Source organism: Acinetobacter sp. ANC 3929 (assembly GCF_000369405.1).
In the GTDB taxonomy this organism is placed as follows: Bacteria; Pseudomonadota; Gammaproteobacteria; order Pseudomonadales; family Moraxellaceae; genus Acinetobacter.
This window is the reverse complement of sequence record NZ_KB850000.1, coordinates 230,686-288,356: the sequence shown is the minus strand read 5'-3', so window position 1 is coordinate 288,356 and position 57,671 is coordinate 230,686. Positions and strand designations below refer to the sequence as shown.

General features: G+C 40.0%; 54 protein-coding genes and 1 pseudogene (2 of these 55 only partly in view). 33 read left to right on the top strand and 22 right to left on the bottom strand.

Annotated elements, in window-relative coordinates; genetic code table 11:
* Positions 1–386, bottom strand: partial view of a posphoenolpyruvate synthetase regulatory kinase/phosphorylase PpsR gene (locus tag F909_RS07110; protein WP_005152027.1) — the beginning only. 451 nt of this gene lie to the left of the window's left edge; 386 of the gene's 837 nt are visible here — the first part of the coding sequence; it begins with the start codon at positions 384–386; its stop codon lies beyond the left edge, outside the window.
* A gap of 158 nt (positions 387–544) precedes the next feature.
* Here F909_RS07110 and ppsA point away from each other — a divergent pair, with 158 nt between their 5' ends.
* From ppsA to rplI, 10 genes are all read left to right on the top strand, one after another.
* Complete coding sequence (gene ppsA / locus F909_RS07115; RefSeq protein WP_005152026.1) at positions 545–2,923, top strand: phosphoenolpyruvate synthase; 2,379 nt, start codon at positions 545–547, stop codon at positions 2,921–2,923.
* 69 nt (positions 2,924–2,992) lie between these two features.
* Positions 2,993–3,763: an RDD family protein gene (locus tag F909_RS07120; protein WP_005152024.1), complete on the top strand. Its 771-nt coding sequence runs from the start codon at positions 2,993–2,995 to the stop codon at positions 3,761–3,763.
* Positions 3,764–4,062: 299 nt separating this feature from the next.
* Entirely contained in the window at positions 4,063–5,115 is a 1,053-nt protein-coding gene (cyoA, locus tag F909_RS07125; protein ID WP_005152023.1) for a ubiquinol oxidase subunit II, read from the top strand.
* A 3-nt stretch (positions 5,116–5,118) separates the two neighbouring features.
* Positions 5,119–7,110, top strand: coding sequence for a cytochrome o ubiquinol oxidase subunit I (gene cyoB / locus F909_RS07130; protein WP_004806017.1), 1,992 nt, complete (start codon positions 5,119–5,121; stop codon positions 7,108–7,110).
* Between the two features lie 4 nt (positions 7,111–7,114).
* The gene (cyoC, locus tag F909_RS07135; RefSeq protein WP_005152020.1) at positions 7,115–7,735 is read left to right on the top strand and encodes a cytochrome o ubiquinol oxidase subunit III; all 621 of its coding nucleotides are present in this window, start codon (positions 7,115–7,117) and stop codon (positions 7,733–7,735) included.
* Complete coding sequence (locus tag F909_RS07140) at positions 7,735–8,064, top strand: cytochrome o ubiquinol oxidase subunit IV (protein ID WP_004806013.1); 330 nt, start codon at positions 7,735–7,737, stop codon at positions 8,062–8,064. The genes cyoC and F909_RS07140 overlap by 1 nt, the downstream gene beginning before the upstream one ends.
* 10 nt (positions 8,065–8,074) lie before the next feature.
* A complete protein-coding gene (cyoE, locus tag F909_RS07145; protein ID WP_005152017.1) occupies positions 8,075–8,953 on the top strand; it encodes a heme o synthase in 879 nt (292 codons plus the stop codon).
* A gap of 706 nt (positions 8,954–9,659) precedes the next feature.
* Positions 9,660–10,043, top strand: a complete 384-nt coding sequence (gene rpsF / locus F909_RS07150; RefSeq protein WP_004806006.1) for a 30S ribosomal protein S6 — start codon at positions 9,660–9,662, stop codon at positions 10,041–10,043.
* Positions 10,044–10,054: 11 nt separating this feature from the next.
* Positions 10,055–10,282 carry a 30S ribosomal protein S18 gene (gene rpsR / locus F909_RS07155; RefSeq protein ID WP_000090661.1) on the top strand — a complete coding sequence of 76 codons (228 nt, stop codon included), beginning with the start codon at positions 10,055–10,057 and terminating at the stop codon, positions 10,280–10,282.
* Positions 10,283–10,294: 12 nt separating this feature from the next.
* On the top strand, positions 10,295–10,741 hold the full coding sequence (gene rplI, locus F909_RS07160; protein ID WP_005152015.1) for a 50S ribosomal protein L9: 447 nt from the start codon (positions 10,295–10,297) through the stop codon (positions 10,739–10,741).
* Between the two features lie 89 nt (positions 10,742–10,830).
* Here rplI and F909_RS07165 read toward each other — a convergent pair whose 3' ends face one another.
* Positions 10,831–11,385, bottom strand: a complete 555-nt coding sequence (locus F909_RS07165) for an NAD(P)H-dependent oxidoreductase (RefSeq protein ID WP_005152012.1) — start codon at positions 11,383–11,385, stop codon at positions 10,831–10,833.
* 124 nt (positions 11,386–11,509) lie between these two features.
* On the opposite strand from F909_RS07165, the pseudogene F909_RS0120310 reads away from it, so the two are divergent.
* From F909_RS0120310 to F909_RS07180, 4 genes and pseudogenes are all read left to right on the top strand, one after another.
* Positions 11,510–11,845 (top strand): annotated as a pseudogene (locus tag F909_RS0120310) (winged helix-turn-helix transcriptional regulator).
* Positions 11,846–11,965: 120 nt separating this feature from the next.
* Positions 11,966–13,411 carry a replicative DNA helicase gene (dnaB, locus tag F909_RS07170; RefSeq protein ID WP_005152008.1) on the top strand — a complete coding sequence of 482 codons (1,446 nt, stop codon included), beginning with the start codon at positions 11,966–11,968 and terminating at the stop codon, positions 13,409–13,411.
* Between the two features lie 57 nt (positions 13,412–13,468).
* The gene (gene alr, locus F909_RS07175; RefSeq protein WP_005152007.1) at positions 13,469–14,542 is read left to right on the top strand and encodes an alanine racemase; all 1,074 of its coding nucleotides are present in this window, start codon (positions 13,469–13,471) and stop codon (positions 14,540–14,542) included.
* A gap of 61 nt (positions 14,543–14,603) precedes the next feature.
* Complete coding sequence (locus F909_RS07180) at positions 14,604–15,074, top strand: DoxX family protein (RefSeq protein WP_005152005.1); 471 nt, start codon at positions 14,604–14,606, stop codon at positions 15,072–15,074.
* 53 nt (positions 15,075–15,127) lie between these two features.
* On the opposite strand, the gene F909_RS07185 is transcribed toward F909_RS07180, so the two are convergent.
* The 4 genes from F909_RS07185 to F909_RS07200 all read right to left on the bottom strand — a co-directional run bounded on the left by F909_RS07185 (position 15,128) and on the right by F909_RS07200 (position 18,883).
* A complete protein-coding gene (locus tag F909_RS07185) occupies positions 15,128–15,862 on the bottom strand; it encodes a proteasome-type protease (protein WP_005152003.1) in 735 nt (244 codons plus the stop codon).
* A 16-nt stretch (positions 15,863–15,878) separates the two neighbouring features.
* Entirely contained in the window at positions 15,879–16,658 is a 780-nt protein-coding gene (locus F909_RS07190; RefSeq protein WP_005152000.1) for a transglutaminase family protein, read from the bottom strand.
* The gene (locus F909_RS07195; RefSeq protein ID WP_005151997.1) at positions 16,655–17,257 is read right to left on the bottom strand and encodes an alpha-E domain-containing protein; all 603 of its coding nucleotides are present in this window, start codon (positions 17,255–17,257) and stop codon (positions 16,655–16,657) included. Before F909_RS07195 ends, F909_RS07190 begins: the two co-directional genes overlap by 4 nt.
* A gap of 75 nt (positions 17,258–17,332) precedes the next feature.
* Positions 17,333–18,883, bottom strand: a complete 1,551-nt coding sequence (locus F909_RS07200) for a circularly permuted type 2 ATP-grasp protein (protein WP_005151995.1) — start codon at positions 18,881–18,883, stop codon at positions 17,333–17,335.
* Positions 18,884–19,095: 212 nt separating this feature from the next.
* Here F909_RS07200 and F909_RS21420 point away from each other — a divergent pair, with 212 nt between their 5' ends.
* Positions 19,096–20,097, top strand: a complete 1,002-nt coding sequence (locus F909_RS21420) for a helix-turn-helix transcriptional regulator (RefSeq protein WP_081401917.1) — start codon at positions 19,096–19,098, stop codon at positions 20,095–20,097.
* 332 nt (positions 20,098–20,429) lie between these two features.
* Here F909_RS21420 and F909_RS07210 read toward each other — a convergent pair whose 3' ends face one another.
* The 6 genes from F909_RS07210 to F909_RS07235 form a co-directional block, all read right to left on the bottom strand.
* Positions 20,430–20,747 (bottom strand): putative quinol monooxygenase, encoded by a 318-nt coding sequence (locus tag F909_RS07210; protein WP_005151987.1) that lies wholly within the window; start codon positions 20,745–20,747, stop codon positions 20,430–20,432.
* A 79-nt stretch (positions 20,748–20,826) separates the two neighbouring features.
* Positions 20,827–22,146: an adenylosuccinate synthase gene (locus tag F909_RS07215; RefSeq protein ID WP_005151985.1), complete on the bottom strand. Its 1,320-nt coding sequence runs from the start codon at positions 22,144–22,146 to the stop codon at positions 20,827–20,829.
* 59 nt (positions 22,147–22,205) lie between these two features.
* On the bottom strand, positions 22,206–23,372 hold the full coding sequence (locus tag F909_RS07220) for an ATP phosphoribosyltransferase regulatory subunit (RefSeq protein WP_005151983.1): 1,167 nt from the start codon (positions 23,370–23,372) through the stop codon (positions 22,206–22,208).
* A gap of 169 nt (positions 23,373–23,541) precedes the next feature.
* Positions 23,542–24,348 (bottom strand): shikimate dehydrogenase family protein, encoded by an 807-nt coding sequence (locus tag F909_RS07225; RefSeq protein ID WP_005151981.1) that lies wholly within the window; start codon positions 24,346–24,348, stop codon positions 23,542–23,544.
* A 138-nt stretch (positions 24,349–24,486) separates the two neighbouring features.
* A complete protein-coding gene (locus F909_RS07230) occupies positions 24,487–24,801 on the bottom strand; it encodes a hypothetical protein (RefSeq protein WP_005151979.1) in 315 nt (104 codons plus the stop codon).
* 41 nt (positions 24,802–24,842) lie between these two features.
* Positions 24,843–25,868 carry a type I glyceraldehyde-3-phosphate dehydrogenase gene (locus tag F909_RS07235; protein WP_005151978.1) on the bottom strand — a complete coding sequence of 342 codons (1,026 nt, stop codon included), beginning with the start codon at positions 25,866–25,868 and terminating at the stop codon, positions 24,843–24,845.
* Positions 25,869–26,125: 257 nt separating this feature from the next.
* On the opposite strand from F909_RS07235, the gene alaS reads away from it, so the two are divergent.
* From alaS to csrA, 3 genes are all read left to right on the top strand, one after another.
* Positions 26,126–28,816, top strand: coding sequence for an alanine--tRNA ligase (gene alaS, locus F909_RS07240; RefSeq protein WP_171067318.1), 2,691 nt, complete (start codon positions 26,126–26,128; stop codon positions 28,814–28,816).
* Between the two features lie 66 nt (positions 28,817–28,882).
* Positions 28,883–30,163, top strand: coding sequence for an aspartate kinase (locus tag F909_RS07245; protein WP_005151971.1), 1,281 nt, complete (start codon positions 28,883–28,885; stop codon positions 30,161–30,163).
* Between the two features lie 238 nt (positions 30,164–30,401).
* Positions 30,402–30,665: a carbon storage regulator CsrA gene (gene csrA / locus F909_RS07250; RefSeq protein WP_005151969.1), complete on the top strand. Its 264-nt coding sequence runs from the start codon at positions 30,402–30,404 to the stop codon at positions 30,663–30,665.
* 56 nt (positions 30,666–30,721) lie between these two features.
* Here csrA and rnhB read toward each other — a convergent pair whose 3' ends face one another.
* Together rnhB and F909_RS07260 are read right to left on the bottom strand one after the other, a co-directional pair.
* The gene (gene rnhB, locus F909_RS07255) at positions 30,722–31,288 is read right to left on the bottom strand and encodes a ribonuclease HII (protein ID WP_005151966.1); all 567 of its coding nucleotides are present in this window, start codon (positions 31,286–31,288) and stop codon (positions 30,722–30,724) included.
* 38 nt (positions 31,289–31,326) lie between these two features.
* Positions 31,327–31,710 (bottom strand): hypothetical protein, encoded by a 384-nt coding sequence (locus tag F909_RS07260; RefSeq protein ID WP_005151963.1) that lies wholly within the window; start codon positions 31,708–31,710, stop codon positions 31,327–31,329.
* Positions 31,711–31,929: 219 nt separating this feature from the next.
* Between F909_RS07260 and F909_RS07265 the strand changes: the two genes are divergently transcribed.
* Positions 31,930–32,484: a cytochrome b gene (locus F909_RS07265; protein ID WP_005151961.1), complete on the top strand. Its 555-nt coding sequence runs from the start codon at positions 31,930–31,932 to the stop codon at positions 32,482–32,484.
* 44 nt (positions 32,485–32,528) lie between these two features.
* Here the strand turns inward: F909_RS07265 and F909_RS07270 are convergent, their stop codons facing one another.
* From F909_RS07270 to F909_RS07285, 4 genes are all read right to left on the bottom strand, one after another.
* Positions 32,529–33,527, bottom strand: coding sequence for an adenosine deaminase (locus F909_RS07270; protein ID WP_005151959.1), 999 nt, complete (start codon positions 33,525–33,527; stop codon positions 32,529–32,531).
* A 115-nt stretch (positions 33,528–33,642) separates the two neighbouring features.
* Positions 33,643–34,962, bottom strand: coding sequence for an NCS2 family permease (locus F909_RS07275; protein WP_004805960.1), 1,320 nt, complete (start codon positions 34,960–34,962; stop codon positions 33,643–33,645).
* Between the two features lie 326 nt (positions 34,963–35,288).
* Complete coding sequence (locus tag F909_RS07280; RefSeq protein ID WP_005151956.1) at positions 35,289–35,474, bottom strand: hypothetical protein; 186 nt, start codon at positions 35,472–35,474, stop codon at positions 35,289–35,291.
* A gap of 318 nt (positions 35,475–35,792) precedes the next feature.
* A complete protein-coding gene (locus F909_RS07285; protein ID WP_005151950.1) occupies positions 35,793–37,982 on the bottom strand; it encodes a TonB-dependent receptor in 2,190 nt (729 codons plus the stop codon).
* Between the two features lie 287 nt (positions 37,983–38,269).
* On the opposite strand from F909_RS07285, the gene F909_RS07290 reads away from it, so the two are divergent.
* The 4 genes from F909_RS07290 to F909_RS07305 all read left to right on the top strand — a co-directional run bounded on the left by F909_RS07290 (position 38,270) and on the right by F909_RS07305 (position 42,711).
* Complete coding sequence (locus F909_RS07290; protein ID WP_005151948.1) at positions 38,270–40,342, top strand: TonB-dependent receptor plug domain-containing protein; 2,073 nt, start codon at positions 38,270–38,272, stop codon at positions 40,340–40,342.
* A 170-nt stretch (positions 40,343–40,512) separates the two neighbouring features.
* Positions 40,513–40,770: a DUF6500 family protein gene (locus F909_RS07295; RefSeq protein ID WP_005151945.1), complete on the top strand. Its 258-nt coding sequence runs from the start codon at positions 40,513–40,515 to the stop codon at positions 40,768–40,770.
* An 80-nt stretch (positions 40,771–40,850) separates the two neighbouring features.
* Positions 40,851–41,072, top strand: coding sequence for a hypothetical protein (locus F909_RS07300; RefSeq protein WP_005151944.1), 222 nt, complete (start codon positions 40,851–40,853; stop codon positions 41,070–41,072).
* Positions 41,073–41,256: 184 nt separating this feature from the next.
* Positions 41,257–42,711, top strand: a complete 1,455-nt coding sequence (locus F909_RS07305) for a hypothetical protein (protein WP_005151942.1) — start codon at positions 41,257–41,259, stop codon at positions 42,709–42,711.
* Between the two features lie 62 nt (positions 42,712–42,773).
* Here the strand turns inward: F909_RS07305 and F909_RS07310 are convergent, their stop codons facing one another.
* Both F909_RS07310 and mnmG read right to left on the bottom strand, forming a co-directional pair.
* On the bottom strand, positions 42,774–43,106 hold the full coding sequence (locus tag F909_RS07310) for a DMT family transporter (protein ID WP_005151933.1): 333 nt from the start codon (positions 43,104–43,106) through the stop codon (positions 42,774–42,776).
* A 106-nt stretch (positions 43,107–43,212) separates the two neighbouring features.
* Positions 43,213–45,093: a tRNA uridine-5-carboxymethylaminomethyl(34) synthesis enzyme MnmG gene (gene mnmG / locus F909_RS07315; RefSeq protein WP_005151930.1), complete on the bottom strand. Its 1,881-nt coding sequence runs from the start codon at positions 45,091–45,093 to the stop codon at positions 43,213–43,215.
* A 251-nt stretch (positions 45,094–45,344) separates the two neighbouring features.
* Between mnmG and F909_RS07320 the strand changes: the two genes are divergently transcribed.
* From F909_RS07320 to F909_RS07360, 9 genes are all read left to right on the top strand, one after another.
* Positions 45,345–45,713 carry a hypothetical protein gene (locus F909_RS07320; protein WP_005151928.1) on the top strand — a complete coding sequence of 123 codons (369 nt, stop codon included), beginning with the start codon at positions 45,345–45,347 and terminating at the stop codon, positions 45,711–45,713.
* Positions 45,714–45,898: 185 nt separating this feature from the next.
* Positions 45,899–46,804, top strand: coding sequence for a 50S ribosomal protein L11 methyltransferase (gene prmA, locus F909_RS07325; protein ID WP_005151926.1), 906 nt, complete (start codon positions 45,899–45,901; stop codon positions 46,802–46,804).
* A 14-nt stretch (positions 46,805–46,818) separates the two neighbouring features.
* Positions 46,819–47,679 carry a DUF3426 domain-containing protein gene (locus tag F909_RS07330; RefSeq protein ID WP_005151924.1) on the top strand — a complete coding sequence of 287 codons (861 nt, stop codon included), beginning with the start codon at positions 46,819–46,821 and terminating at the stop codon, positions 47,677–47,679.
* Between the two features lie 375 nt (positions 47,680–48,054).
* A complete protein-coding gene (fis, locus tag F909_RS07335) occupies positions 48,055–48,324 on the top strand; it encodes a DNA-binding transcriptional regulator Fis (protein WP_001086304.1) in 270 nt (89 codons plus the stop codon).
* A gap of 82 nt (positions 48,325–48,406) precedes the next feature.
* Positions 48,407–49,981 carry a bifunctional phosphoribosylaminoimidazolecarboxamide formyltransferase/IMP cyclohydrolase gene (purH, locus tag F909_RS07340; protein WP_005151921.1) on the top strand — a complete coding sequence of 525 codons (1,575 nt, stop codon included), beginning with the start codon at positions 48,407–48,409 and terminating at the stop codon, positions 49,979–49,981.
* A 183-nt stretch (positions 49,982–50,164) separates the two neighbouring features.
* Positions 50,165–51,451, top strand: a complete 1,287-nt coding sequence (gene purD, locus F909_RS07345) for a phosphoribosylamine--glycine ligase (protein ID WP_005151917.1) — start codon at positions 50,165–50,167, stop codon at positions 51,449–51,451.
* 609 nt (positions 51,452–52,060) lie between these two features.
* Positions 52,061–52,936 carry a MetQ/NlpA family ABC transporter substrate-binding protein gene (locus F909_RS07350; RefSeq protein WP_005151915.1) on the top strand — a complete coding sequence of 292 codons (876 nt, stop codon included), beginning with the start codon at positions 52,061–52,063 and terminating at the stop codon, positions 52,934–52,936.
* A 71-nt stretch (positions 52,937–53,007) separates the two neighbouring features.
* Entirely contained in the window at positions 53,008–54,036 is a 1,029-nt protein-coding gene (locus tag F909_RS07355; RefSeq protein WP_005151899.1) for a methionine ABC transporter ATP-binding protein, read from the top strand.
* Positions 54,033–54,728 carry a methionine ABC transporter permease gene (locus F909_RS07360; RefSeq protein WP_004654491.1) on the top strand — a complete coding sequence of 232 codons (696 nt, stop codon included), beginning with the start codon at positions 54,033–54,035 and terminating at the stop codon, positions 54,726–54,728. The genes F909_RS07355 and F909_RS07360 overlap by 4 nt, the downstream gene beginning before the upstream one ends.
* A 53-nt stretch (positions 54,729–54,781) precedes the next feature.
* On the opposite strand, the gene F909_RS07365 is transcribed toward F909_RS07360, so the two are convergent.
* Both F909_RS07365 and F909_RS07370 read right to left on the bottom strand, forming a co-directional pair.
* Complete coding sequence (locus F909_RS07365) at positions 54,782–55,651, bottom strand: arginase family protein (RefSeq protein ID WP_005151896.1); 870 nt, start codon at positions 55,649–55,651, stop codon at positions 54,782–54,784.
* Positions 55,645–56,631, bottom strand: coding sequence for a hypothetical protein (locus tag F909_RS07370; RefSeq protein WP_005151895.1), 987 nt, complete (start codon positions 56,629–56,631; stop codon positions 55,645–55,647). The genes F909_RS07365 and F909_RS07370 overlap by 7 nt, the downstream gene beginning before the upstream one ends.
* 368 nt (positions 56,632–56,999) lie before the next feature.
* On the opposite strand from F909_RS07370, the gene gloB reads away from it, so the two are divergent.
* Positions 57,000–57,671: the 5' portion of a hydroxyacylglutathione hydrolase gene (gene gloB / locus F909_RS07375; protein WP_005151894.1), read on the top strand. The gene runs 60 nt beyond the window's last position; the window shows 672 of its 732 coding nt (coding positions 1–672); it begins with the start codon at positions 57,000–57,002; its stop codon lies beyond the right edge, outside the window.

Here is a 57,671-nt window from a genome sequence, read left to right as displayed (position 1 = left end):
GCTTTATAATATTCAGAATCAGTTACCGCATGGGTTTGCCCAACCAAGGTTGTCGGAGGAACCCCAATTTCTTGTTCTAGTTTGCTAATTAAGCCCTCAAAAACATCCAAATTTACGGCTTTAGCAGTATTGATAATTTCACGGACATGTGGATCAACCAAAGTATCAAAAACCAAGGGCAAAGACCCATCTCTACTCTGGCATGCATTGATCTCTACAGCCACGTTCATGGCCGCCTCTTCCGTCGTAATATAAGGCATGATATGGATATCAAAATCAACGTTCGGAAATTGCGCAAGTAGTGAATGTCCAAGGGTTTCTGCGGTGATTGCGGTCCCATCTGAAATAAAAAATACGCTCCGTTTAATTTGTTTACTTTCGGGCATCAAAATTCTCCTCAAACATTTGTCTTAGTGCTCTATAATCTTTATAGTAAACTCATCTCACATGACTGTCGCTTAGTAAAACACTAATTCTAAGCACTTTCGTATAATTTCATACCAATGATGGTCATTCATACTGCAAAAAAAGTGGAGTAAATACTTTGGAAGCGCGCGTAATCGGTCTGGAAAAATTAGGAAAACACGATGTCGAGCTCGTAGGTGGGAAAAACTCATCTCTGGGTGAAATGATCAGCCATTTATCCAATGCTGGTGTATCGGTACCTGGTGGCTTTGCAACTACTGCTGCTGCCTATCGTGAGTTCTTGGATCAAAGCGGCTTAAACGCTCGCATTCAGGCTGAACTTGTTCAGCTGAATGTAGAAGATGTAAATGCACTTGCTGAAACGGGTGCAAAAATCCGTAATTGGATTGTTGAAACTCCGCTGACTGCGACATTAGAACAAGAAATTCGCGAAGCTTTTGCTGCACTTTCAAACGGTAACCCAGATATCGCTGTTGCTGTACGCTCTTCTGCGACGGCTGAAGATTTACCAGATGCGTCTTTTGCAGGGCAACAAGAAACTTTTTTGAACATCCGTGGCATTGATAACGTTCTTATTGCGATCAAAGAAGTTTTTGCTTCACTTTATAATGACCGCGCAATTGCTTACCGTGTACACCAAGGTTTTGAACATAGTGTTGTTGCACTTTCTGCTGGCGTACAACGTATGGTTCGCTCTGAAACAGGTGCTGCGGGTGTCATGTTTACGCTTGATACAGAATCAGGTTTCCGTGATGTCGTCTTTATTACTGCATCTTACGGTTTAGGCGAAATGGTTGTTCAAGGTGCTGTAAACCCTGATGAATTCTACTTATCCAAACCGCTATTAAATGCTGGCAAACACTCGGTTTTACGTCGCAACCTCGGTTCTAAACACCAAAAAATGATTTATGGTGAAGAAGGTGCTGCGGGTAAATCAGTTGTTGTGGTTGATGTTGAAAAACCAGAACGTCAACAGTTTGCATTAAATGATCACGAATTACATGAATTGGCAAAACAAGCCTTAATCATCGAACAACACTATGGCTCACCGATGGACATCGAGTGGGCAAAAGATGGCGATGATGGTCAAATCTATATTGTTCAAGCACGTCCTGAAACTGTAAAAAGCCGTCAAAATGTCGGTACTATGGAACGTTACTTATTAAAACAACGTGGTACGGTCATCTGTGAAGGTCGTTCAATCGGTCAACGCATTGGTTCAGGTAAAGTGCGTGTTGTAACGTCTATTAAAGAAATGGATAAGGTTCAGGACGGTGACGTACTTGTATCTGACATGACTGACCCAGATTGGGAACCAGTGATGAAGCGCGCTGCTGCAATCGTTACTAACCGTGGTGGTCGTACATGTCACGCAGCAATTATTGCGCGTGAGTTAGGCGTACCTGCAATCGTCGGTTGTGGTAATGCCACAGAAGTACTGACCGACGGTCAAGAAGTGACTGTTTCATGTGCTGAAGGTGATACAGGCTTTATTTATGAAGGTGCATTGGACTTTGAAGTTCAACGTAACTCCATTCATTCAATGCCATCACTACCGTTCAAAATTATGATGAACGTCGGCAACCCTGACCGTGCATTTGATTTCGCTCAAATCCCGAATGAAGGTATTGGCCTTGCACGTCTTGAGTTCATCATTAACCGTATGATCGGTGTGCATCCAAAAGCTTTATTAAATATTGAAAGCTTACCGCGCGAAACACGTGCTGCAGTTATGGCACGCACTGCAGGCTACTCTTCTCCAATCGAGTTTTACGTGGAAAAGTTAGTTGAAGGTATTTCAACACTTGCTGCTGCATTTGCAGGAAAACCAGTGATCGTGCGTATGTCGGACTTTAAGTCAAATGAATATGCAAACTTAATTGGTGGTAAGTTATACGAGCCAGAAGAAGAAAACCCAATGCTGGGCTTCCGTGGTGCAAGTCGCTATGTATCTGACAACTTCCGTGACTGTTTTGAACTTGAATGCCGTGCTTTGAAAAAAGCGCGTGATGAAATGGGTTTAACCAATATCCAAATCATGATCCCATTCGTACGTACAGTTTCTGAAGCAAAACGTGTGATCGAACTCCTCGCTCAGAATGGCTTAAAACGTGGTGAGAATGGTCTTAAAGTGATCATGATGTGTGAACTTCCAACCAATGCATTATTGGCGGAACAGTTCCTTGAACACTTTGATGGTTTCTCTATCGGTTCAAATGACTTAACACAATTAACACTTGGCCTTGACCGCGACTCTGGTATCGTATCTCACTTATTTGACGAACGTGACCCAGCAGTTAAAGCACTTCTGTCTATGGCAATTCACGCTTGCCGTAAAGCAGGGAAATACGTTGGTATTTGTGGTCAAGGCCCTTCGGACCACCCTGACCTTGCTAAATGGCTCATGGAACAAGGTATTGAATCTGTGTCACTTAACCCTGACTCAGTACTTGATACGTGGTTCTTCCTTGCTGAAGAACAAATCAAGAAAGCCTAGTCTTTTTTTAGAAAAAGACCCTCTTTCGTAGGGTCTTTTTTCATCTTTCGTAATTGAGATTTTAAAATTATGCAAATTTACTTGGCTCGTAATAATCAACAAGCAGGACCTTATAGTTTAGAACAAGTGAACCAAATGCTTGCTAGTCAACAAGTTTTATTGACAGATTTGGCTTGGCATGAAGGCATGGCCGAATGGAAAACACTTGGCGAATTGACACAAGGTAAACTTGTCTACGAACCTGTAGGTTACTCTCCTTTTAGTTCTCAAATTAAAACTGAAACGAACGAACCCACTTACACAATCAAAGTTGAGAAAAAAGTATCGGACTTGGCTTCCATCCCTTCACGTTTTCTTGCAAAAGTGATTGATATATTTTTGTGGCTCCCTGCAACGTTTATACTCACAAGTTTTTTTACCGCTGAACAAGCACAAAAGTTCACGCAACTCAATGAACAACTTTTACAACTCATGGCAGATCGTTCATCAGACATCGCTTTGGCACAAAAAGTTCAGACAGAAATATTTGCGATTGTTCCATCCCAAGCTTGGATCGCAATGTGTGCGTACATTATTATCATGCTCATGATACAAGCTTTTTTAATTGGAAAATCAGGTCAAAGTATTGGTAAGAAATTAACCAAAATCAAAATTGTTGATGCTGAAACCTCTGCACCCGTCAGCACAATTCGTGGCTTTTGGTTAAGAAGTATTGTTTTTATTATTTTGAATCTAATCACTGTTCCATTGATTTCTGTTTTAGAATCTCTATTTGCTTTTGGAAAAAAGAGACAAACTTTGCACGATAAATTGGCAAAAACCAAGGTTATTAAGCAGTAATCACAAATCGATAAACAAAAGAGGATTTATTCCTCTTTTTTTATGTATTAATCTGATATCTATATAAAAAACACAGATGCAAATAACAATCCCTACAAAATAAATCGGGTTTTAAAACAAGTATTTCACACGACTTTATGAGTAGCTTAGTTTTTCAATATAAGGCATAATGCCCAACAACGTTGCGGTGTCGCGTGATTGCTAAGCATTTTTTAATCGATCCTTATCAATCACGCGACACTTTAATCGCTATCCCATAATTTTAATTAGGGAATGGGACTCTTCACCGAGGTTGTAAAATGAGACAAACGATTTTAGCTGTATTGTCTTTATCAACGATGGCTGCGCTCTTGACTGGGTGCGGCGGTGATATGGTACTTCTAAACAATAAAGGTCCAGTTGGTCAAGGTCAAAGTAACCTGATGATGACTGCGATCTATTTAATGCTATTGGTGGTGATTCCATCAATCATTATGGCATTATGGTTTGGTTGGAAATATCGCGCGTCGAATAAAGATGCAGACTATAAACCTACTTGGGCACACTCAACGACAATTGAGATCGTTGTATGGGGTGTACCTGTCATTATTATTGGTATTTTAGCTTGGTTAACTTGGTGGGGTTCCCACAAGTACGACCCTTACCGTCCGTTAGAATCAGATAAAGCACCATTGACTATTCAAGCTGTCGCTGAACAGTTCAAATGGATTTTTATCTATCCTGAGCAAAACATTGCAACGGTAAACGAAGTACGCTTCCCAGAACAAACACCAATAAGCTTTAAGATCACTTCTAACTTCACAATGAACTCATTCTTCATTCCACAGTTAGGCGGTCAGATCTACGCAATGGCTGGTATGCAAACTCACCTTCACCTATTAGCAGACGAACCGGGTGTCTTCCGTGGTTTCTCAGCAAACTATTCAGGTTACGGTTTCTCACAAATGCGCTTTAAAGCACATAGCGTGACTGAGCCAGAATTTGCACAATGGGTAGAAGCAGTGAAAGCTGGCAATGGTACAAGTATCAACCCTGAAGCAATTCAAAAAGGCACACTTGATCAAGCTGAGTTAGCAACACTTAAAGATGGCGATCGTTCTAAACACCAGATCGAGCATTTAGTGAATCGTGCTAAAGCTGCTGGTGATGAAGAAGCACTTGCTAAAGCTGAAGCGATGAAACCGTTCCCGACTAAGCCACACCCAGTGACTTATTACTCATCAGTTGAGCCAAAATTGTTTGAAACAATCATCAACCACTACATGAGTAACTATCACGGTGCTGACCATTCTGCTGGACATGCAACAGCAGAAACTCATGCTGCAGCAGAACATGCTGCTCAAGGGGAATAAGACATGGATATGATTTTTGGTAAATTAGGGTGGGATTCTATCCCAACTGAACCCCTTGTACTTGTCACCATGGTCTTTATGGCACTTGGTGCAATTGCTGTATTGGGCGGTATCACCTATTTCAAGAAATGGGGATATTTGTGGAATGAATGGTTTATCACTGTAGACCATAAAAAGATTGGTATCATGTATATCATCGTATCTGTTGTCATGCTGTTGCGTGGCTTCGCCGATGCGATCATGATGCGTCTACAACTGTTCCTCGCGAAAGGCGGCGGCGAAGGTTACTTACATCCTGACCACTACGACCAGATCTTCACCGCACACGGTGTAATCATGATCTTCTTCGTAGCAATGGGTCTCGTTGTTGGTATGATGAACATCTCTGTACCTTTACAGATTGGTGCTCGTGACGTTGCTTTCCCATTATTAAACTCTTTAAGCTTCTGGCTATTCGCTGGTGCTGCTGGTTTAATGATGCTTTCACTTGTATTAGGTGAATTTGCTGCGACTGGTTGGATGGCTTACCCTCCTCTATCTGGCATTCAATATTCTCCTGGTGTGGGTGTTGACTACTATATCTGGGCACTTCAGGTTTCTGGTCTGGGTACGCTTTTATCTGGTGTTAACTTCTTTGTTACCATCATCAAAATGCGTGCACCTGGCATGAAATTGATGGATATGCCTATTTTTACGTGGACTTCACTTTGTACGGCTGTATTAATCATTGCATCATTCCCTGTATTAACAGGTACGCTTGCAATGCTTACTTTAGACCGTTACTTCGGCTTCCATTTCTTCACAAATGAGCTTGGCGGTAGCCCAATGCTTTATGTGAACTTGATCTGGACATGGGGTCACCCTGAAGTATATATCTTAGTATTACCAGCATTTGGTTTATACTCAGAGATCGTTGCAACCTTCTCTCGTAAAGCGTTGTTCGGTTATAAGTCTATGGTGTATGCGACGATTGCGATTACTGTACTTGCGTTCGTTGTATGGCTTCACCACTTCTTCACCATGGGTGCTGGTGCGAACGTTAACGCGTTCTTCGGTATCATGACCATGGTTATTGCGATTCCTACAGGTGTGAAAATCTTCTCTTGGTTATTCACAATGTATAAAGGTCGCATCACCTATACTACTCCTATGTTATGGACGCTCGGCTTCCTTGTAACATTCGGTATCGGTGGTTTAACTGGTGTACTTATGGCTGTTCCACCTGCGGACTTCCTTGTACACAACTCATTATTCTTAATCGCTCACTTCCATAACGTAATTATCGGTGGTGTGGTGTTTGGTATGTTTGCCGGCATCATCTTCTACTGGCCAAAAATGTTTGGTTGGAAGCTTAATGAAGCATGGGGTAAAGCTGCGTTCTGGTTCTGGTTCATTGGTTTCTATTTTGCATTCATGCCACTTTATATCCTTGGTTTCATGGGTATGACTCGTCGTTTGAATACATATGACAACCCTGAGTGGGATCCATACTTAGCGATTGCATTGTTTGGTGCTGTTCTTATCGCGATCGGTATTGCATGTTTCCTAATGCAAATCATCGTTGGTTTCTTACAACGTAAGGACAACATGGACCACACAGGCGATCCATGGGATAGCCGTACCCTTGAATGGGCAACGTCATCTCCTGCTCCGTTCTATAACTTTGCGCATGAACCAGATGCTAGCGGTGTAGACCGTTTCTGGACTGACAAAGAAAATGGTGTAGCATACGCACGTAACACTAAATATGAAGACATCCACATGCCGACTGATCGTGCTGCTGGTTTTGTCATTGCAATGTTCATTACAATTCTTGGCTTTGCACTTATCTGGCATATTTGGTGGCTCGCTGTTGTTTCATTCGTTTCAGCTATTGTTAGCTTGATCGTAAGCTCATTCACTAAGAATGTTGATTACTACGTTCCTGCTGCTGAAGTTGAGCGTATTGAAAACGAACGCTATGCTTTACTTGAAAAACACTTGAAGAAGGACTAAGGAAATGGCTGAAGTACTTCATCACGACAACCACGGCCACGATGGTCATCATGAACATGATGATACTGACTTAACGGTCTTTGGTTTCTGGACATACTTGATGAGTGACTTGATTCTTTTCGGATCACTCTTCATTGCGTTCGCTGTATTAAGCAGTCATATCCCGCCAGGAACCCCAAGTGCATATGACCTGTTCCATGATTCATTGGGCTTCGTGTTAACTGAAACATTTGCCTTATTGATTTCATCGGTAACATTTGGTTTTGCTGTACTTGCATCTTATAAAAAGAATGTCAATCAAGTGATCACTTGGTTATTTATTACATTCCTTTTTGGTGCATCGTTCATTGGTATGGAAATCTATGAGTTCCATCACCTTGTACACGAAGGCCACGGTCCAACTCACAGTGCATTCTTATCGTCATTCTTTACTTTGGTTGGTACACACGGTATTCACGTAACTTCTGGTTTAGTGTGGATGCTGGTATTAATCTACCAAATCAAAAAGAATGGTTTGACCTTACCGAATACACGTCGTCTTGCTTGCTTAAGCTTGTTCTGGCACTTCCTTGACATCGTTTGGATCTGTGTATTCAGCGTCGTTTACTTACTGGGAGTTCTCTAATGAGTAGTCATGACCATAATGCTGCAGGTGCGTCACACGGTAACTTTAAACAATACACGATTGGATTTATTCTGTCTGTCATCCTCACCATCATCCCTTTCGGGATGGTGATGGCTGGTGGTTTTAGTCGTGGCATTTTAGTTACAGTAATTGCAATTACTGCTGTTGCTCAGGTACTTGTACAACTTGTGTATTTCTTACACATGAATACATCATCTGACCAACGTTGGAACCTTATTGCATTTATCTACACAATCTTATGTATCGCTGTACTGTTAGTCGGCTCTGTGTGGATTATGAATTACCTACACTACAACATGATGATCTAAACTGATCGTCATGTGGAAAAAGTACTTATTCCTGACTAAACCAGGAATTCTCTTCGGTAATTTTATTACCACCTTGGGCGGCTTCTTCTTAGCCGCCCAAGGCTCTATAGACTGCCTCTTATTATTACTTACTCTTCTCGGAACAACATTAGTGGTTGCTTCTGGTTGTGTAGTCAATAACGTCATTGATCAAGACATCGATCAAAAAATGCAACGCACCATGAACCGTGCACTTGTGACGAAAACCATCTCCCCGACTGTGGCTATGTGCTATGCGCTGGTTTTAGGAGTGATGGGCTTCAGCATTCTCTGGTTCTATGTCAATGCCTATGCATTTTTATTCGCTGTTATTGGTTTTGTGGTCTATGTCGGTTTTTATAGTTTGTGGAGCAAACGCACTACAATCCATCAAACCGTGATCGGTAGTATTTCTGGAGCGAGTCCACCTGTTATTGGTTATGTGGCTGTAAGTCATCAGTTCGATATGGCGGCGCTATTGATCTTTGTTGCATATGCTTTATGGCAAATGCCTCACTCATGGGCGATCGCAATTTATCGTTTTGACGACTATAAAAATGCAGGCGTTCCTATTTTACCTGTAGCCCGTTCAATCTTTAGAACAAAAATCGAATCACTGATTTATGTGGTTTTATTTACTCTAGCGATGAATGCTTTATACGTATATGGATACACCAATATCATTTTCTTGGTCATCTGTAATATACTTTGCATTTACTGGTTCTACATTGCTATTTTAGGATTCAAGGCCGAAGATGATCAGCTTTGGGCCAAACGCTTTTTCCTTTTCTCAGTAATTCTGATTACTGTCATCAGTTTAAGCTTTAGCTTCACCTTTAAAAGCCCTGCACCATTCTTCCCTATTTTTTAAAAAGATAGAGAATGCTCTATCTTTTTAAACTCTCCCAATTTTTATCATTTCGTGCAATAAAAACATTCAGTTCTTTATTGCCTAAATGACACATCATCATCCATCTATTTTAAAACCAAGATAAATTTGAGATACATTTTTTCTTAACCCAGAAATACACAATCTAGCTCAAACCTTCTAAATATTTAATTCATCTTGTTCGTATATTTCTGATCTAACTTTTGCCACAAAGACACTGGGTAGAGGTAAAATTCTAATGTATCCCAGGCTTCACAAAAACTGATTTCATAATTAGGCTGTAAAATTTGATTGAGTACCGTCAAGGTTGTATCTCGACCAGCTCCCTTACCCTGATAAGGAATAATCAATGTTTTATCCTAGTCATGAATGGTCATCGTAAAGCTTTGCAGATTCTCTGCACGTAAAAGATCTGTTCGTAATATATTTTCACAATACGCAATCATTGCCTCCTCTCTATTCGGCTACAAAAATTGACTCAATCAAGGCGACTGTCTTTATCAATTGTGGCTAAATTTCTATTGCCTATTTTTATTTAAAAATATATCGCAAAGACTACGTCAGATTTGCTTTCTAGCCTCAATTTGCATATAATCGGCGCTTCGCAATTTGCGACATAACTTTTTAGTTATGACTCCTTGCTTCTAATTTTTTAATTAGGGGCTGCTTAAACCGTAAGGAGCTGACAATGCGTCACTACGAAATCGTACTATTGGTACATCCAGACCAAAGCGATCAAGTTGTAGGTATGGTTGAACGCTATATCTCTCAGATCAAAGAAGCTGAAGGTCAAATTCACCGTTTAGAAGATTGGGGCCGCCGCCAATTGGCTTACCCGATTAACAAAATTCACAAAGCACACTACATTCTTATGAATGTGGAATGTGGTCAAACGACTCTTGATGAGTTAGAAGAATTGTTCCGTTATAACGATGCAATTATTCGTAACATCATTATCCGTCGTGAAAACGCAATTACTGAAGAATCTTTGCTTGCTAAAAGTGCTGAAGAAAAACGTGCGCGTAAAGCTCAACGTGAAGAAGCACAACAAGCAGTTCCAGAAGCTGAATAAGGAGAACCTCAATGGCACGTTTTTACCGTCGTCGCAAGTTCTGCCGCTTTACAGCTGAGAATGTTGCGTACATCGACTACAAAGATATCGACACTTTAAAACAGTACATTACTGAAAACGGCAAGATTGTTCCTAGCCGTATTACAGGTACTAAAGCTCGTTATCAACGTCAATTAGCGTTAGCTATTAAACAAGCTCGCTATTTGTCTTTGATTCCGTACACTGACAACCATAAGTAAGTGAGGTGAGCTGTGGACGTTATCTTATTACAACGCATTAAGAATCTTGGTAAATTAGGCGATAAAGTATCAGTTAAAGCTGGTTATGGTCGTAACTTTTTGATTCCTCAAGGTAAAGCAGTAGCTGCAACTGAAGCTAACACTTCAGCTTTTGAAGCTCGTCGTGCTGAACTTGAGAAACAAGAAGCTGACATCTTAGCTGCTGCAACTGCACGTGCTGAACAATTGAACGAAGTTAACATCGTAATCACTGCGAAAGCTGGTGACGAAGGTAAACTTTTCGGTTCAATCGGTACTCGTGACATCGCTGACGCTTTAACTCATGCTGGTCTTACTGTAGACCGCGCAGAAGTTCGTTTACCAAACGGTGCGCTTCGTCACACTGGTGAATTCAACATCGCAATTCAATTGCATCATGATGTTGTTGCTGAAGTTCTCGTTACTATCGTATCTGAGTAATTTCTGCAAAGAAAAAGAGCATGTTTTACATGCTCTTTTTTTATGTCTGATTATCCTGTTTTAACAATATATCTCGTATAAAAACATCTTTAATGCATTGCTGATAAATATTTCACATAGTCCTCTGCACTTTGCTCAACATCATTGATTGTTGGTAAAACCTCGCCCTCCTCTGGCTGAGTTTCCATTCCATAAAAAGCATAAACAGGCTGATAATCAGCTTTGACATAACGTGCAGTCAATGCAAAAGGAGCACACAAAGTTTCTAAACTCATTTGATGTCTGCCATCCACTGAATAATCATGTGCTTTACTCCCAGTCGATACTGCAAGTGCTATTTTCTTATTTTTTAATTGATTTCCTGCTGAACCATAAGCCCAACCATAAGTCAGCACCTCATCTAACCATTGTTTCAATAATGGTGGGCAGTTAAACCAATACATTGGGAACTGAAACACTAAATTCTGATGTGCTTCAACCAAAGCTTGTTCTTTTAACACATCAATCTGACCATTTGGATAACTTGGGTAAAGCTCATGTACAGTGAACTGCTCTGGATATTGATATAATTTTTCAATCCAACATTTATTTATAATTGAATTATTGATGTCAGGATGGGCAACAATCACAAGTGTTTTTTTCATTTCAACGGACTCCATTAATCGTTCAGTTATAGTGATGAGTCGATTATAAAAGTATGCTTTCAAGAATATAAGTATGGTCATTATGGTTATATACTAGACTAAAAGTTAGTGTTAGAAGAATGCTATGGAAATTTGTGCGCCGCCCCATATTGACTTAGAACAAACAGATTTTGGATATACAATTTCCTTAATCAATGGCAAGTATAAAATGATTATCATGTATTGGCTTTATCAACATAAACCCATCATGCGATTCAATGAATTAAAACGCTCAATCGGCAACATTTCATTCAAAACCTTAAGTTTAACCTTGAAAGAAATGGAAAAAGACCAACTGATTATCCGTAAGGAATAACCACAAATTCCACCCAAAGTTGAATACAGTTTATCTGAACGAGGACTTTCATTAATTCCACTGCTAGACATGATGTGCCAATGGGGCGCATCCAATCGGCTCTAGTATCCAAACCACACTTTTTCACCACTTACACAATTTTCACTGAATTAAATTGTCCCGATGGCCTCCATTTGGATTAAGATAGTCACTCGGTTTTGTTTCATCTTTTTATTAGGTCTTGTTATGTCACAGGCGAATGCCAATTTTACAAAAAATTCTCCCAACACAGAGAGTAAAGTGAGTGACTCAGGTCAACTAAAAGAATTCCGCACCCCCCCTCATAATCTTGCCATTGAGCAAGCCGTTTTGGCCGCTTTAATGACAGTTGCTGAATCATTTGAGCAGGTCAGTGACTTACTTAAAGAAAATGATTTTTATGCGACTCGTCACAAATATATTTATCGTGCCATCGAAAAACTGGCACAAGAAAACTCACCTTACGATGCTGTTTTGGTCAACGACTGGTTACTCAAACAGAACCTACTAGATGCAATTGGTGGTGAAGAATACTTGATGCAATTGATGGCTGATTCGCCTTCAAGCTTCTATAATCTTGAAACTTATGCCAATAAAATCAAAGAGTTTTCAACACTGCGTACCATGATCAAAGTGAGCAGTGATATTTTACAAAATGCTTATGACACTAAAGGTCGCCCAGTCAGTGAAATTTTAGACTTGGCTGAAACCCAAATTTTTTCGCTCGCAGAACAGCACAATAACAATAAAAAAGATTCAGGCCCTAAATCAATCAGCTCTGTCACCGCAGATGTTATTACCAAGCTAGATGAACTGTCTAAATTAGACGGCAACATTACGGGTTTAACCACAGGCTTCTTAGAGCTTGATAATAAAACATCAGGGATGCAGGCTGGAGATTTGATTATTGTTGCAGCACGTCCATCAATGGGTAAAACCACATTTGCCATGAACTTGGTTGAAAGTGTACTGCAATACAACCGCCTACCTGCTCTCGTATTCTCAATGGAGATGCCAGCAGACTCAATTGCAATGCGTTTGATCTCAGCCATGGGTAAGGTCCATCAAGGGCATCTACGTTCAGGTAATCTCGATGCAGACGAATGGACCAAAGTCACAGGGACCATTCTCCAGCTACAAGAAATGCATCTCTATATCGATGATTCATCTGCCCTGCCACCAACTGAACTTCGTGCACGTGCACGTCGTGTGGCCAAAATGCATGATGGGAAAATCGGCTGTATCATGGTCGACTACTTGCAGCTCATGAAAGTACCGGGCATGGGTGATAACCGTGTCGGAGAGATCTCGGAAATTTCCCGAAGCTTAAAAGCTTTGGCCAAAGAAATGCAGTGTCCTGTCATTGCACTCTCTCAGCTTAACCGTAGTTTGGAGAACCGACCAAACAAACGTCCTGTTATGTCAGACTTACGTGAATCGGGTGCGATCGAGCAGGATGCCGACTTGATCATGTTCATTTACCGTGATGAAGTCTATAACAAAGAATCCAAAGAAGCAGGGACTGCTGAAATCATTATCGGTAAGCAACGTAACGGCCCAATTGGTAGCGTACGTCTCGCATTTGAAGGTCAATATACGCGTTTTAGTAATCTCTCACCTGAGTTCTATGCTCAATATGAAGATGACGAATAACGTTCAAACTATTTCTATTTTATATACAATCCAAGTCGACCCAAAGGAGAACTCAGGGTGCGCCAAGCAACAGTTTATATTAACAGTGAAGCACTGCAATATAATTTAAACCGTGTTAAACAACTTGCTCCTCATTCAAAAATCGTCAGTATGGTCAAAGCCAATGCTTATGGACATGGAGTCAAGAACTGTTTAGCCGCCTTAGAGGCCACGGATGCTTTTGGTGTCGCCTGTTTAGAAGAAGCTTTGGAAATCAGGCGACTTGGATATACTCAGCCGATTACTTTGATTGAAGGTGTGTTTGCTGATGACGAAATGCAACATGTCATCGAACAGAAGCTTGAATGCATCGTGCATCATAACCAACAAGTAAAATGGTTGATTCAACATAAAACTGCTTATAACGCATTAGGTCTAAAAGTTTGGGTAAAACTGAATAGCGGCATGAATCGTCTGGGTTTTAAAGTCGATGAAATCATTGACGTAATTCAACGCTTAAAAGCGGAAGGTTTCACTTGTGTACTTACTATGCATTTTGCCAATGCTGACGTTGAACACCCTTTAAATGCGCAGCAAAAACAACAATTTCTACAGGTAAAACAAACCTGTGAACCGATCTTGGTGTCTTGTTGTAATTCAGCCGCAATTTATAAATACCCTGAACTGCATTTTGATTTTGTTCGCCCAGGTATCATGCTTTACGGCGCATCTCCATTTGCTGATAAGAATGTACATGAACTCGATCTAAAGCCAGTCATGACCTTCAGTGCCGAAATTATTGCCCTCAATCAAATCCAGCAAGGTGAATTTGTCGGTTATGGTTCGACCTACTCAGCGTCATGTACGTCACAGATTGCGATTGTTTCGATTGGCTATGGTGATGGTTATCCACGCGCGTATGTGAAGCCAAATTTTGTTGCCATCGATCAGCAACTTGTTCCAGTCGTTGGCCGTGTCAGCATGGACATGATTGCAATTGATATCAGCAATGTTAAAGCAGAGATTGGCACAAAAGTTGAGCTTTGGGGCCAATCTCGCTTAGTCGATGATGTTGCTGCGGCGAATGGAACCATTGGCTATGAATTGCTTTGCCGCCTTACACAACGACCTGTGCGACAACTGGGTAACTAAACCATACTTGATCAACTTTTGGGTTTTATCTCTAATAAAGTTTTAACCATTTACACCCAACATGTTAAAACTGATTTACGATAATCCACTGTATAAAATGCCGATCCAGCAATTCGTGCTCTTTTTGATCCGAATTTCGATCGGCATTTTTTTCTTTACTACAGGCTTCAACAAACTTTTCGTCGAAAAAAATAAACTGATTATGCTGGAAACGATCATCGATGCAGGCATTCCATTTCCAGCAATCATGAGTACTTTTGTTTCAGCGACTGAAATGCTTGCAGGTTTATTTCTGATTTTGGGATTATTTACTCAGATCAGTAGTATTTTCTTGTTTATGATTTGCCTGACAGCACTATACACGGTTGGGATTCATACGATTCCAAGTGGCTTAGATCCGATAAGCTGGCTCAGTTGGTTCTTCTATGTACATGATCTATTGTATATGTTCATTCTGGCGATACTGATTACTTCTCGGCCAAGCATACTGTCGCTAGATCGTATTCTAAGCAAAAATATAACAACATCTTAGGAAGATTCTCCCTCAAAAGGATCTATACATGCTTTTGAGGGAATTTGTGGACGTTATAAACCATAGTCCGCTGTTGGCTTGGGTAACTCTTGTAAACCACGGCGCAAGGTGTCAGACCATTGTCGACTAATCTGAGTAAAATAAGGATCATCCTCACCAATCCGCTTACCTTCTGGAATTTTAAAACTATCTTTATGATAAACAAGTGCATCTAAAGGCAAACCCACTGAAACATTCGAGCGCAAAGTCGAATCAAAAGAAATGAGTGAACAGCGCAGTGCATCATCCAAAGGCATATCGTAGTGTAAGGCACGATCTAAAATAGGTTTGCCATACTTGCTTTCACCAATTTGGAAATACGGCGTATCAGTCGTTGCACAAATAAAGTTCCCTTGTGGATATACATTATAAAGCTGCATCTCCTCACCTTGAATTTGCCCACCCACCAGGATGCTGCATGAATAATTCATCTGCTCTTGGGTGTCACTGGTAATATCCTCTAGCACTTTGCGCAAGGTCTTACCCACCAATTCAGCCACTTCAAACATGGTATTGGCACTGTATAAGTTTGGCTCTTGGTGCAGAGCCAAAGCATTCTGCAAATGTCCAATCACGGCTTGAGTCGTCGCCAAATTACCTGCTGTTTGCAAAGCAATAAAACGTTCACCTTCTACACCAAAGGTATGCAACTTACGAAATACAGAAATATGATCGACCCCTGCATTGGTTCGGGTATCACTAATCAATACCAAACCTTGCTCTAATCGTAATGCGCAACAATAGGTCATCTTTCTCTCTTTACATTCAACACGCCAAAACCTGCACCACAGACATCATACTCTCCACCCCACCTTGCTCACGAATACCTCGCACAGGTGCCACATCTAAATAATCACGTCCAACTGCAACGTATATATGGTTTTGGGGTGTAAATATCTGGTTACTTACATCGAAACAATACCACTCATTATCCACAAAAACCTCTGCCCATGCATGACTGGCGAGGTGTGGCTGATTTTCATCGTAGATATAGCCCGAAACGTAACGTGCTGGTAATTGTAACGCACGACACATGGCAATTAATATATGTGCATGGTCTTGGCATACCCCCTGACCTGCATAGAATGCATCAATAGCGGAGGTCGTAACCGAGGTGCTTTCAGGTTGATAGGGAACTTGTTGTAAGATTCTTTCTGATAAAACAATTAAATGGTGGCGGTCTTTTACAGTAACAATCGAATGCGCAAAATCCGTCATGGTCAGGTCACAGCAGGTCATTGCCGTACGCTGTAAAAACAGTAATGTTGAAACATCTGTTTCAAAATAACCCAGCTCAGTCGCATGCAAATCCACCACACCCTGTGCCATGATCGTCAAATAACGATAGTCATGGCGTTGTGTAGCGGTAATCCATAGGTTATTAAACGCATCACGTTGACATGAATACTGCCCTGGAACACTGATATGCCAATTTTCAACACTCTGATGCCTTGAACTTTGTGGCATCATTTTGATGGATTGGACACTGTTTCGCGCAATCTCAGTATATTGATAATGCGTTTGGTGATTCACCATAAGTTTCATGAGGATGCCTCAAATTGATTTTCCAATTTATAGGTAAATGCATAAAACTGATTTAAATATGGCTGTTCTTTTAATGTCTCCCAACACGGTTGTAAGTCTTGCCATCCCAAATGATATAAACGCTCAATAGTGGGATCAATCGCCTCAAAAACAGCATGTGTATTGTGTTGAAATCTGAAATAAGTATCAATTTTCTCAATACACTGCCCAATATGAAAAAATAGAAAAATATCTTCTTGCTCAGCTTTCAGAATGTCACAACAGCTTTGCACCACTTCATAGATTGCCAATCCATCTGCTGCCACATTTTTGATCAGATAATTCAGTTCTGCATAGCCCTGTGCAGTCAATAGTCCTCGTAGTTCCTGAATATTGTCCCGAGCAATCTCAAGCTGACTCAATAAAGAATAAGGCTGCTGACGATCTAACATAAATTGATTCAAGTTTTCCGCATCATCAATATGCAAACAAAGAGCCTGTGCAAATTCTGATGCCTGTTGATCCTCAACAAAAGGTAACTGTCCTGCCACATGGCCAATACGGAATAAATAACGTCCTAACCAATAAATATGTTGAGCACTTGAACTCAGTAAAAGCATAAATCTCCTCCCTTTTTCTTAATATTCAGTCTCACAGCCCTCGTTGTTATCATCATTCGGGCTGTGGCATATGGCTTAGGAACGTAATGTTTCAACCACCCATGTATCTTTAATTCCTCCCCCCTGAGAAGAGTTCACCACCAGAGAACCTGCCTGCATGGCAACACGAGTTAAACCACCCGGCACAATTTCAGTACGATAAGGTGAACTGAGTACAAAAGGTCGTAAATCAATATGTCGCTCAGCAACCCCTTCCGCAGTCATGGTTGGAGCAACAGAAAGTGCCAACGTCGGTTGCGCAATATATAAATGTGGCGTCTCTACCAGCTTTTGTCTAAAACAATCGATCTGTTGTTGATCAGCTTGCGGACCAATCAACATGCCATAGCCACCTGAGCCTTGTGCTTCTTTGACGACTAATTTTTCTAAGTTACTAAGTACATAATCCAGTTGCTCCGTCTCTCGACATTGATAGGTTGGCACATTGTTCAAAATAGGTGCTTCGCCTAAATAAAACTGAATCATCTGATCAACATAGGGATAGATTGATTTGTCATCTGCTACACCAGTGCCAGGTGCATTGGCAATCACAACATTATGCTGTAGATAAGCAGACATGAGCCCAGCAACACCCAAAGTACTATCAGGTCTAAAACTAAGTGGATCCAAGAATTCATCATCCACACGACGATAAATCACATCGACTTGCTGACGACCACGGATAGTTTTAACAAAGACCTTATCATCCTCTACAAACAGGTCTCGACTGGTCACCAGCGGTACATCCATTTCACGTGCTAGAAATGAATGTTCATAATAGGCACTGTTAAAACGCCCAGGCGTAAGCACCACAATCAATGGCTGATCCACATAAGCATTTTCTTCGAGAATGGCTCTTAGCAGACTTGGATATTGCTCAATCCCTTGTAAATTATTGCTACTACACAGATCTGGCATCAATTTCTGACTGATTTTACGACTTTCAAGCATATAAGACACACCTGAGGGTGTACGTAAATTATCTTCCAGTACAAAGAAATCTCCTTGACCATCGCGAATAATGTCAATGCCACTAATTTGTGAATAGATTTTCCCTTTAAGCTGATGTTTCAACATATGTGGCTGAAATGCTTCATGGGCAATCACTTGCTCAGCAGGAATTAAGCCTTCTTTTAAAATATGCTGCCCATGATAAATATCATCTAAAAATAAGTTCAGCGCTTTGACACGTTGAGCACAACCTGTTGCGATCTTTTCCCATTGTTTCTTTTCAATCACTCGTGGAATAAGATCGTAAGGAATGGTTCGCTCCGCACCCTCTTGATCACCGTAAACATTAAAAGTAATCCCTTGATAAAGAAAATGCTGTTTCGCTTGTGCTTCCAGTGTTTTTAAATCATCGAGACTACGAATACTCAACCATTGTTCAATTTTTTTCGAAGCTTCACCGTTGAAACTTTTGTCATCCAGCATTTCATTGAAAAATTGAGATTTAAGCTGTTCAAATAAATTTGTCGTCACTTCAAGCTGTGGAATAAATGTAGACGTATAAACGGAGACCGCTGCATTTTGTTCTGGCGCATAATAATCTGTGCTGACATGTAGGTTGTGTTCTTGTTCTGACATAGAAACCTCGTCTCATCATTTATTTATATCTAAAGAAAGCAATTTCAATGCCACTTATACAAAATGATCAATTTTCAACCAGACTTAGAATATTTAAGCAAAATGAGGGGCATTTCAGTCGTAAATACGTAATCTGGATAGGATGGACTTGATAATTAAGTATAGTTTTTTTATTGTGTCTGCTTTAGACCATTGAATTATGTATTTTGCTTATGTCATCCATACAAGAAAAAGAAACATCCAATAGCCTTTATCGCCAATGGCAAATTTTGTCCCGCCTTTCGACTGGGAAATGGATGGGTACTCGCGAATTGCAAGAAATATTAGAACGCGAAGGCATCGATATCAGTCTGCGGACCATCCAGCGCGATTTAAACCAGATTGCTCAACGCTTCCCAATTGAAAGCAATAAAACTGTACCACAAGGCTGGCGTTGGCGTTCAGACGCACCGATTCAAAGCTTGCCCCACATGACCAGCTCGCAAGCGGTTACTTTTATGATGGTTGAAGAGCATTTACGTCACTTACTTCCACCCAGCTTATTAGAAGAAATGACCCCTTGGTTTGATCTTGCCAAGCGTAGCCTATCGACACAGAACAATGTTCGACAATGGATTAACCGTGTTCGTATTGTGCCTGCGACGCAACCATTAATTCCGCCAGTCGTCGACAAACATGCGCAACAAGCGATTTACGAAGGTTTATTACAAGACAAACAGATCGAGTGTATTTATCGTGCCCGCACTCATCAAGGCGAAGATAAAACCTATATCCTGAATCCATTGGCTTTGGTTCAAAAAGGTGCAGTGATTTATTTAATCTGTACCCGAAATGATAAAACTGAAGTACAAACCTTTGCTTTGCACCGATTTAAAGCAGCAACCGTATTGGATAGTCGCGCTTTACATCCTGTGAACTTTGAAATTGATAATTATATTGAATCAGGGGCTCTTGGTTTCCGTGTTGACTATGACAAACCAACTGAACAAATTCATTTAAAACTCACCATGACTGAAAATACAGCAAAAAGCTTCTACGAGAGCCAATTGAGTAAGGATCAAATCATCCAACATGTGGAAGAAAATATTGTCGAAGTCTCTGCAACAGTCCCATTTACCTCACAACTGGTGTGGTGGCTCAGAAGCTTTGGTAAAAAAATGCTGAATATTGAACCTGCTGCTGTTTATAATGCAGTGAAAGAGATTGAAGAGTAATCCCAATAAAAAAGAGAACCTTTCGGTTCTCTTCAATTTTTTATAAATTTTATTATCAAACACTCAGTATTATTATTCTTTAAATGTTCAAACCAACCTCTCTCCCCGCCTTGATCAAAATTGGTTTGTACCTTTTTAAGCGCCTTGATTGAACTTAACATCGGCACGCCAATTCATAGCCATTGTAGCGGATTCTCTTTTTCGTCATCATTATCACCCTCTTTGTTTGAACGTAAGGCTAATATAACGAGGATTTTTTAGACTGTGAAATAACAAAGATTGGAATCAAAAGCTGTTTTTTTGCTATTACTGTTTGGTGATCGTAAATTAAATTATTTATCTTCTTTATTTGGCCATAATGTCTCGAAACCATGCAAATGGGTAAAACGCCCAGCCTGTGTTTGATACTGATCAATTTGAGACACTAAACGCTGAAAATGCTCAGACTGGACATGTCGCTCTAATGCTGAACGATCAACCCACTCTTCAATAAAAACAAAATGTCCTTTTTGTTTATGATCATGATAAAGATCATAGGCCACACATCCTGCTTCGGTCCGAGTTTTTTCAATAAGCTCTTGATAAAGCGGTAAAACGCTATCAATACAGTCTGGCTGGATAAAGTCTTCAGCAATCAATTTTAAAGTCATTTGTCATCTCTTTTTATAAATAACTGCCATAAAAAAAGCTCCCAAATCAAATTTGAGAGCTTTTTGTCACCGATTCAGCTTATGCTGAAAATGGATGACGCAATACAATAGTTTCTGCACGGTCAGGACCTGTTGAAACGATATCAATTGGGCAACCAATTAAAGTTTCAATACGACGTACATACGCCAATGCATTTGCAGGAAGTTGATCAATTTGAGTCAAACCGACAGTAGACTCACTCCAACCAGGCATCGTTTCATAAATTGGTTTCAAGCTTTCGAATGAAATCGCATCAGAAGAACCAGCACAGCCTGAGTCTACATCTTCATAACCCACACAGATTTTAACTTCTTCTAAACCATCTAATACGTCAAGCTTAGTTAAGCAAATACCAGATAATGAGTTCACGTCAACCGAACGACGTAAAATCTCAGCATCGAACCAACCACAACGACGTTGACGGCCAGTAGATGCACCGAACTCATGGCCTACTGTACCTAAATGACGACCAATTGCATCACCTGTATCTGTTGCTGCATCATAATGCAACTCAGTTGGGAATGGCCCTGCACCTACACGCGTTGTATAGGCTTTGGTAATACCCAACACATAGTCCAAATGAAGTGGACCCATACCAGAACCAGAGCTTACGCCACCAGCAGTGGTATTTGAGCTCGTTACGAATGGATAAGTACCATGATCGATGTCAAGCAATGAACCTTGCGCACCTTCGAACATGATTGCCTTACCTTCTTTGCGGTAATTGTGTAACACAGTCGTTACATCAATCACTAATGGAGCAAGAACTTCGCGCCATGCATCACAAAGTGCAAGTACGTCTTCAAACTTAACTTCTTCAACGCCATAGAATTGAGTAAGTTGGAAGTTATGAAGCTCAAGCATTTCCTGAAGTTTTTCTTCAAGTAAAGCACCGCCACGAATCAAATCTGCTACGCGTACAGCACGACGTGCAACTTTGTCTTCGTAAGCTGGTCCAATACCGCGACCAGTTGTACCAATTTTCGCGTTACCACGCTTTTTCTCACGTGCTTGGTCAAGCGCGATGTGGTTTGGCAAAATAAGTGGACAGTTTGGAGAAATACGTAAACGCTCTTTAACAGGTACGCCTTCTTGTTCCAAAATCGCCATTTCTTTAATCAAGGCTTCAGGAGAAAGAACAACACCATTGCCGATTAAGCACAATACGTTTTCACGTAAAATACCTGATGGAATGAGGTGTAATACAGTCTTCTTACCACCTACCACAAGCGTATGACCTGCGTTGTGTCCGCCTTGGTAGCGAACTACCGCAGCTGCTTGATCTGTGAGCAGGTCGACGATTTTACCTTTTCCTTCGTCACCCCATTGGGTACCAAGTACCACAACATTTTTGCCCATAATAGCCTCATTACATCATGCTGTTAAAATTGGAAACCAAGTCTTAAATTACTTGGCAATTAAATTTTTTCAATCACCCACTGCCCGTTTTGAGACACCAACTGATGGGTCGCATAAGGCACTGAGCTTAAATCATCATTACCCAACAACTGCACCACACGTGAGCCTTTGCCACGCACCTCTGCAATTGCATTTAATAAATCTTGATCATTGCCTTTCGGTGCAACCACAGTTTCAATTTCTACAAACTGTGTCGCGCCTAAAGCATATAAGTCGCAACTAAATCCAGTTGCTGGACGCGCACGTCCAAAATGCTCACCAATACCATCATAACGACCACCTTGAGCCAGTGGTGCCGCACGATTCGGTGCGTAAATGGCATACATCAAACCTGTGTGATAGTGATAGCTGCGTAATTCAACCACATCTATCCCAATATTCAGATTCGACCAACGGGATTGGATTTGTGCTAATGTAGATTTCAAAGCATCTAATGCGTTTTTGAAATCTGCATCATTTAGAATATCTTGGCTTAAATGCGTTTCTAATGCATTCAAGTCACTTGCATAGCGACCTAAAGCATAAAAATCCGCACCCATCGCTAAATCTTGAGTGAATTCTTCTAACTCAGGGAAAGCTTTACGCTGATATAAATCAGAAAGTTCACTTTCAGTATTTTTATTTAAGCCCGCGCGTTTAACCAGACTACGGAATAAACCAACATGACCTAAATCTAAATGCGCACCCTCTAAAGTATGGGTATGCTCAATTAACGCCAACATGACGTTGATCATTTCAACATCTGCTTCGATGCTATCATGACCATACAACTCCGCACCTAACTGTAAAGGCGCACGAGTTGCATTGAAATTCTGTGGTTTGGTATGCAAGACTGAACCTGCATAGCAATAACGTGCCACACCTTCAATTGGTCTAACATGAGCATCTATACGCGCAACTTGCGGAGTCATATCCGCACGCACACCGAGTAAACGGCCAGATAGTTGATCAATAACTTTGAAAGTGACTAAATCTAAATCTTGATTAGATTCTGAAAGTAGAGAGAGCGATTCGATGTATTCAATAAATGGCGTATACACCAATTGATAACCTCGAACTGCGAGGAAATCTAAAGCTTCTCGACGCAATGTTTCAACAACTTGCGCTTGTTCTGGCAATACATCTGCTACCCCGTCAGGGAGCAACCATGTCTCTGAAATGGCCATGTTCCAAACCTAAAATCTGTTCAATGTGGAAGCATCCACACAAAAAGCAACCACATAAAAAAATCGGGAGTACGCCCGATTTCTCTAAGTCTAACACGATAGTTAAGACCATGCACAGGAAATTTGGACTAATATGCATTTCGCCTTATAAATTTTAAAATCTTTTTTTTCAACGTCTTCCTCTCACAAATAAATCAAGCATTAAGCCAAGCTGGCCCTCAAGCATGGCTTTTCCTAAATGTATTTGGGTGTGTTGCTCAGCCAGCGTTAATAACTTTGTTTTTTCAACGGTTACAACACATTCAGCTACCATTTTTGCTTTTTTAATTATATCTTCTGTCGTTGGCAATGGATCTGTTTCATTCATACCAAGCGGAGTTGCATTAATAAGCAGATCAAAATGCTCAACCACTTTTTCATTAATTTTGATCGTAATATTTTTAAATTTCGCCTCTAGTAGATGATGTTTTAATTTTTCTGCCCGTTCATGAGAGCGATTCAAAATATTGAGTTCCAAACATTCTTCAGCCAATAAGGCATATGCAATTGCCGAAGCAGCTCCGCCAGCCCCCATCAAAACGCAGCGCTTATTTTTCAATACATATCCGTTGCTTTTCAGACCTGCTACAAAACCAACTCCATCAAAGTTATATCCATGCAAACTTGCATCTGGCTGACGGTAGATTAGATTGCATGCTTCGATAAACTTTACTTCACTTTCACATGAATCAATTAAAGAAATAATCTGCTGTTTGTGTGGCATGGTCACAACTGCTCCAACAAAGTTATGAATTTTTTTGATGCCTTCTATTGCGTCCTTTAAATGTTCTGGGGATATGTGAAAACCAATTGCAATATATTCTCCCAGCAATCCTCTTTCTTCTAATAATTGATTCATCAACTCTGGCGTTTTAGCTTTTTCAATCGGATCACCAATTAAAGCAATTAGCTTTGTCTTCCCATTTATATTGATCAATTTAATCCCCCTTATTGTTATTAATATTATATAAAATAGAACCTATTTAAGTTCTACATTGGGCTCTGCTCCACATAATCCTACAAATGAGCTTATTCTTACTATTCAACACTAAGTCTCAAGATTCAAATTTTAAATTTAGCTATCATCTTTAAAAATTTTAGGTGTCTGTATCAATACCTCCAACACATTCACCAACTCAACATTTTGCTTTTCTAAAGCCGCAATATTGGCCACAGTTCTATCAAGCACTTCCTGTTGCACATGCATTTTTTTTGCTAAATCCTGCATGATTTCCAAACTCTTTTTCAGATGCAGTTCTAAATGCACAACTTTTTCCTCAAGTTGCATAACTTGAACATCTTGGTTTTGTACTTCTACATTTTTAAACTGCAACCAGAACAAAAACACAACCGCCGCCAATAAAACAGCAATAAATCCCCAAATCAACATTAACTATTACTCCACATTATTTTTTATATTTTATTAAACAATTAATCACAAAATGATTCACACAAATCCAGTAAACGATTTGCATATCCCCATTCATTATCATACCACGCAAATACTTTCGCTTGATGTCCCACCACCATGGTTTGTGTTAAATCGACGATCAATGAATATGGCGAATGATTAAAATCACTTGAAACGAGATCTTCATCCGTCACTTGCATAATCTGTGCATAATCAAACTGAGCTGCTTTACTCAAAACTTCATTCACTTTGTGCACGCTAATGGGTGAATGCGAAACAAAACTTAAATCAATCGCAGCCACATTAATGGTCGGTACGCGAATCGAATAACCATCGATACGATCCTCCATTTTTGGCATAACCTGTTTTAATGCACCCAAGGCACTCGATGTGGTTGGAATTATATTTTGACCTGACGCGCGTGCACGACGTAAATCCCGATGAGCATGATCTAATACCGATTGATCTGCTGTGACTGCATGGATTTCTGTCATTAATGCCGTATCAATACCAAAAGCATCATCAATAATTTTGACCAAGGGAACCAAAGCTTGAGTCGTACAAGACACACTGGAGATAATTTGATCTGTGGCTTTTACTTCAGCATGATTGACGCCATAGACAATGGCGGCATCAACTGAATCAAAAGGCGCTGCACCGATAATGACACGCTTCGCGCCTGCTTCAACATGGCGAGTTGCGTCAGCACGTGAACGGAATAAACCCGTACATTCCAACACCACATCTATGTTTAAGTCTGCCCAAGGCAATAACTCAGGCTGAGCCTGCTTAAAAACCTGTAGCTTTAATTGACGCTGATTAGACTGAATACTGAGAAAAATATGTTCATTTTCAATCAGAATTTGAACTTGTCCTGCAAAACGACCATGTGTGGTGTCGTACTTGAACAAATGCACCAAAGTTTGCACATCGGCAATGTCATTGATGGCAACGATTTCAAATTGAAACTGTTTTGGACTTTCAAACCATGCACGTAATACATTTCGACCAATTCGACCAAATCCATTGATAGCGATACGTTGCATGTAGGGTCCTTATTCATAAAAACATCATCTTTTCTATGCTATATGGTAAAACATCAAGCGCGTTGTTGAATATAGATTTTTAGCTTAAACACAGTTTTATATGATATTGCTTGTAAAATCGTTGGTGAGGGGCGTATTTTCCGTTATAATTTAGCACCTTTAAAATCTATGCCACGCAATGGGTTCGATTGTAGAACATCAAAAACAACGGACTTTGTTGCATATAGCCAAATTCAAAATTATGGAGTGTCTTGGTTGTGAGTACTCGCTTTATGACATCAGCTGAAATCCGTGAAGCCTTTTTGCGTTATTTCGAATCGCAAGGCCATACACGTGTTGCTTCGAGTTCTCTCGTTCCTGCCAACGACCCAACTTTGCTGTTTACCAATGCTGGTATGAACCAGTTTAAAGATTGTTTCTTAGGTTTAGAAAAACGCGACTATGTACGCGCAGTTTCATCACAAAAATGTGTCCGTGCAGGCGGTAAGCACAACGACCTCGACAACGTCGGTTATACCGCACGTCACCACACCTTCTTTGAAATGTTGGGTAACTTCTCTTTTGGTGATTACTTCAAACGCGATGCGTTGAAATTCGCTTGGGATTTCTTAACCAGTGAACAATGGTTAGCACTACCAAAAGATCGTTTATATGCAACGGTTTATCATACCGATGATGAAGCATTTGAAATCTGGAATAAAGAAATTGGCTTAGATGCGGATCGTATTATCCGTATCGGCGATAACAAAGGCGGAAAATACGCATCAGATAACTTCTGGGCAATGGGTGATACAGGTCCTTGTGGTCCATGTTCTGAAATTTTCTTTGACCATGGCGATCACATTTGGGGTGGTTTACCAGGTACACCACAAGAAGATGGCGATCGTTTCATCGAAATCTGGAACAATGTATTCATGCAGTTCAACCGTACTGCGGATGGTGTGATGCACCCTCTTCCAGCACCTTCTGTTGATACAGGTATGGGCTTGGAGCGTATTTCTGCTGTTTTGCAACATGTTAATTCAAACTACGAAATTGACCTGTTCCAACACTTATTAAAAGCGGCAGCTGAAATTATTGGTCTAGATACCACTGCAATTGAAGCTGAAGCGAAAGCTCAAAATAAACCAGTTGAATATCCTGCATCTTTAAAAGTCATTGCAGACCATGCACGTTCATGTTCATTCTTGATTGCCGATGGTGTAAACCCTTCAAATGAAGGTCGTGGCTATGTGTTGCGTCGTATCATTCGTCGTGCAGTACGTCACGGCAACAAATTGGGTGCAACAGGTTCGTTCTTCTACAAGATGTTGCAACCGCTGATTGAAGTCATGGGTGAAGCCTATCCTGAACTTGCTGCACAGCAAGCACGCATTGAAGCGCAACTACTTAAAGAAGAAGAGCAATTTGCGAAAACACTTGAGCAAGGCCTGAAATTACTTGAAGGTGAATTGGCTCAACTGAAAGGCAATGTTATTCCTGGTGAAACTGTATTTAAGCTTTATGATACTTATGGTTTCCCAACAGATTTAACTGCTGACATCGCGCGTGAACGTGATCTTACGATTGACGAAGCTGGTTTTGAAGTTGAAATGGCAGCACAACGTCAGCGTGCACGTGATGCAGGTAAGTTTGCAGTTGACTATAACAGCATCGTAAAAGTTGAAGGTGAAACTCAATTCGATGGCTATGACGCAACTCAAGGTCAGGGTCAAATTGTTGCGATCTATAAAGATGGCGTTCAAGTTGATGAAATCAATGAAGGTGATGAAGCCCTTATCGTATTGAACCAAACCCCTTTCTACGCGGAAAGCGGTGGCCAAATCGGTGATACAGGTATCTTCAAAAACGATACAGGTATCTTCGAAGTTCAAGATACTAAAAAATCTGGTGGTGCTTTTGTCCATCAAGGTATCGTGACCATGGGTAGTCTGAAGGCGACTCAAAATGTTGAAGCAACCGTTAAAGCAGATATTCGTGCAGCAACCGCACGTAATCACTCTGCCACTCACCTTCTACATGCTGCTTTGCGCCAAATTCTTGGTGAACATGTTCAACAGAAAGGTTCTTTGGTTGCGAGTGATATTTTACGTTTCGACTTTGCCAATGACCAACCTGTTCCATTTGAACAGTTGCAACAGATTGAGCGTTTAGTCAATGCTGAAGTGATTGCCAACAGCCCTGTAACGACTGAATTGCTGGATATTGAATCTGCAAAAGCCAAAGGCGCAATGATGCTGTTCGGCGAAAAGTACGGTGAAGAAGTTCGCGTACTGTCTATGGGGTCTGTGATTGAAGAGAAAAACTTCTCTATCGAACTTTGTGGCGGTATTCACGTTAAGCGCACGGGTGATATTGGCTTGTTCAAAATCACTTCTGAAGGTGGTGTCGCTGCGGGCGTTCGTCGTATTGAAGCCGTAACTGGCACTAAAGCGCTTGAAGTGGTTCAAAAAGCAGAAACCGATATCCAAATCATTAACGGTTTGTTGAAAGCGCAAAAAGACCAAACTGTAGATAAAGTTGAAGCAATTGTTGAAACTGCTTCTAGCCTACAAAAGCAAATCGAACAACTGAATCAAAAGTTAGCTAGCTTCCAAGCAGCTGAACTTTTAGATCAAGTGAAAGAAATTGCTGGCCGTCAAACGCTTATCACATCAGTAAAAGGTTTAGATGCCAAATCATTACGCAATCTTCATGACAGCGTAAAATCAAAATTAGAAGATGCAGTCATTATTTTAGCTGGTGTTGAAGGTGATAAAGTAAGTTTAATCGCTTCTGTCGCTAAACAATACGCTGCAACTCTAAAAGCAGGTGACATCATCAAACATTTAGCTCAAGAGCTTGGTGGTAAAGGTGGTGGTAAACCTGACTTAGCACAAGGTGGCGCGCCACTTAACGAGAAGTTTGATCAAGTCATCGCAACATTACCTGCTTGGCTTGAGCAATAATAAAAACTTCACTTTTGTGTAACTGACCCTGATGCCTCTCAGGGTCATGGCTTATATGGAACAACTATGGCATTAATCGTTCAAAAATATGGCGGTACCTCTATGGGTACTCCTGAGCGCATTTTAAATGTTGCTCATCGTGTCAAGCGTTGGCATGATCATGGTCACAAGGTGGTCGTGGTTGTATCAGCAATGAGTGGTGAAACCAACCGCTTACTTGCGCTTGCCAAAGCCATTACCAGCACCCCTGACCCACGTGAATTAGATCAAATGGTGTCAACGGGTGAACAAGTAACGATTTCCATGTTAGCGATGGCACTGAATTCAATTGGTGTAGAAGCTAAATCATATACAGGTCGTCAAGTTGGTATTAAAACGGACAGCGCTTTCACCAAAGCACGTATCGAATCGATTGATACAGATGTGATGAGCAATGATTTAGATGCTGGTCGTGTCATTGTTGTTGCTGGTTTCCAAGGTTTTGATGCCAATGGCAATATCACAACTCTAGGTCGTGGCGGTTCTGATACATCTGGTGTTGCACTTGCAGCAGCATTAAAAGCGGATGAATGCCAAATTTATACCGATGTTGATGGTGTTTACACCACTGACCCGCGTGTTGCACCAAAAGCGAAGAAAATTGATCGTATTTCTTTTGAAGAAATGCTTGAAATGGCATCTTTAGGTTCAAAAGTTTTACAAATTCGCTCTGTTGAATTCGCAGGCAAATATCAAGTTCCGTTACGCGTGTTATCAAGTTTTGATAATGATGACGATGGCGCATTTGATGAAGATTTCAAACAAAACGTAGGCACACTAATTACGACTGAGGCAGAAGACGACATGGAACAACCAATCATCGCAGGTATTGCATTTAACCGTGACGAAGCAAAATTAACAATTTTGGGTGTTCCTGACGAACCGGGTATTGCCTCTAAAATCTTGTCACCAATCAGTGATGCAAACATTGAAGTGGATATGATAATCCAAAATGTTGAAGAAGATGGCACAACTGATTTTACTTTTACTGTAAATCGTAATGACTTAGCAAAAGCAAAAGCAATTTTAGATCAAACTGCCAACAGTATCGAAGGTTGTGAAGTTGTTACACGTGATGACATCGTAAAAGTGTCTATCGTTGGTGTAGGTATGCGTTCTCATGCTGGTGTAGCAAGCAAAATGTTTACCGCATTGGCTGAAGAAAGCATTAATATTCTCATGATTTCTACATCAGAAATTAAGATTTCCGTGATCATTGAAGAAAATTACCTAGAGCTAGCAGTTCGTTGTTTACATACAGCTTTTGGTTTAGATCGTGAACATGGCGAAAGCAGTGTACGTGCTTAATTAATAGCTGCTTAAACATATTTACTCGCAAGTAAATAAGAAAAAAAACAGAGCCACTATAGTTTTTTTTATAGTGGCTCTGTTATATTAGGCCTTGAGGTTGTAAAGATGATTCTCACAGAACTTACGAAAAAAAATGTTTTTTACATATTTCTGTTAGAATTTTCTGTATATTAAGCTGTGCTTTCGAACAATGAATTCCCTGTCGCAAGTTTAAGCGTTTAGCAAGGAGATAAACATGCTGATTCTGACCCGTCGTGTCGGAGAAACATTAATGATTGGGGATCAAGTCAGTGTTACTGTGCTTGGCGTAAAAGGCAATCAGGTGCGTATTGGTGTAAATGCTCCAAAAGAAGTTTCTGTGCATCGTGAGGAAATTTACCAACGTATCCAACATGAACGTGCCATGCATGAGCATCTGCAACATCTTGATCAAGATTTTCAACATTCTTTTGAAGAAGATAATAACGATTTTCCTCGAAATAATAACTTCAATCGTTAATACCAGTGTTCTTCTCCAAAAATTAAAGCGACTATTCTTAGTCGCTTTAATTGTTTTTATAGGCCTAAAGCCTTCTTTACAGGTCCATAGCTACGACGGTGTTGGTCAATCACACCATGGGCCGAAATCGCCTCAAAATGTGCTTTAGTTGGATATCCCTTATGTTTGGCAAAACCATAGTCTGGGTATTGCTGGTCCAACTCATACATCTGTCGATCACGTGTGACTTTCGCCAAAATACTGGCAGCACTAATCTCTGCATGGCTGGCATCACCACCAACAATTGCTTCACAAGGAATGGTGATCCCCTTTGGAATCTGATTACCATCCACAATCACTTTGGCAGGCTGAGTGTTCAATGCCTCAACTGCACGGCGCATCGCAAGGAAAGTCGCTTGTAAAATATTAAACTCATCGATTTCAGCATGTGTTGCTTCGGCAATCGACCAAGCCAAAGCTTTTTCCTGAATCTCTAAAAACAGTTTTTCCCGTTTTTTTTCAGTCAATTTTTTAGAATCATTTAAACCCTCAATCGGATTATTTGGATCTAAAATAACTGCAGCGGCAACAACGGAACCTACTAAAGGTCCTCGCCCTGCCTCATCTACACCAGCAACTCTCATATAAAATCTCTAAAGGCTGATGACTTAGCCCTACCTTATTAACCCACTTTCTTGAACGTTTCAGCTACACATGCATTTACAGTTTGAGAAACCACTTGAGTTACAATCGTCGCACGTGCTGTTGGATCAATGGCAGCTGTTGCTAATTCAACTGCTGTAACGCTGTTTGGCGCTTTTTCACTGACACAACCACAAACTTCAGTTTGGATATTTTCACGCTGTTCAGCTGTCATTACACGTGTCGCTGTTTTCCATGCTGGCAGCGTATTAATTTCATTAATACATTTTGCATTTACAGCAACTTTTAATGCTGCCATGCCTAACTGCTGTGAAGTCGTACCCATCGAGTTATTTCCATCTGGGGTAACACAACCGGTTAAAGCTAAAACAACAGGGGCAACAACAAATACCAACTTTTTCATAACTTCTATCCTGTATCTAAATTTTGGCAGGCGTATTGTGCCTAAATGACGCCTTTTAAGATATGACTCAGCCTTATCTTTACATAATTAAACAATAATAAATGATTTATAGAGCGGTGAACGTTCTATCAGTAAAACGCTCTGTTACATTTACACTGTATGAGCAGGAAAAAGTGCTATTTAAACTCAAATAACTCATATCACAGCTAGGATGTTGCGATGCCAACCTCAGCACAATATTACACACGCACTGCGCAAGTTTTACATTGGCTCATGGCTGCTATTTTTATCATTGCTTGGCTTATCGGCTTTTATAGCGGTAATTTCCTCAGTTACGAAACTGATGGAAGCTTCAAAGGAACCGTCATTACCCTACATAAAAATATAGCCACCACCATTATTTTCTTAGTCGTGATCCGCATTTTTTGGCGCTACACCCACCCTGCACCGGAATTACCCAATACGATGTCACCAACAATGAAAATGTTGGCACATGTTGGACATTTATTCCTTTATTTAATGCTGCTCGCACTGCCAATTACAGGCTGTTTATTCAGTTGGAGTGCTGGACATCCTGCTCCAGTTTTATACTTATTCGAAATTCCACGCTTGGTCCAAGACAATCCTGAATTACTGGCAATTGTTAAACCCTTACACATTTATCTTTCTTGGTTTGCTGGTCTATTGGTAGCTGGACATGCTTTGGCTGCAATCAAACACCATCTGATTGATAAAGATAATGTCTTACTGAGCATGTTGCGTCAGCCAAAATAAACCTTAAGGCATAAAAAAAACCGCTTTATGCGGTTTTTTTTAATTTAGATACTGTTCACTTCTGCAATCCACTTTTGCTTTTCTTCATCAGAAATAAATGAAGCTTCAAAAGAGTTAATTGCCAATTGCTTTAATTCATCATTGCTTAAATCCAAAGCTTGCTGAATCGCAACAAAGTTATCATTCATATATCCACCGAAATATGAAGGATCATCTGAATTGACCGTTACATGTACACCCTTTTGCAATAAACGGCGAATATTGTGTTCGCCCATGTCATTGACCACACAAAGCTTTAAATTACTCAAAGGACAAACCGTTAATGGCATTTTCTCAGCGATTAAACGCGCCATTAGACGCTCGTCTTCCTCAGAACGTACACCATGATCAATACGATTTACTTTTAATAAATCTAAAGCTTCCCAAATGTATTCTGGTGGGCCTTCTTCACCTGCATGCGCAACAATCAAAAAGCCTGCTTCACGCGCTTTGGCAAATACACGTTCAAATTTTGCAGGAGGATGTCCAACTTCACTCGAATCCAAACCAATTGCAATAATGTCATCTTTAAATGGCAAAGCTTGCTCAAGTGTTTCAAATGCTTTTTCTTCGCTCAAATGACGCAAGAAACACATAATTAACTGAGAACTAATGCCCAACTTGGTTTGTGCATCCGTACAGGCACGTTTTAAACCCGCAAGTACTGTTGCAAACTCAACACCACGTTCGGTATGTGTTTGCGGATCAAAGAACATTTCTGTGTGTACCACACGATCTTCGGCACATTTCTCAAAATAAGCCCAAGCAAGGTCATAAAAATCCTGCTCATGCACAAGCACATTCGCGCCTGCATAGTAGATATCTAAAAAAGATTGAAGATTATGAAAGTTATAGGCTTGTTTGACTTCTTCAACCGATTGATAAGGAATCTGAATCTGATTACGCTGTGCAATTGCAAACATCAGTTCTGGTTCAAAAGTCCCTTCAATATGCACATGCAATTCGGCTTTGGGTAAAGCACGAATCAGCTCGACTTGATTCATATTAACTCCACGTCTAAAGAAAAAAGGGTGTTACCGAAATAACGCCCTTTTAGGCTCTCTTCACAATGAGCTGTAAACACATACAGCTCAAGAAGAAAATGATAAAAGAATTAGCTTAACCACCAAATGCAACAAACTTAAATACCCACAGGGCTGCAATAATCCAGACCATATAAGGAACTGTCTTTGCTTTGCCTGTCAGTAATTTAACTAATGCATAGCTGATAAAGCCCATCGCAATACCATCTGCAATTGAGTAGGTAAATGGCATAAACACAATGGTTAAAAATGCAGGAACAGCTTCAGTAATATCATCCCAATCAATATGGGTGATCCCCTGAATCATCAACACCCCAATGAATAACAATGCGGGTGCTGTAGCAAAACCTGGAACAGATTGAGCTAATGGTGCTAAGAACAAGCAGCCAATAAACAAGAAAGCAACCACAACTGCTGTTAAACCAGTACGACCACCAGCAGCAACACCTGAAGCTGATTCAATATAAGGCGTGGTTGAAGATGTACCTAATGCTGCACCTGCAACGATTGCCGTTGAATCCGCAAATAATGCTTTCTTCAAACGGGGTAATTTACCATCCTGCAAAAGGCCTGCACGATGCGATACACCAACCAATGTCCCTGTACTATCAAATAGATCAACAATAAAGAAGACAAAAATGACCCCAACCATACTGGCTGTAAATAAACCTTCAAAGTCCATTTGCATAAAGGTCGGTGCTAAAGAAGGCACTTGACCAACAACGCCTTTAAATTCATTCAAGCCCATTGCAGTTGCAATAGCAGTCACTACAAGAATACTGAGAATAATTGCACCACGAACTTTAAATTGGTGCAAAACCACAATCATTAAAAAGCCGAATAGTGCCAACAATACCGTTGGTTGCTTGATATCCCCTAAACCAACCAAGGTCGCTGGATTATCAACAATAATGCCTGCATTTTTAAGTGCAATTAATGCGAGGAATAAACCAATACCACCGCCAATCGCAAATTTAAGTGACATTGGAATCGCATTGACAATCGCTTCACGAATTTTAAAGAAGCTAATTGCAAGGAAAACCAAACCTGACACAAAGACTGCAGCGAGTGCAGTTTGCCAAGGTACGCCCATACCCAAACAGACAGAATAGGTGAAATAAGCATTTAAGCCCATACCAGGTGCAAGTGCGATTGGATAGTTCGCAATAATCCCCATGACCAAACACCCAATTGCCGCAGCCAAACAGGTTGCAACAAAAACAGCACCATGATCCATGCCAGTTTCAGAGAGAATGAGTGGGTTTACAATGATGATGTAACACATCGTTAAAAATGTGGTTACACCTGCTAGAACTTCTGTTCTAAAGTTGGTTTTGTTCTCGCTCAGCTTAAATAAGCGTTCTAACAAACCAGCCGAAGCATTAGGCGTTGTCATAACATAGCACCTGTTGAAATCTAAGATCGTAGAATGTGAAATCTATACGTTTGTGTTTGCAATCTTTTTTGAATGTACACAAAAAGGTATACAAGGCTAAAAGCAATCTATATGCCAGATTTGTCCTTGCTATACAGAGGATATGTATAAATTCGATTCCGATATCAAAACGTAAAAAGCCGCATATCAACATGCAGCTTTTTATTTAATGGTAAATATTTTAACAGATTCTATTCAAAACTTGAGTACCACAACACAAAAAAAGCGCATTTGATGCTCAATCTCGGATGATTGAAGCAATAACGCCTGCATTACAGCCCTAGAAACTAGTTACTGCGCTGATAGGAGGATAAATGCGTATGCGGATTGTGTTGTATCGTGTTCAGACTATTTTCAGCATCTTGAACAATCTTCATCAACTCTTGACGTTTCTTTGCTTGGGCATCAACATAAGCTACATAACCCAAAATAAATATAGAGAAAGCCAAGACGATCGCAATTTTAATCTTCATTATTATTATCTCTATTATAAAGTTTTCTTTAATGCTAACAAAAAAGACTGAAAAGGAGAACAAAAACGCATATTAAAATCACAAATGATAACTACATCACAATTATATAGTTATTCTAATAAGTTTTTTGCTTAATTTTCACTCAATCAAATATTAGAATATTCCAGTTTTTTTTGCAATGACATTTTATATAATTCAATAAGATAGATAAAAAACAAATATTTATAATCGAAAAAAATCCTTCATTTTCAGCATCTAAAAAATAAAAAGCACTTTTCCCTAAGAAAAAGTGCTTAAAGTCACAATCAAATATTTAGATTAGAACTGGTAGTTCAAACGCACCAAGAAGTTGCGTGGTGTGCCTGGCATGGACTCTGAACGCCAGTATTCTTTATTGGTTAAATTATTAACGGCTAATGTAACGTTCCAAGGATTAGCACTGTAACCAATTGCAGCATCAACACGGTTAAAACCATCAACAGCAATTTGGTTGTTCACATTTGTATAGTATGAACCCACGTGAGTCACACCAACTTCACCATACAATTGTTCTGTTGGTAGATAACGAACAAATAGATTACCAGTATTTTTTGAATTAAGTGCTAATTGATTACCAACGTTTGAAGGTGTTCTAACATCTTTTTTCACTTTGGCATCTGTATACCCATAACCACCACGGATAAAGAGATTGTCTAACACACGACCAATGAAACTAAATTCTACCCCTTTCGATTCATGTTGACCTGCAACAGCCCAATCATCAGGCTTTTCAGCATCAGGTAAATAGCGAATATTATTTTTACGGATATCATAAACAGAAAGCTGTGTATTTAAACGATCATTCAACCAATCACTTTTGATCCCCACTTCATACTGCTCATTGTATTGAGGTTCTGCATCAAAAGTATTTAATTTAGTATCAGCAGAAACAACGCTTAACCCAACACGTCCACCAAAGGGTGCAAAACTCTTACTATATGATGCATAAATGCTCTGATGCTCTGTTGGTTGCCACACCAAGCCAATATTTGGGCTAAAGCTTTCACCATCGATACTACGTTTGTGATTTATATCATCTGCTGCCTTAAGTCGATTTGTTGTTGTTGTATCATAGTAATCATAACGACCACCTAGCATGACTTTAAAATAATCATTAAAACTGATGAGATCTTGGATAAATAAACCATAACCTTCACCTTGGTTATAGTTATGTGTATTAATTAATAAATCCCCCGTTCCTCTCGAGCTAGTTCGTTCACCAGTTAAAGGGTTTACATAACCATAGATAGGAGAACCATCTTTATTTTTGTTCGCTAATAAAGGTTCACGTTGCTCATAAGTCCAATCTGCACCTATCAAAAGATTGTGTTTTATGCGCCCAGTATCGAATTCACCACGAATATCAAAGGTATTACTTGTTGTTTTATTATCAGTTTTTTGCCAGTAATAAATTTGTGAAATATCACCGACATGCCCTTTACACGTACCAGCGTTTGAAATCTTGGTATCTTCTGTAGCGCAAAGACCACCTAAATAAAAATGATCAAAATTTTGTTCAGTCTGACGATAACTCACAGCCCAATGGAAATTCCAATTTGGTGCAAACTCATAGTTCAAGTCAGAACGTGCAACTTGCAGAACATCATTAACATAATCACCCTGTTGAGCAAATCCAGTTTTAATTGATATTCCTTTGGGAAGTGAAGTAAATGATGGACCACGATCAGGTACACGGTGCAATTTGTCATAGGTATACTGCAACGTCCACGTCAAACCATCATCATTTTTATAGGTAAAACTCGGCGAAAGCATCTCTATTTTATTTTCAATACCTGAACGGAAACTATCAGATTCTCCATATTCACCAGTTAAACGCACGGCAACATTATCTGTAAGCACTTGATTTAAATCTACTGTTGTTCCGTAGTTATCATAAGAGCCACCGTAGATACCCACTGAACTTTTTGAATCAAAATTGGCAAATTTACTCACCATATTGATTACGCCACCACCCGAACTACGACCATATAGAACTGATGCAGGACCTTTTAAGATTTCAATACGTTCAATATTTGCAGTACTTCGACGAACTTGACCACTTTCACGAATACCATCACGGTAAATATCACCTGTATCAGCATTAAATCCACGTAGACTAATACCATCTCCACGCATGTCATAACTCGTTGAGACACCAGGTGTGCCCTGTAGCATCACACTTAAATCATTTGCGCCATAAATTTTATATTTCTGCACATCAATGGTATCGATCGTCTGTGGGATATCTTTTTTCTTAAGGCCATTACGGGTAACACTTGCCTGATCATAATCGATATAACTTTTGATCGGATCAAGCTCGCCCATAGCTTCGATCTTGATGGTTGGCATCACTGCTGTCGGTGCAGTTGTTTCATTGGCAAATACATACTGTGCTTGTAGAAGCATCATGGTTAACAAGCTAAATTTAAAAATAGGCTTGTAATCCATATTCAAAGGTACAAAACTCATAAAATTTCTCAAAAAAACTCAGACAAAAATTAAAAAAATATTAAAAATAAAAAAACATCACAATTTTAATAAAAATCATTCTCATTTTCATCAACTTTTACACTATTTTTAAAATTTAAAGCTGCTTTATTGTTCATATAGAATTCTTAGCTACTTTCCCTATAAAGTTTTTAGCGATAAAAATATTTTTTAAAATCTTTGAGTTATCGGCATTAAATTCCATTTTTCTACACAATTGTACATTAGGCTACACAGAAAATAATTTGATCATTTTTTGGGGCTCTACAATGAAATATGCTGTTTATTATGGAAAACTGAGCGTACTTAGCTCAGCATTGCTCGGTATAAGTGCGTCAATGTTTGCTGCTGAGCCCCCAACCGAGACTTCTGCACCTGCAGTATCCGAGTCAAGTCCTCAAATTTTACCCACCCTTTCATTCAAGGCCTCAGCTGAACCGCAAAAAGCAAAAGATGATGACATTAGTGCTGTACCTAAAACTATCATTACCCAAGAAGAAATGCTGCAGTATGGTGATCAATCCGTCATGGATGCATTGCGACGTTCGGCTGGATTCCAAATTCCAAGTTTTGGCCAAGGCCCTCGCGGTGGTGGCGGTGCATCAGGTATGCGCTTTCGTGGTGGTGGCGCACCAACCTTCTTGGTGAATGGCGAACCTGTACAGGGTGGCCCACGTGGTGGCATGTCAATTATTGACACCATTAGCCCTGAAATGATTGAACGTATCGAAGTGATCAAGCAGCCTAGCGTTGCACAAGCTTCGGTTGCTTCTTCAGCCGTAATTAATATTATTTTAAAAGAGCCTCTAAACACAGGTTTAAGTGGCTCAGTGAAACTCGGCTATGGTTTACGTGATAGTGGGGAGCAACAATCTGAACGTAAACAGATTAACATTCAAGCAGATGGTCGTGCAAACCAATGGTCATATAGTGTTTCAGCCAATCAGATGTGGATGGACAATACTTCGATCACCAAAACAGAAACAGCCACCGGAACACGTGAACAACTTCGTACTGTCAACCGTACCATGCAAATGTTTTCACCGCGTTTGCAGTACGATTTGGACGATCAACAAAAACTGATTGCAGAATTGTTCTATCGTAATGTCAAAATGGATGGCTATTCATCGAATCAAACTCAGGATGACAAGAACGACAGTATTCGATTAAACACTCGTTATGAGCGCAAAGACAAAGACCTGAGTGATAAAATCCGTTTGTCAGTCGAACATCAAACTGAAACACAACTGACGCGCTCACCTCAAAATACAATTTATACCGATGAAACTGTAAATGAGTATGGTCTTGCCTATGATGGTGTACGAAAATTAGATAAAGACCGTCAGATTAAATTCGGTTTTGATACGCGCAGTAACGAACTCGATAGTAATGTCAGCAAAAGCCTAGATGAGCAGCGTTATGCTGTATATGGCGAAGGTAGCTGGCGCTTTACTGACCGTCAAACTGTGACGTTAGGGGCGCGTCAGGAATGGCTTAACCGCTCAGGCTTAGTTGATTATCAAGATCAACATTTCAGTCCAGTTTTAGCCTACCGTTTTGATCTTACAGAACAGTGGTCGATTCAGACCAATTTAAGTCAAGCGTTTAAAAGCCCAAATACAGATCGTCTGATTCCCAACGTCACCGTTTCCACAGACAGTGATGCAGGAAGTTTGAATAATCCAGATCGTGGTGGAAATCCAAATCTAAAACCTGAAAAAATTCGTGCGGTTGAATCTACCCTTGCCTATGACTCTGCTAGCGGTGGGGTCAGCCTGGCTGCCTATCATCGTGAAATTAAAGATTACATCGAAAAAGTCATTGCACTGGAAGGTACCCGCTATGTGGTGCGACCACAAAACCAAGATCAAGCGACCACCTATGGTGTTGAATTCTCAGGACGCTATGCTTTAAAACAAACTGATGCCGGGCATTCATTTATGCTCAATGGACAAGTATCGACGATTCACGCCAAGATTGAAGATGGGCAGCATAATGAACGTTTAGTAAGTGATGTTGCCCCTTACAATGCCAGTACGGGCGTATCTTATAGTTTTAAACCATGGCAACTTTCAACTAGTGCCAATATCAGTTATACCCCAGAGTATACCCGTGCCCTCGATGGCCAACCTTATGACCGAACTACCAATCAGCGTTTTAGTTTAGACCTGAGTGCAACCAAACGGTTTGCACATGGCTGGGCTGCAAGTCTTAACCTTAACAATCTTTTGAGTACTCACTATAAAGAACGCCTGACGAACCAAACAGATGGCAGCTTATATCAGTCGAGAACCAATGAAAGTATTCCTTCATTGCAGTTTAATCTTGAGAAAAAGTTTTAATCAGTCCCTGACAGCAAATCATTTAACCAATCAAAGCCAGCGATTTACTCGTTGGCTTTGATATTTTAGATGCCCAAAGCGATGCAAGATAAGCTAAAACTGAATAATGACAATACTTTAACTGAGCATGTTATGATCCCAGCAATTGATCCACCGATGCTCCGAATAAAATGAGAACTGGACTAAAAGCGAAGATCATACAAGTCTGCGATGAAAAAATTGCCAAAAATGGCGATAACGTAGGACTTTCATTTTATGCTTTCTTTGCCAATAAAAATGATGATCCTGAACGCCTGATGGAAGCTGCACACTGGTGGATTATGCAGCATCAACTCAACCATTTTGAAAAAGCTACTAAAATTAAAGCATTGATCTTGGCACAAGCCGATGAACGACCAGACTTAAAACATAATACACCCCGCCGATAAAATTCGCTTTTGCTCAATCAAATCATTAATATTCATATCTTGAATATTTCTGATCACGAGACAAAGGTTATGCGGAGCCCATGTTTAAAAAATCTGAAATATATAATAAAAAATCAGTATTAATCTGCTTGGCTGCTGCATTTACAATTCTCTACTGGCTGCCCGTTTCTCAACTGCAGGCCTGTCCTATGGTATTTGGAATCATTGAAAAGTTCATGCCAAAGTGGTTGGAAAAAAGAGTAAATCATGTAGCACGTCGTTTATTGCCCAAAGCATATGCTCAAATTGATACCAATACCTAATTTGATCAACAGAATTTAAGGCAAGGAATTGAGGTAGCTTTATAAAATATCATATTGAAAATGCCACTATTTAGTCTAATCATTTTGATTAGGCCTTTATTACAAATATTATTTAAAACACTTTGAAAGAACATTATTAATAGATATTATTCTCTTCTAAAATAATCGATGTAGAAAACTAAAAATGTTAAAGATTAAACCTTGTATTACCATTTTAACCACAGCACTTATGATTTCAGCTTGTGGGGGTGGAGATGATCATAAAACTACAGAAGACACTACCATTGTCTTAGCACCCTTTAGCACCGAGTTTCAAAGTACATTAAGCTTGCAAAAAGATGCCGACCCGATCATTCAAATTTCAAATAGAAGTAGTAATCAGAACGATGAGGTAAATGCTTATTCAGTTACGCATCATTTTGACAAAGGAAGTACCTCAATTATTTTGAGCTATAATCTTGATAAAAATGATATAAACAAAACATTACATGTCAATTATGACCCGATTTTAAAAAAAGTGCTGGATATCTCCATTGGGGAAAGTTATTTAAAAACTGATGTTTTTAGCTTACCAAAGAGTAATATCTTATCATGTTCAAGCTCTCTTCTCTTTCAACCATGTAAGGGTATTGAGCTTACTTTTGATGAAAAGACAGGTTTTAGCAAAATTAATTTTGATGATACAAAACTCTCAAACATACCAAGTGTCAGTCTCACACCAACAGACAACCTAAATAATCAGGTTTCTATCGAAAAAAGCTACATAACATTGAATGGGCAACTGTCAGGTTCATTATCTAATCCACCACAAACTTTTAACAGTATCAGAAAAACCAGTCAGTCTAATCTACTTTCCAATCAACAGCCAGTCTCTTTAATGGGAGTTGTTTATGATCCCAAAACTAAAACTATCTTATTCGGCACCCATGCAATTAATGGCATAAACAGCAGTTTAAAATTAGCTCAGTTTAGCACTGGTATTGAAAATAGCATTGTTCAATACTCACTACTGTCAACTGAAACATTATTTGGTTTTCCTAGATTCTGTAACACGATTACATCCACACTCCCTATTGAAGATATATCTACGATTCAACTGTCAAAAAATACAGACAATATTACCTTAACATTTGATCAAGCAATTTATAATAATAAAAATGATGCAACACCAGTCTTGCCTAGCTCCCCATTTCAGCAAGAATGTCCTACGACACATATACAACTCGATGGTTCAGTAACCGTCAACATACCAACCACACAACTTCAGATCACACCAATTCTTAAAAATGAAAATAGCTTTTCTTTTGTTCAACCTGCACTATATTTTGACGTAACAAACCATGATAGACAGCAGTTTGGAAATAATGCTTTACAAGTCAAAATCCGTAACAACAGAATTGAGAAAATTGATTTTAGAGATACCAGAATAGGTAAAAACCCTACAACTGGCCTGTTATTAGATCATTCTGAATATGAATATAGTTGCGGTTACACTCAAGCATGTATAGGGCTTAGCTACGACGTAGACAAGAACAAAATCATTTTTAAAAATACAACGCTGACCTCTAAAAACAATCCTACAAATGAAGTTAACAATAGCATTACCTTGAATGGCATATTTGATTTTGCAGGCAGATAATCCAAAACTGTACACTTATTCTACAACCGAGCTAAAATAGCTCGGTTTTTATTATGAGAACGTTAATGTGAATTGGTTTTAGACAATAAATTTAAAATCAGCACACCACTCATAATCAACACAATGCCAATAATTCCCCAAAGATCCAGTTTCTGATCAAACACAAACCAAGCTACCGTGGTAATCAAGACAATCCCAACACCAGACCAAATCGCATAAGCAATCCCAACGGGGATCGTTTTCAAGGTCAAAGACAAACAATAAAATGCAATCATATAGCCCACAACCACAACAATAGATGCAATTGGCTTGGTAAAACCTTCACTGCTTTTCAGGGCTGATGTTGCAATCACTTCCGCTGTAATGGCAATGAATAAAATAATCCAGTTGTTCATTTACCCATCTCCCATCATCAAATATGCCCTATCAGAATATCTACAAGAAAAAACACCCTTTAAAAAAGGGTGTTTTCATATGACTTAAAATCAATCTAGCGACAACTTAAGCTGTTTTTTTCGCCATATTGTTTTTACGGATCGTAATCATGACCAATTGCACTGCTGCAGGCGTAACACCTGGAATACGACTCGCTTGAGCCAAGGTCTCTGGACGAACAGTATTTAACTTCAAAGTGATTTCACGTGATAACCCTGAGATACCATCATAGACAAAATCAGCAGGAATCTTGGTTTCTTCAAGACGTTTTAATTGCGCTACATCTTCATGCTGGCGGTTAATATAGCCTTCATATTTCACCGCAATCTCAATCTGCTCACCCACATGTTCAGACACTTCCGAACCAGTTAATTCAGCAATTTGGCTAAAATTAATATTCGGACGTTTCAGCAAGTCGATCGCACTACATTCTTTACTGAGATCTGCACCCGTCATTTCAACGAATTTTTTACCCATTGGGTTATTTGGCGCAGCCCATAAATGCTGTAATCGAGAGGTTTCACGCTCAACCGCTTCCATTTTTTCGCTATAGGCAGCCCAACGTTCATCATCAACCAGACCAAGTTCACGGCCAATCGTAGTTAAACGCTGATCCGCATTATCCTCACGCAACATCAAACGGTATTCCGCACGTGAAGTAAACATACGGTACGGTTCTTTTGTCCCTAATGTAATTAGGTCATCAACCAATACGCCCATGTAAGCCTGATCGCGTTTTGGTGTCCACTCTTCTTGTTCCCAAGCACGGCGTGCAGCATTCAAGCCCGCAAGTAAACCTTGTGCGCCGGCTTCTTCATAACCTGTGGTACCGTTGATTTGACCAGCAAAATACAGGTTTTGAATTGCTTTGGTTTCAAGTGTGAACTTCAACGCTTGTGGATTGAAATAATCATATTCAATCGCATAGCCCGGACGCAGGATATGCGCATTTTCCATACCACGGATCGAACGAACTAAATTGAACTGCACATCAAATGGCAATGAAGTAGAAATACCATTTGGATAAAGTTCATGGGTATCTAAGCCTTCTGGCTCCAAGAACACCTGATGTGAATCTTTATCTGCAAAACGGTGAATTTTATCTTCAATCGATGGACAATAACGTGGGCCCACACCTTCAATCACACCGGTATACATTGGTGAACGATCTAAACCACCACGGATAATTTCGTGGGTTTTTTCGCTGGTGTGCGTGATGTAGCAATTAACTTGTTCAGGATGCATCGACACATCACCCATGAACGACATGACTGGAGATGGGAAATCACCCGGTTGTGGCGTCATCACAGAAAAATCGACCGTACGTGCATCAATACGCGGTGGCGTACCAGTTTTTAAACGACCAACCGGTAAATCAAGCTCGCGTAAACGATGTGCCAAAGCAATTGACGGTGGATCACCTGCACGGCCACCACTTGAGTTTTGCAAACCAACGTGGATCACACCGCCCAAGAATGTTCCTGTCGTCAAGACCACGGTTTTGGTATCAAAACGGATCCCCATTTGGGTAACAACACCCTTAACGGTATCACCTTCAACAATTAAGTCATCCGCAGCCTGTTGAAAAATATCCAAATTGGCTTGATTTTCTAAAGTATGACGAATTGCAGCTTTATAACGTACACGGTCTGCTTGCGCACGCGTTGCACGTACAGCAGCACCTTTACGTGAATTTAAAATACGGAATTGAATACCGCCTTTATCTGCAGCAAGTGCCATTGCACCGCCAAGTGCATCGATCTCGCGGACAAGATGTGATTTACCAATACCACCGATTGCCGGGTTACAGCTCATCTGCCCCAAAGTTTCAATATTATGCGTCAACAATAATGTTTGTCTTCCCATACGTGCCGCAGCGAGCGCTGCTTCCGTACCAGCGTGACCGCCACCAATTACGATAACGTCGTAAACTTTAGGATAGTGCATAGTGGTAAATGTGTATTCAAAAAATGACAGAGTATTATATAGGAGTTTTCCATTAAATTGGCAAAAACCATCAATATTCTTGTAGGTTCCAAGCCACTGTTCTGGCTACAGAATAAACAAAAAGAAACCTTATGTTGCATTTTCCTCTTATACTTCACACAGCGAATCATCACTATTAACTTGAACACCACTGTTTTATCTGTTCAATTTCTTATCCTAAAAAGTGCATAACAAATACTTAGGAAAATGACATGAACACAAAGCTTTTATTTTCATCTCTTATTTGTGGCCTATGTTTTAGCGTAGCTGCGCATGCAGATACCAAGGCGACCCAAGATCAGCAAGCCAAGAAGTATCAGCAGGTTTGTAAAGGCAAAAAACAAGGTGATCCAGTTTCTTTTGCCTATAAAGGCGTTGTTTTCAATGGTTCATGTGAACCGAATGAAGCAGGTAAATTAGCATTCCAGCCACCAACACCTGCAAATAATGCAGCGCCTGAAACTCAAAGCCGTCTTGCAGAAACACAGTCTGCACCGCGTCCTGTGAGTGAACCTATTGCAGCGCCACCTGTAGCCCCTGCTCCGCCAGTTACACCCGATGTAGAACAAACTGCACCTTAATTGTAGTCATCATAAAGAAGGTCTCTGTAGACCTTCTTTTTTTATTTATCCACGATAAAAACAATGCGATAAGCCAATCTAGCTGAAATATTTGCCCTTAAAATTGTAATCTGTCTGTTTTATAATCCCTTTAATAAGTTTTAATCTATTACAATACTCGCAAATACATTTATTTAGGTTTTCCTGTGAACTGGCTACAAATTCATATTACTGTTGATCAAAATCAAGTTGAACTAACCGAAACATTACTCCTGTCATTAGGGGCGGTGAGCGTTACCTTGGATGATGCAGAAGATCAAGCTTTGTTAGAGCCATTACCAGGAGAAACACCACTTTGGAATAAAGTCATCGTTACAGGGATTTACCAACAAGAAGAAGATGATCCAATTGATGTCGATACTTTAGAAGCTTTCTTAAAAGTCCAACTTCCAGATGTACCTATGCGTCACCAATACTTGGAAAATCAAGTCTGGGAACGTGCATGGATGGATTATTACGAGCCAATTCAAATTGGTGAGAAATACTGGATTGTTCCTGAATGGTTAGAACCACCTGAAGCAGATGCAACCAATATCAAGCTTGATCCAGGTCTTGCATTTGGTACAGGCAACCATGCCAGTACCTTCTTATGCTTACAATGGTTGGGTAAAACAGATGTAAAAGATAAAATCGTGATCGACTATGGTTGTGGTTCAGGGATTTTAGGTGTTGCCGCACTTTTATTGGGTGCAAAAAAAGTTTATGCAACCGATATCGACCCTCAAGCGGTACTTGCTACAAAACAAAATGCAGATTTGAATGGTGTACTGGATCGTCTTTATGTAGGATTACCTGAAGAGTTTGATCAAGAATTTAAACCACAACAAGCAGATGTCCTTGTCGCAAATATTTTAGCGGCACCGCTAATGGCGCTTGCGCCTGAATTCTCAACTTTATTAAAAAATGAGGGTGAGTTCGCACTTGCTGGTGTAATCGAAGAGCAAGTTGCTGATGTTTCTAGTGTTTACTCGCAGTTTTTTGATATATTAGAGATTGAAAAGCGTGAAGAAAACTGGTGTCGCATTTCAGGAAAACGTAAAACAACAATTTGAGAACACTGTTACTTATGAGTGAAAAACAAACCCGCTGCCCTAAATGTTCAACTGTGTACAAAGTGACCCTTTCACAACTCAGTGTTGCACAGGGCATGGTTTGTTGTCCAAAATGCGTGATTAACTTTAATGCACTCACCAATTTATTAGAATCAGAAAGCGAAGATATCCCGACCCCGACCAATCGCTCGCTTTTTTCTTCAATTCAACCTGACAGCTCGTTTGCAGAAAAGCAAATGCAGATTTTGCGCATCTTTGATCAGAAAATTGAAAACTCAAATATTGATTTATTAACTTATCTCAATAACTTGAATTACTTTAACACCGAACCTGTTACAGCCTTACCCAATTTAAATCTGTCGGAAGATACCCTGTTAATTGATCATGAGACTAATGACAAACAGCATGGCTGGCTGTACTACACCTTGTGGGGTCTAGGGAATATTGCTTTAATTTTAGTGTTTGCATTTCAGATTCTATGGTTCAACCCTAAACTGATGCACGAAAGCCCAGCACTGAATCAGATGTTTAATTATGCATGTGGCATTTTTTCATGCAAAACCAGCAATGAACAATATAAAGACCTCAGCTTTGAAAAAGTAAAAATAAAGCGGGCCGAGAAAGATACAACCGTTTTTTCTGGTGTGCTTTTGAATCATCATGAGAATAGTGTGGCACTCCCTTCTATTAAGGTTGTGCTCAAACAAGATGACGAAGCCGTTTTTAACGTCATCCTCAAACCACAAGATTATTTAGTCGAAAGTTTGAAAACGATTCAACGTATTCCAAGCAACAGTCCTTTTCACTTCGAATTCACCCTTCCAAAAAGCAAAAATAGCTTCAATGACTATAGTTTAGAATTTGTACAGCCCTAAAAGCTCAAAAAAGTGACAAAAAAACAAAAAAAAGTGAAGTTTAATTGCTCACTTTTTCGCTGACAGTGGTATGATACGCGCCACGAATGCTTTGACCTACTTACTCCTCGTTATTTATAGACAATAAAATCGTTAAACGAACTGTGCTTCTATCCCATAAGCGCATTGTTGGTTTTTTTGTTTTTAAAAGTAGGCTGTAACAAATATTTAACTATTGTTACGCTTATTTTTTACACAATTCGAGGATTTGTGGCAAGCTAATAGTCCCATTGTTTTAGAGTCACTGTTTTAGGATCTAAAACAGGACTCAGTAATTTAGACCACATTTATATCACTTTACCCAAGTAGATATTTTGATTTTTCGGATTAAAACGCATGAATAGCAAATCTCCTATTTTTACGGCTCAATCTGATGTCGCTCTTCGCATCCATGTAGATCGCGCAGTTCGTCATTATTTTGCACAATTGCAAGGTGAGCAACCATCTCAAGTTTATGACATGGTTTTAGCAGAAATGGAGAAACCTCTTTTATCTGTGGTCTTAGAATATACTCGCGGTAATCAAACACGTGCCGCTGAGATTTTAGGCCTTAACCGTGGAACTTTACGCAAAAAGTTAAAAGCTCACGGTTTAATGAGTGAATAATTGATAAAATGCTCACGTTCTCGTGGGCATTTTTTTTGCCTTTTATTTTCAATCTGTAGACTTCAAACTGTTGACTAAAATCATGACTATCAAACGTGCTTTAATCTCTGTTTCCGATAAAACTGGAATCGTTGAATTTGCTCAAAATCTTGCAGCGCTAGGGGTAGAAATTTTATCTACGGGCGGTACATATAAGTTGCTTAAAGACAACAATATCGCCGTAGTAGAGGTTTCTGAACATACAGGTTTTCCTGAAATGATGGATGGTCGTGTAAAAACATTACATCCAAAAATTCATGGAGGCATCTTAGCGCGTCGTGGTCTGGACGAAGCAGTGATGCAAGAACACAACATCGATCCGATTGATCTGGTGATTGTTAACCTGTATCCATTTGCAGCAACAGTAGCAAAACCAAACTGTTCACTTGCAGATGCAATCGAGAATATCGATATCGGTGGTCCAACAATGGTTCGTGCCGCAGCAAAGAACCATGCATCAGTAGGTATTATCGTAAATGCAGCTGACTACGACACAGTAGTTGCTGAATTAAAAACAAATGGTGCGTTGTCTTACGAAACTCGTTTCGACTTAGCAGTAAAAGCATTTGAGCACACGGCACAATACGATGGCATGATTGCATCTTATTTAGGTGCACGCGTTGGTAAAACTGAAGGTGAAGCAGACCTATTCCCTCGTACCTTCAATACCCAACTGAATAAAGCACAAGATTTACGTTATGGTGAGAACCCGCATCAAAATGCGGCTTTCTATGTTGAAGCAACTGCTCAAGAAGCATCAGTTTCTACTGCAAAGCAATTACAAGGTAAAGAACTTTCTTATAACAATATTGCAGATACAGATGCCGCACTTGAATGTGTGAAATCTTTTGTGAAGCCTGCTTGTGTGATCGTTAAACATGCCAACCCATGTGGTGTTGCTGTTTCGCTAGACGGTATTCAAGCTGCTTATGATCTTGCTTACGCAACCGATCCTGAGTCTGCATTTGGTGGCATCATTGCATTCAACCGTGAATTAGATGTCGCAACTGCTCAAGCGATTGTTGATCGTCAATTTGTTGAAGTGATTATTGCTCCAAGTCTTGCAGATGGTGTACTTGAAATCACAGGTGCGAAGAAGAATGTTCGTGTCATGGTTTGCGGTGAACTTCCTGCAATTGATGCACGCGCACCACAGCTTGACTACAAACGCGTCAATGGCGGCTTATTGGTTCAAGACCAAGACTTAGGCATGATCACTAAAGATGACCTAAAAGTTGTGACGAAGCGTGCACCGACTGAGCAAGAGATTGATGATTTGATCTTTGCTTGGAAAGTTGCGAAATACGTCAAGTCAAATGCGATTGTTTATGCTAAAGATCGTCAAACCGTTGGTATTGGTGCAGGTCAAATGAGCCGCGTTAACTCAGCACGTATCGCCGCAATTAAAGCAGAACATGCCGGTTTAGTAGTTGAAGGTGCAGTTATGGCATCTGACGCCTTCTTCCCATTCCGTGATGGTATTGATAATGCTGCAAAAGCTGGCATTAAATGCATTATCCAACCAGGCGGTTCAATGCGTGATGAAGAAACCATTGCAGCAGCTGATGAAGCTGGTATTGCAATGGTCTTCACAGGCATGCGTCACTTCCGTCACTAAATGATCTGAGTCTCTAGCACAATCCCCCTAAATCCCCCTTTATAAAAAGGGGGACTTACTTTTATCCAAACTAAAAAGCATGTTGCTCTCTTTGTCAAAGAGGAGTTTAGGGAGATTCAGAGGGGACTTTTTTATTCTGAACAGGTATATTCTTAGATACTGAAAAAGGGAAATAACTTAATAATGAATATTTTAGTTTTGGGTAGCGGTGGCCGTGAACATGCACTTGCATGGAAAATCGCACAAGATGCAAAAGTCACTCAAGTTTTCGTTGCACCAGGTAATGCAGGTACAGCAACTGAAGACAAATGTAAAAATATTGATCTGAATATTTTAGACAATCCAGCCATCATCAAATTTGCACAAGAGAATGATGTTGCTTTGGTCATTGTTGGTCCAGAAGCACCATTAGTCAATGGTGTAGTAGATGCAGCACGTGAAGCAGGTTTAAAAATCTGGGGGCCAACTCAGTATGCTGCACAGCTTGAAGGTTCTAAAGCATTTGCTAAACACTTCTTAAAACGTCACAACATTCCTACCGCTTTTTATGACGTATTCACCGAAGTTGATGCGGCTAAAGCCTACGTTGAGAAAAATGGCGCACCAATCGTAATTAAAGCGGACGGCCTAGCTGCAGGTAAAGGCGTCATCGTAGCCATGACTAACGAAGAAGCTTTTGCTGCTATTGACGATATGCTTGCAGGTAACAAGTTTGGTGATGCTGGTTCTCGTGTCGTGATTGAACAGTTCCTTGCAGGTGAAGAAGCAAGCTTCATTTGCATGATCGATGGCAATAACATTTTGCCGATGGCCACATCACAAGACCATAAACGTATTTTCGAAGGTGATGAAGGTCCAAACACTGGTGGTATGGGAGCTTACTCTCCTGCACCTGTAGTGACTGCAGAAGTCTTTGAACGTGTCATGAACGAAGTGATGCGCCCCACTGTTGATGGTATGGCAGCAGACGGTCATGTTTATACAGGTTTCTTATACGCAGGCTTGATGATTGATGAACAAGGTCAACCCCGTGTGATCGAATTCAACTGTCGCTTTGGTGATCCAGAAACCCAACCGATTATGATGCGTTTAAAATCATCTTTAGTTGATTTAGTTGAAGCAGGTATTGCAGGTAACTTGCCAAGCGAAGCTGAATGGGATGAACGTAAATCAATTGGTATCGTACTCGCAGCAGAAGGTTATCCAGAAACCGTACGTAACGGCGATGTGATTTCAGGTCTTGGTCAGTCTCCAGAAGACACCAAGATTTTCCACGCAGGCACTGCAATGAGTGCTGATGGTCATGTGATTACCGCTGGTGGTCGCGTACTGTGCGTTACAGCACTTGGTGATACCGTGCTAGAAGCACAAATCAATGCATTAGAAGTATGTGGGCAAGTGACTTTTACGGGTATGCAATACCGTAGTGACATTGGTTACCGCGCAATTGCTCGTGAAAAAGCTGAATAAATTTTTAAGCAAATAAAAAAGCCTTCTTCGGAAGGCTTTTTTATTCCATAAACTGCATAAACATAAATTCTATATTCATTATTTAAATATAAAATTCAGAAAAATATATATTTATTATTCAATTGATTCATCTCTCTATATTTTCTAGAAAAACTATAAAACTATCATTTATTTAGATTTACTTAGTCGATGATTTTCCTTAACGCATCAGGCTATTGGTCTCCTAAGTACAGGTGGTTGCACTATAACCGCCCATAAATTGTTGCTATGATTGCCGAAATTTTAGATGTTGTTTTTATGTTAACTACATATTCTTTTTCATTATTTTTAAATGACTGGAATATTGCACCTAACAAAACAAATTGCAGCTAAATCCAAATTTGATTTGAAAATGAGATGAACAGTTGGTTCCTATCTGTATATACTGAATTGGAACATGAATATTCATCTACTTTTCGGATGTTGTAGGTATCACACTTGTTCAAACTTTTACAATAATCCAGGGATTGTTTTGAGTGCGATGTCAATTTACAACATACAAACCTATTGCAATCATGAATGCTAGAGAAATAATGATTTTCTCGACATTTTTCCGATTAGGATTTATACATGAAAAAGCTGATTAGTCTTTTTTTAAGTGTATCTGTGTTATTACTTGCAGCCTGCAGTAAACAACCTGATACCGCATCTACCGAACAAAAAGGTGATGCTGCTGCATTACAAACCGTTGTAATCGCTTCTACAGGTTCAGACGCTGATATTTGGCGTTATATCGCAACATTGCCAGAAACCAAAGCAGCTGGCCTTAAACTCGAAATTAAAAACTTCACTGACTACGTTGCAATGAACACTGCCGCAGCGAATAAAGAAGTTGATTTAAATGCGTTCCAATCTTACGCTTACCTTGTCGCATTTAATGCTGCAAATAAAGACAAGATTGCTCCTGTTTCAACAACTTACTTAGAACCAATGGGTATTTACTCAAGCAAAGTGAAGAAAGTTGAAGAGTTTGCTGAAGGTGCTACGATTGCGATTCCAAATGATGGTGCGAATGAATCACGTGCTTTGTTACTTTTACAAAGTGCTGGCTTGATTAAATTAAAAGCAGACTTCGATCCTGTAAAAGGCACCCCTGCTGACATTATCGAAAACAGCAAAAAAATCGTGATCAAACCAATCCAAATGGCAACAGCTGTACGTGTTAAAGACGAAGTTGATGCAATTTTATTGGGTAATACGCTTGCAATGGAAGGTGGTTTAAACGTTCTTAAAGATGCAATCTACTATGAACCTGTTGATCAAAGCACCAAGTTAAATGTCAATGTATTGGCAACTGCTGAATCACGTAAAGATGATGCTGTCCTCCAGAAAGTTGGCGCGCTTTATCATACGGAAGCAGTAAAGAAATATGTTCAAGAACACTTTGCTGGTACGAAAGTTGACGTAAATAAACCAACAAGCTACCTCACAGAAGCGAATTCGTAATATAATACCCTCAAATAAAACAGGCAAAGTGATTTTGCCTGTTTTTTCTTTTTTGCATAGTATTGACGAACATGATCCAATTTAAAAACATTTCGAAACACTATCAGTTGAAAGGTCAAACGATTAATGCACTGGATCAGATCAACTTAGAGATTCCAGAAGGCAGTATCTTCGGCATTATTGGCTATAGTGGTGCAGGTAAAAGTACGCTCATTCGTTTGGTGAATTTACTTGAGCGCCCTTCTCAGGGACAAGTGATTATTAACCAAAAAGACTTTACTGCAATGGATGCACGTACACTTCGTCAAGAACGTGCAAATATCGGTATGATCTTTCAGCACTTCAATTTACTTCAGACCAAAACTGTGTCTGAGAATATTGAAATGCCATTAAAATTACTTGGTCACAGCAAAGCAGAGCGAGAAAAGCGCCTCGCCGAATTACTTGATTTTATTGATCTTAAACATAAAAAAGATGCCTACCCTGATGAACTCTCAGGTGGTCAAAAACAACGTGTTGGCATCGCACGCGCACTAGCAAATCACCCTAAAATTTTACTGTGTGATGAGGCAACTTCTGCCCTCGACCCACAAACCACCAAATCTGTTTTGGCGCTATTAAAAAAGATTAACCAAGAACAAAATATCACCATTGTCATGGTCACCCATGAAATGGATGTGATTGAATCGGTTTGTGATTATGTTGCGGTAATGGAAGCTGGTCATGTCATTGAAACAGGCCCGACACTAGATATTTTCAGTCAACCACAGCATCCAACCACCAAGACCTTTATTCAAACAGTATTGCAGCAACAATTACCAGTCAACATTTTGAATAATCTTGAACATAAGCATCACAATAGTATCTACAGCTTGCAATTCTTGGGTACTTCGGCACAAGAAACCGTGATTCAAGCAGCGATTAAGCAGTTTGATGTGAGCTTAAATATTTTGTTTGCCAATATGACAGAGATTAATGGCACGGTAATCGGACAAATGTTTATTCAACTTTTGGGTGATCCGCTAACGATTCAAGAAACAGTGAAATTTCTTGAACTTCAAGGGGTAAAAGTTGAACAGTCTGGAGTAGTCAGCCAATGAGAGATTTAATTGTACAATGGCTGACTCAAGTCACCGCTCCGTTTTGGCATAGCTCACTGTCTATCGACCAATTTGTTACAGCACTACAAGAAACCTTCCAAATGGTATTCTTCTCGCTGCTGTTCGGCTGTATTTGGGGACTCATACAAGGCATTACCTTAGTGGTTACCCGTACAGGTGGTATTTTACAAAATCGCGCGATTTATTATTTCCTCAACCCGATTGTCAATGCACTGCGTTCACTTCCCTTCATTATCTTATTGATCGCTGTTATTCCACTGACCAAGATGCTGGTTGGAACTTCGATTGGAACGTGGGCTGCAATTGTGCCGTTAACCATTTATGTCGGTCCATATCTTGGCCGTTTAATTGAAACTTCATTACTTGAAGTGAATGAAGGGATTGTTGAATCTGCTCAGGCGATGGGTGCATCACCTTGGCAAATTATCTTCAAGTTTATTATTCCAGAAGCACGCAGCTCTCTGATTTTAAATTTAACCACAGGCACAATTTCTCTCATCGGAGCGACAGCGATGGCCGGTGCTGTGGGTGCTGGCGGTATTGGTGACTTAGCGATTTCTTATGGTTACCAGCGTTTTGACACAAGTGTGGTGATTTTAACCGTGATCGTGTTATTACTGTTGGTTCAAATGGTACAAATGCTGGGTGACTGGCTAGCAAAATTGCGCTAACCCATGACTTCATAAAAAAACGCTCAGCTTGAGCGTTTTTTTATGACTTGATTTTACTTGGAAAAGTAGATTTCATTCGCTGCTTTAAAGGTATTGACATGCAACGGGACCAAATCATCCAGTGCCTGATATCCCCCTGCCAAAACGAACAGCAACGGAATTTTCATTTTCTTGGCCATTTCAAAGACAATACGATCACGTTCAAATAACAACTCAGTGGTAAACCATTTAGAGCCATATTTATCATGCTGATGACAGTCCATACCTGCCTGATAAATGATTAAATCAGCCTCCCAACGCGAAGCATATTGAAATGCCTCAAAGATCGCTTCACGGTATAAATCAAAATTACCTTGTTTGGGATGAATATAACGGGTCAGACTGCGTTCACTGGCTTTACAGCCAAAGCGAATTCCAAAAATTCCAAAATTAATCAGATTGGTCATTCGATTGGTAAAAATAGCAGTGCCATCACCCCCATGTTGGTCACAGTCTAAAACGAAAATACGTTTTTCTGGATATTGCTTGGCGATCAGTGCTAGACCATTAAAAGTACAATAGGCCGCACCCGATTCATAACTGGCGTGATGAAATCCTTGTGCAATATTTGCAGCAACCCCCTCTTTCAGGGCAATTTCAGCCCCCAATAATTGCCCTGCCTGAACTGATAAAATCGCATCTCTCAGCTGTTCATTCCATGGCTTAAACCCTTGGATGGTTGCAAACGCAGATTGTCCTGATATAAAAGCATCCACGTATTGTGGATGATGTAATTTCTTTAATATCTCAATATCAATCAGCCCAGGATCAACCAACTCGACCATTTGATGGGTACGCAACACATCTGCAACGGCTGTGAGTTTTTCCATACTATTGGTATGCGTTTGTGCAAAATAGCGTGGGGAATAACAAGCTTTTAGCATGGATGCCCTACGTAAGTTTGATCATGTGCAATGTCCATCAGCTGACTTAATTCAGTTGTATCAGGTCGAAATAATCCATTATCCACCTGTTGTTTAAAGTGATACCCAAATGCCCGAGCACGATTTTTTGGCGAAACAGCTAAAGTTGTTAAGCGTAAAAACCAGAAACCATTCATTTCGGCAATCGGGATCACATAGCCCTTATATTGCTTATTTTTATGTTTTTCGAGCTGTTCGATTTCATAATTGGCAGAAAATAAACTTCCCGCAGGTAAACGGACACCATTCATCATCAAAGGTACTAAGCTGATACAGGAATGGTTATCACCCATATTCAATTTTTCCATCATGATCGGCTGATCATGCTCATTCACGAAAATATTGATTTCACCCTGCCGTAATAAACGATGATGTGCAATGCGCAAGAAAAACTTTTCCGCCATCGGACAAGAACCCACTTTGGGCTTTTCTGCCAAAGCCTGACACTCAATCATACTATTCTGCTGGGCATCCTGTGGCAGAATAATATCGCTCAGGAGCTGACAAATTAATTGGCTCTCTTCAAGCTCTGCATATTGATGAAGCATTCTTAACTTGGCTTGAAAATCGACTTCCTGTTGCAGGTTTTGCGCAAAGCTTTCTTGTGGATCCAAACGTTGCAAACATTGTTGAACTGCTGGATTGATATCTAAGTTACGCCACGAGTCAAGCTGTAATCCATAGGAAGCACTTTGACTCAGAATATTCTTTAAGCCCTTACTGTCATACTCTTCAAAAATACGTAAATCCTGTAAGCCTATAGCATCCCTTGGTTGCGAAACAAACTCCGCAATCACACGTGTTGCTTGGGTATAGCCACAGCCCCGTCGTTCTGTTTGATGACTAAAATGCTCATTCAGCATTTCTGTAAGTTTGGCAGAGAGCGGATATAAATACTTCTTAAAGATAACGACCACTTCATGATCGGGTATATCAGACATAGTTCCCTCTCTTGTTGTTGTGATTTATAACAACTTAGTCTTTAAAAAATGAACTGTAGTTATCTTGTTCAGCCTAATCATTTAAATTATTTCGCTTTGACTCAATATTTTTATAGAACTAAAGTTGAATATAAACCATTAACTTATAAAACTTTTATCTCATCTTTATCGAAAATATGATACTTGTCAACGATAAAGATATTCATGGAAAGTAGCTGTCAGAATATGCCCGAAAAAGTCATTATTCAGCACTAAAAATTAGCAGGAGTTTTGCACTGAAGTAGATTTCCACTTACACTAGAAACAGGCACTCATTATGAGCACCCAAATGGCAATAACCACACGAAACAAAGCTTTAGGATTCGGCTATGCATTATAAGATTCATGCAATTGACGTCAAAAATGCCTTAAAAAACTATATTTGGTTATTGGAAGATACAGATACACACGAAGTTGTTGCTATTGATCCAACAGAAGCAGATTTAGTTACGGATTTTTGCCAACAACATGGTCTTCAACTCAGACAGATCTGGCTGACCCATTGGCACCGTGATCACACAGGGGGTGTTGAAGGACTACTCGCAGATCAGAATATTATGGTCTATGGACCTCGTGATGAACTCAGTAAAATTTCACTGATCTCAAACCCTTTGCAAAATGACGATCATTTTCATTTTAATGATCTCAAAGTTGAAATTATTGCAACGCCAGGCCATACCCTTGGTCATATTACCTATTTCATTGAAAAAATTGAAACGCTGTTTAGCGGTGACACTTTATTCGCAATGGGTTGCGGTCGTCTGTTCGAAGGGACAGCCGAGCAAATGTATCATTCATTGAACCGACTGGCTGCCCTGCCTATTCAAACCAAGGTGTACTGTACCCATGAATACACACTTGCCAATGCAGAATTTGCCTTAACTGTTGAACCTCACAATGTTATTTTACAAGAGCGTATGCAACACGTCAGAGCACTCAGAGAAGCAGATCAAATTACTCTCCCTAGTACCATTGAATTAGAGCTTGAAACCAATCCTTTT

Excerpts from the sequence above, each read along its gene's own strand:
- cyoE (WP_005152017.1), top strand. The coding sequence starts at position 8,075 with ATGTGGAAAAAGTACTTATTCCTGACTAAACCAGGAATTCTCTTCGGT.
- F909_RS07235 (WP_005151978.1), bottom strand. The coding sequence starts at position 25,868 with ATGCAACGTATCGCTATCAATGGATTTGGTCGAATTGGTCGAAATGTA.
- F909_RS07265 (WP_005151961.1), top strand. The coding sequence starts at position 31,930 with ATGCCAACCTCAGCACAATATTACACACGCACTGCGCAAGTTTTACAT.
- mnmG (WP_005151930.1), bottom strand. The coding sequence starts at position 45,093 with ATGCACTATCCTAAAGTTTACGACGTTATCGTAATTGGTGGCGGTCAC.
- F909_RS07260 (WP_005151963.1), bottom strand. The coding sequence starts at position 31,710 with ATGAAAAAGTTGGTATTTGTTGTTGCCCCTGTTGTTTTAGCTTTAACC.
- purH (WP_005151921.1), top strand. The coding sequence starts at position 48,407 with ATGACTATCAAACGTGCTTTAATCTCTGTTTCCGATAAAACTGGAATC.
- cyoA (WP_005152023.1), top strand. The coding sequence starts at position 4,063 with ATGAGACAAACGATTTTAGCTGTATTGTCTTTATCAACGATGGCTGCG.
- F909_RS07210 (WP_005151987.1), bottom strand. The coding sequence starts at position 20,747 with ATGACTTTAAAATTGATTGCTGAAGACTTTATCCAGCCAGACTGTATT.
- F909_RS07280 (WP_005151956.1), bottom strand. The coding sequence starts at position 35,474 with ATGAAGATTAAAATTGCGATCGTCTTGGCTTTCTCTATATTTATTTTG.
- F909_RS07330 (WP_005151924.1), top strand. The coding sequence starts at position 46,819 with ATGAGTGAAAAACAAACCCGCTGCCCTAAATGTTCAACTGTGTACAAA.
- F909_RS07220 (WP_005151983.1), bottom strand. The coding sequence starts at position 23,372 with ATGGCCATTTCAGAGACATGGTTGCTCCCTGACGGGGTAGCAGATGTA.
- F909_RS07120 (WP_005152024.1), top strand. The coding sequence starts at position 2,993 with ATGCAAATTTACTTGGCTCGTAATAATCAACAAGCAGGACCTTATAGT.
- F909_RS07190 (WP_005152000.1), bottom strand. The coding sequence starts at position 16,658 with ATGAAACTTATGGTGAATCACCAAACGCATTATCAATATACTGAGATT.
- rpsR (WP_000090661.1), top strand. The coding sequence starts at position 10,055 with ATGGCACGTTTTTACCGTCGTCGCAAGTTCTGCCGCTTTACAGCTGAG.
- csrA (WP_005151969.1), top strand. The coding sequence starts at position 30,402 with ATGCTGATTCTGACCCGTCGTGTCGGAGAAACATTAATGATTGGGGAT.
- F909_RS07285 (WP_005151950.1), bottom strand. The coding sequence starts at position 37,982 with ATGAGTTTTGTACCTTTGAATATGGATTACAAGCCTATTTTTAAATTT.
- F909_RS07270 (WP_005151959.1), bottom strand. The coding sequence starts at position 33,527 with ATGAATCAAGTCGAGCTGATTCGTGCTTTACCCAAAGCCGAATTGCAT.
- F909_RS07180 (WP_005152005.1), top strand. The coding sequence starts at position 14,604 with ATGTTAAAACTGATTTACGATAATCCACTGTATAAAATGCCGATCCAG.
- F909_RS21420 (WP_081401917.1), top strand. The coding sequence starts at position 19,096 with ATGTCATCCATACAAGAAAAAGAAACATCCAATAGCCTTTATCGCCAA.
- rnhB (WP_005151966.1), bottom strand. The coding sequence starts at position 31,288 with ATGAGAGTTGCTGGTGTAGATGAGGCAGGGCGAGGACCTTTAGTAGGT.
- F909_RS07365 (WP_005151896.1), bottom strand. The coding sequence starts at position 55,651 with ATGCTAAAAGCTTGTTATTCCCCACGCTATTTTGCACAAACGCATACC.
- fis (WP_001086304.1), top strand. The coding sequence starts at position 48,055 with ATGAATAGCAAATCTCCTATTTTTACGGCTCAATCTGATGTCGCTCTT.
- F909_RS07215 (WP_005151985.1), bottom strand. The coding sequence starts at position 22,146 with ATGGGCAAAAATGTTGTGGTACTTGGTACCCAATGGGGTGACGAAGGA.
- F909_RS07305 (WP_005151942.1), top strand. The coding sequence starts at position 41,257 with ATGTTAAAGATTAAACCTTGTATTACCATTTTAACCACAGCACTTATG.
- F909_RS07360 (WP_004654491.1), top strand. The coding sequence starts at position 54,033 with ATGAGAGATTTAATTGTACAATGGCTGACTCAAGTCACCGCTCCGTTT.
- cyoC (WP_005152020.1), top strand. The coding sequence starts at position 7,115 with ATGGCTGAAGTACTTCATCACGACAACCACGGCCACGATGGTCATCAT.
- cyoB (WP_004806017.1), top strand. The coding sequence starts at position 5,119 with ATGGATATGATTTTTGGTAAATTAGGGTGGGATTCTATCCCAACTGAA.
- F909_RS07230 (WP_005151979.1), bottom strand. The coding sequence starts at position 24,801 with ATGTTGATTTGGGGATTTATTGCTGTTTTATTGGCGGCGGTTGTGTTT.
- F909_RS07200 (WP_005151995.1), bottom strand. The coding sequence starts at position 18,883 with ATGTCAGAACAAGAACACAACCTACATGTCAGCACAGATTATTATGCG.
- F909_RS07355 (WP_005151899.1), top strand. The coding sequence starts at position 53,008 with ATGATCCAATTTAAAAACATTTCGAAACACTATCAGTTGAAAGGTCAA.
- F909_RS07165 (WP_005152012.1), bottom strand. The coding sequence starts at position 11,385 with ATGAAAAAAACACTTGTGATTGTTGCCCATCCTGACATCAATAATTCA.
- F909_RS07245 (WP_005151971.1), top strand. The coding sequence starts at position 28,883 with ATGGCATTAATCGTTCAAAAATATGGCGGTACCTCTATGGGTACTCCT.
- F909_RS07185 (WP_005152003.1), bottom strand. The coding sequence starts at position 15,862 with ATGACCTATTGTTGCGCATTACGATTAGAGCAAGGTTTGGTATTGATT.
- F909_RS07275 (WP_004805960.1), bottom strand. The coding sequence starts at position 34,962 with ATGACAACGCCTAATGCTTCGGCTGGTTTGTTAGAACGCTTATTTAAG.
- dnaB (WP_005152008.1), top strand. The coding sequence starts at position 11,966 with ATGTCACAGGCGAATGCCAATTTTACAAAAAATTCTCCCAACACAGAG.
- rpsF (WP_004806006.1), top strand. The coding sequence starts at position 9,660 with ATGCGTCACTACGAAATCGTACTATTGGTACATCCAGACCAAAGCGAT.
- F909_RS07350 (WP_005151915.1), top strand. The coding sequence starts at position 52,061 with ATGAAAAAGCTGATTAGTCTTTTTTTAAGTGTATCTGTGTTATTACTT.
- purD (WP_005151917.1), top strand. The coding sequence starts at position 50,165 with ATGAATATTTTAGTTTTGGGTAGCGGTGGCCGTGAACATGCACTTGCA.
- F909_RS07320 (WP_005151928.1), top strand. The coding sequence starts at position 45,345 with ATGAACACAAAGCTTTTATTTTCATCTCTTATTTGTGGCCTATGTTTT.
- F909_RS07140 (WP_004806013.1), top strand. The coding sequence starts at position 7,735 with ATGAGTAGTCATGACCATAATGCTGCAGGTGCGTCACACGGTAACTTT.
- F909_RS07195 (WP_005151997.1), bottom strand. The coding sequence starts at position 17,257 with ATGCTTTTACTGAGTTCAAGTGCTCAACATATTTATTGGTTAGGACGT.
- F909_RS07310 (WP_005151933.1), bottom strand. The coding sequence starts at position 43,106 with ATGAACAACTGGATTATTTTATTCATTGCCATTACAGCGGAAGTGATT.
- F909_RS07290 (WP_005151948.1), top strand. The coding sequence starts at position 38,270 with ATGAAATATGCTGTTTATTATGGAAAACTGAGCGTACTTAGCTCAGCA.
- F909_RS07295 (WP_005151945.1), top strand. The coding sequence starts at position 40,513 with ATGAGAACTGGACTAAAAGCGAAGATCATACAAGTCTGCGATGAAAAA.
- F909_RS07370 (WP_005151895.1), bottom strand. The coding sequence starts at position 56,631 with ATGTCTGATATACCCGATCATGAAGTGGTCGTTATCTTTAAGAAGTAT.
- F909_RS07300 (WP_005151944.1), top strand. The coding sequence starts at position 40,851 with ATGTTTAAAAAATCTGAAATATATAATAAAAAATCAGTATTAATCTGC.